Raw genomic sequence first — 57671 nt, forward strand, 5'->3', positions numbered from 1 at the left:
TTGCACAAAAACATCTTTAAACCCTAATTGTGCAATTAAAGAATCTTGTTGTTGTACTACGACATCAACCGCAGCACCAATTAATACTGGGGGAGCTAAATCAAAGATTTTGTTAATAATAGAACAAGCGATAGCTTTCCAAATAAGGGGACGATAGGCTTTTGCATATTCAAAAAGCCGTTGCATAGGATGTTCATTATTATGATAATTTTTTCTTTTAGACATAATTTTTAATTCTAAATTTCAAGCAACTGTTTGTGAATAAAAAATAAATTTATTCAACGTAGGAAAGTTAAGTTTTTGGTGATGTTCTGCATTATCATAGCGAAAAATTCAATTATTCTGCTTATCCATGTATTGATAACTATACATTTTTCTATCCATAGCAATTTCAACATACACGAATTCTCAAAAATAAAGTAAAGAATTGTCTTGTATTTTCATCTTTCTTTTGACAAAACCTTCGTAAAGCCCTCTTTTATCTTCTTCTATTTAAAATGATTTAATTATTGTAGAGAATTGAATCAACTGATGAATTTGTTTAAAATACTCTTCAATCAACAAAATAAATGCCCTCTATAGAATCTTTTCCTTGTTGTAGATGTTCTAAGATTCTAAATTCTCCAATCGACTCATCAAAATCAAAATTATGAGGTAATTTATCATTATTAAATCGATTAATAAATTCTTCGGTTGATAATTGATTATTTTAATTGATTTTTAAATTAAACCTTAGTTACATGATCTTCGAGTTTGATTAAATTCTGGTTCTTGCCAAGAAAAAGCAAAATGACTAATCGATTTAAGTTGCGGAAATGCAGTGCGAATGGCATTCATTTGGGTTTCTAACGCCGGACGATTATCTTCAGCTTTTCCCCAAGATCCTGCGATCGCAGGTGTAATTTTTGTTTGCGATGAAGCCATTTTAAACACTCGTTTTACCTGTTCTACAATACAATTAGCATCTTTGCACAAGCCATAAGCCATCGGATGAAACTCTAGAGATGGAGAAAACTGATCCCATGCTTGCAAACGGGAGTCAAACCCCTTTTCTCCCACCAATCGATTACCATCAGGAAAGAAAACAGCCCCAGACTGAATACCATAGCGTTTAACGATTGATTCTGCAAAGGAAACAAAGTTAACTACCCCTTGAGCTGCATGGGCAACCACTAAATACCAGATTTCGTCCTTTATGCGTTGATATCGGACATTTAAGGGTTGATTGAAGGCGGTGTCTGGTATGGTTCGACCTTGCCATAAAGGGACGGTTTCGTTAGAATACAATCGGTCCACTTCTTTGATATCGTTAACGGTAAGATAGCCTTTGGTGACATAGCGATGGATGAGATCCCGACCTTTATTATTCGTTGCGCGATCATACAATGTTTGCAGAGATGCTGGACTATAAATCCACAAGTCTTTGACCTTTCCTGCTACTGACTGGGTTCCAGTTCCTCTAGGATAGCGTACATAGTCAAATAAAACTCCATCTGGTCGCCGTTTGAGGACAGCTTCTAGTAACCTGTAATAGTCAGTTTGAGCCTGACGGTTATAAGGATCAACAAACGCCTGAGACTGATCGTGAACATAGGTGGTGCTATCTTGTCCCTTGCCATTCCTAGCCAAAACTTGTTGGCGATCGCTTCTTTGGGCGTAGGCGTAACCAAAATTAAGGGTAAATAGCCAGGCATACATTTTTAAGCCTCGTTCCCGTCCTTTTTTGATGATTTGGTCTAATAAATCGACGTTTTCTGCCCCTGGTGTTCTGACAACGGTATCCCAAGGGGTGGGGTTATCTGCTGGTGGTAGGAGTACCTGACTATTGGCAAAGGTTTCAATATAGACGGTGTTATACCCTTTACTAACAATACGATCTAATACTGCATCGATGGAACCTGGACGTACATCACAAGGGTATAATCGTAACCAGATAGCTTGTTCTTGGGGCCAAGTTTGTTGACGACAACGGCGTAATTCTAAGGCGTGTTTTTGGATTAAAGTTTGATAGGTTTGTTGGGCTTGGCGATCGCCTTTTAAAGCAGCTTCTAAGAGGTTTTCTTTTTGGGCGATCGCTTGGGGAGACAGTTGACAATAATTGCTTGCTGTGGCTGTTTTTATGGAGAATAACGGGAAAATACTGTTACTGAGGGTGATTAATAATCCTATTATAGGATAGATTAATTTTTGAGAAAGCGATCGGCCTTTCATTTATTTTTACTTTCTAGCTTCATTATGATGAATGGCTTTCTATCTTAACAAATTTTTTTCATTAAGTTCGGCTCAATTTCTTATTTCATCTATTATCACTACGATTTTTTTTTCTTATAAAAGATTTAACAGAATCTCTAATCTTCTCTTTTCTAATTCTTCGGCTTTCTAGGGAGACTCTGTTTAAAAATGTAATAATCCTTGCTCATTTTTTAATCCCATTGGTTTGGCGATCTCTGGTAAACTCTCCCTTTTTATATCACTTATTATTCCGAGATGAAGATATTTAAAGGCTTCATAGGCTCTCACTTCTATAAATAAATCTCTGTAGAGTTAACCGTAAGTATCAACACATTTTACCGTCATTTGGGAGAGCGAGACTTAAACATATTCCCTGTCTTGCTTTCAGACTTTTTTCTTCATTGTACCTCTTCTAGAGTGATGAAAGAGGGATAGTACGGTAAAATTGGATAAGTCTTCGATAAATCCCCTTACTTTACCTAAAATATGTTAGTCAAAAAAAGAATTGATTATTATCCTATTACCATAATTCTGCTAGTTTTGGGGATAGATTTAGTCGTTTTTCTATTTAGCCCTTCAGCGTTGTTACCGATTATTTGGATGATAGTTAGTCTCAATATTAAAGGATGGATTTGCAGTTGGAATCATAATCATCAACATTATAATTTCTTTACTGTGCCTTTGGCTAATCGTTTCATTGAACTGGTAATGGGTTTGCAAACAGGAATTGTCGGAGAAGCATGGGTTCTACATCATACTCTTGGTCATCATCTCAATTATTTAAATCAATCTAAAGACGAATCTGCCTGGAAAACCCCTCAAGGTCGATTAATGTCTCGTTTAGAATATACCTTTAAAGTAGGTTTCATGGCATATCCGACAGCCTTGAAAGTGGGAAAACAGCATCCTAAATCTCGTAACAAATTGATTCAAAATATAGTGTTAACTGTTTTGATTTTAGGCTTATTATTCTCCAATAATTGGCTCAATACATTGATTATTTTTGTTGCACCAATGATCATATTATTGTTTATGGTTGTCTATGAAACTTATTATCATCATGCAGGTTTAGATCAGTTAGATCCTTATCAAGCAAGCTATAATATTACAGATCGCTGGTACAATTTTTTCACCTGTAATTTAGGTTATCATACGGCTCATCACCTTCAATGTGGTAAACATTGGAGTCAGCTACCTCAATTACACCAAAATATTAAACATAAAATTCCACCTCATTTGTATCGAGAAGCTGGTTTTCCTTTTAGTTTAATGACAAAAATTGAGCAGCAACTTTCACAACGCTTTTCAACAAATTAATAACGTCAAGGTATTATAAATTTAAGTCGAAATAAAAAGTTTTTTATTTCGACTTACAAATTTTTTCTGCGTTTAAAAATTAAATTATTAACTATTAATAGTTTGCTTGAGAAACCAATAAATATTAGTGACAGTTTGATCAGGCACATTTTGCCAGTTTTTGGGTACTAAGCCAGCATATTTAGTATTACTTGCCATTTGAATAATGTTTGATTCATACTGTTGTCTTAAATCACTATTGATTAGAAATTTAAGTTGATCTTGTAATGATAAAAAATGAGAACTAATTTTTAACTCATTATAAATTAATTGTTCTTGTGGTACTCTTTCTATGTAAGGATTCAGGTGGCAAATATTGACAAACAGGCTGACTGCGCTAAAGTAACGGTATGAGTCAAACTGAACCAGGAGTACAGTTAAATCCAGACGAATTAAACCAACTGTCAAAATCTGGGTTGGTACAAATTATCTTGGCTCAACAGAAACTTATCGAGCAGCTACAAAAAGAAATAGAAAAATTAAAGCTCAGTCGTAATTTAGATAGCCAAACCTCATCAAAACCCCCATCAACAGACTTATTGAAAAAGTCTGAGAAGGCTAAAACAACTGAAGACGATAAGGATAAGAAAAGAAAACCAGGGGGACAACCTGGACATAAGGGAAAAACAAGGAAAGGCTTTGGGAGAATTGACAGAATTCAAATCTTGCAACCATCAATATGTAGTCACTGTGGTCAAACAGAATTATTAATAGAACCAGTGAAAGTTGATTCTCAGCAGGTAGCACAACTGGTAGATAACCCATTGAGGTAGTAGAATATCATCGTCATCATTGTCGCTGTGGGCATTGTGGTGAAGTGACCAAAGCGAATTGGTCGCCCAAGACCGTCCCAGGACAAGATTTAGGAGTGAAGTTACAGCTTTTCTGGGATGGTTAGGGAATTATGGACATCTACCTTATGAAAAGCAACAAGAGATGTTGTGGGAGTTAGGGCAAATTGAGATAGGTATGGGGACCATCGTAGCCACCAATCAACGAGTAGAAACAGCCATTAATCCGTCGGTTGAACAATTATCCAAGTGGGTCAAAGTAGAACAACCCCCAATTCATGTTGATGAAACACCCTGGCCAGTGAAGGGAGTCAAAGAATGGTTGTGGGTATTTACCAATCAACTTTTCTGCCTGTTTCGGGCTGCTGATACTAGGGGGCGTAAGGAATTAGAAGATCAGTTAGGCCATGAATATGGTGGTGTTTTAAGTAGTGATGATTTGGGAGTTTACAATGGTTATACTGTTGTTGCTCAACAGAAATGTTTGGCACATTTACGCCGTCACTTTCAGCGATTAATAAAAACTCCAGGTCAATATAACAAAACCATCGGTCAAACTTTTCTCAAATTAATTGATGAAGCTTTCCGTCATTATCGTATTTGGCAAAACGATAAGAATAGGCATGGTTATCAAGTTTGGGCAAGACAATTCAAAGATAAGATAAAGATAGCCACAGAAGAATGGAAGCCTAAAGCCGGTTATGAAGCCGGAAAACTTTTGCGAAACCTTCGGCAAAAGGCAGAGCAATGGTGGTATTTTCTGGAGCATCCAGAGATCCCCCCTGATAATAATCTTGCTGAAAGATCCTTAAGATTAGCCATCACGAAACGGAAAGTTAGTGGGGGTTCAAGAAGCATGGAACGATTTAAACAAACAGCTAACTTATTGACGGTTATTCAAACTTGTCGTCGTCAAGAACGTTCGGTGATTGATTTTTTCGAGAAGTCATTAATAGCCAAAGTCGGTCATCCGAATTGTTTGTTTCCTTCCCTAATTCCTAACTTCTAGACCTGAATCCTTACCTTTCTATATCGAAAGTTTCTTTTTTGATAATAGGAAAATTATTGATATCTTGAGATGAATTATACAATAAAGCATCAACAGCAGTTTTCCAAGATTGTAAAAGCTTTAAGTCATGATTATTAATAGCTAAAATTTCAGGAAAAATAAAATCTAGTTCTTCTTGAGATTGACAATTATTGATTAAATCGATACAGTCTTTTTTTATAATGTCTTCTAATTTATATAGGCGATCGCTAACAACTTCATAAGCATCTTGTAATTGATAAGTAATAGTAATTGTTTGGTGAATTGCCCATGAGCATTCTTTTCTACGAAGTTCTCCAGGAACATTTATATTTTTTAATAGCTCTGTGTTGCTGTAAGTTTTCAACGCATTAATTAACATTGCCCGAACATCAGTAATATTCTTGCTTCTTTGACTGATATCAGAAAGTTTGCAAGAATCTTTTAGATAGTCTAAAGCGTGTTGAAATTCATTATAAGCCTGGGATAAAATAGTATGATGATGACTAAATATTATATTTTCTTCCATCTTTTCGATACGATTAATAATCTCTTTATTCTCAGAACATAAAAATGCTTTAAGATCCAAAAATCCCTCTTTTACTTCTAGTCTTCCTTGTCTAACTTCTTCTCTTAATTTTAACAATTGATGTAAATTTACTGCTGATAAAATACCTCCGCTTACAACTCCTACTCCTATTAAGGAAGTGGTTGATTGTAATGCGAGAACACTTGTTTGTAATATATCCAATTGTTCGGTAAAATTATCTACAGTTGCTGTACTTAATTCATAATTTTCAGTCCCAAAGATTTTAGCAACAACTGCGTGACCACAATCTTCTGCTATTACTGTAAATAAAGTTTCTAAAGCAGAGAGACCTAGATTCAAGATTATAGGATTCATAAATTTTTTACTGATATAGGATAACTATAGATATAATTAAAGTACCCTAATCAAGAAAAGCAATTAACAGATGAACGAAAATTTTGCAAAATTTCAAAAAATCAATCAGTCTGTTGAACAATTACTTACTAATCAGTATAATTCTGTTGAGTCAGAAGAAATAAAAGATTCTGCAAAAAAATTAAAACAGTCCATTGAACCTTGTATTAATGAGTTAAAAGAATCAGCAAACAGACTAATGAGCTTGATTGAAGTATGTACTAAAAATTTAGATCATGCTAAAGATATTTGGGAGAGTAAAGAAAGAATTGTTAATGCTTCTCAAGAAAGAATATGGATACAAGTAGGAGATTTAACAGGAATCAAATTTAAGTTAAGAACACTAGGTCATGATTCTAAAAGATTAGCAATAGAAAAAGCAGAAAAATATACAGATAATTGGTTTAATAGTATTAAAATAAAACACTTTATTGATCCTAAAACAAATAAACTTCGGCAAAAAATAGGTTTATGGGATAAAGATAACTTTAATAATAACATAGGTGATCAATTCGATAACTACGTTTATCAAATTGATCACATTTGCTCTAAATATTTAGAGCAAATTTATTTAGAAGTTTCTAAAATTAATATAGCCCAATTTTAAAATGATTTTTTATTATTTGATAAACAATATGTTTCTTATTTATATGAAGAATTTGATAATAAAATTGATAAAATTAGTTATTTACATAAAAAACCATTTGAGTTATTTCTTTTTAACATTAAAAGACTAAATAATTTACAGACAATTTTTAAAGAGGATGTAAAGAAATGGAAAAATAGAATAGTCGGAGAAATAAGCTTAGAAGAGGTTGCAGAATTTAAAAGATGGTTATCTATTCAAAGTTCTGAACGTATTACAATAATTTTTGATGATCGAATTGATTTTACTACAAGCTTCCTCGAAACAGTTATTCAATTCTATAATAACTTATTAGAAAAACAAAACTGTTATCAACAAGAAAGTGAATATCAAAAAATTGCAGAAAAAGAATGGATTGAAAAACAAGAAGAAGAATTAAAAATGATTCAAGACAACTGTAAAAAAATTATTGATGAATCATAACTTAAGCCATTTTTAATTACAAAGCTTTATCAGGATCAATTTCTAACTCTTTTAAATTAGCTGTTAAGTGTTCAATTTTTTGCTGTACTGGAAATTTTATGTTATTTTACTTCATATTTATTTACAAAAATAATCTTTAAAGGTATTTCTTAAGACTGATGCAACTGTGATAAATAATAACTATCATACAAATATAATTGATTAAAAAAATTATAGTCAGTTATTGTTTATAGAAAAATTATTTTTTACAAAGTCATGTCTAGTTATTTAAAAGAAAAAATCACTACAGCTCTTGAAGAAGCAAAAAAAGAAGAAAAAACTTCTCCTGAAAATGTCAAAGAAATTGTGAAATCAACAATTTCTCAAGCAAATTTAGAAGTCAAAGAAGATTCTCAAAAAATTCGTTCTTTGGTTCAAGACATAGTTTCGGCTGTCATTGAAAATTCCCAAAATAAGGGAGAGGATATCAAGGAAGAAATGACCGCAACGGTTGAAGGAATTATTGAAAGCATAAGTAATTCTAAACGTCAGAATATTTCTAAAAATCAACAAGAAGTTAAACAGCTAGAGTCCAAAATAGCCCAAGAAGAAAAAGAACTGGAAAATAACATTGAGATGGTACTCAATGAAGTTAATGAAACAGGAAAAAATCACTCAAGCAACATCCAAGAAACAATAGAATCATCTATCAAGTCCATCCAAGATAGTGAAGAATTTGCTCTGATGAAAAGGCGTTATGCACAACTAAAAGCGAAATTAGCTGTTATTAGAGCTAACTTAGTTAGCCGTTATAGTGAACAGTTTGAAGATGTAAAACCCTATTTAGACGAGGCTAAGTCCTGGTATCAGCAAAGCCAAACAGAACCTGAATTATTCAACGAAAACATAACGGAGCAGCAGAAAAAGCTAGAAACTAAAATAGAAGAATCTGCCCGTACCCTGGCTCAAAAAGAGCGACATATTAAACAAGTTTTACGGGAATTATGGCAATCTTTTTCCGCCGAAAAATCTGATTAAAAATGAACAATGAATAATTATTCATTGATAACGATTGGTTCTAGTTGGTAATTATGCCATTGGTGTTGATAGAGTTCAGCAATATGATAATGAATAACGTATTGTGGAGGCTGACCTGCTTTAACTTCAATCTTTAGAAAAGAATATGGCCGTTTTTTATGAGAACCATGGCCATTACGACCAATAAATTTTAAAGAGCGAGCCACTTTATTTTCCAAACCTTGTTCGTCAGTTTCTTTGAGAATAGAACCTTCCCTGCGTTGACGGCGAAGACTGTGCCCACTACCCCCACAAACGAGCCAATGAATAAAAGAATCAGCTTGTTGTGTATTTTCAGTATAAAGATGTTCTAAACAGTGAGCATGGCCTGATAAAACTAAATCCACAATGCCACTGCCTTGGGGAATCTTGCCGATAATTTGAGCAACCTCATTAAAAACATAGCGTAGACGATGACGCACTGCCAGGGTTTGTCCTTGGTTCCACTTGGTCTTTTCTGTCACATAGGGTGGATGATGCAAATAGATAATTCGTCCTCGAATTTCAGGATTTTGCCAAGACTTGATCAATTGGTCTCTGAGCCAATGAAGTTGTTCAAAATCAATGCTGACTTGGTGTTTATCGAGCCTTTTATTGATATCTAATTGTTCTTCTTCAATTTGGTTGATTTGTCCCTCTTTATCATCTAAAATTTCTGCTTCTTCTGTGTTTTCAGGATTAAGAGATTGCATTTCTGTTAGAATTTTTTCTTTTCGTGTTTCTAGTTCTTTACGTCGTTTCACCAGTGAATGGCGCATCAGTTCCCCCGCTTTCGTATCGGGTAAAGGAGAGGGTGCATTAAAGGTATTAGAATCAAGGGCAAAAAAGTCGATGCCACCGTAAGAAAAAGTATAGTAACGATTTGGCAGACGAGTAAACTGTCCAGGTTGATAGGATAGACAACGATTACCATCAGTTGTTAGAAGATAGTGTTTATCTAAATGTTTGGCTAAAGAATGAGAGGACTTAATGTCAGCTAAATAATCTAAAAAAGCCCTACTGTAAGCTTGTCCTTTAAAAGAACCGTGCCAACCCACATCAAAATCAAATTTAATCGGTAATAGACGACGGACTCCCCAAGTGAGTTGAGAAAGGACTCCATAGACTAAGGGAAGATCATAATAATCGTGGTTACCGAGAACAGGCAAGAAGGGCAATTTAAAGATTAACTCATCATAGGCAATTTTTTTAGGAGATTCACCACCTACTAAATATTCTTTGTAAGGCTTAATAAAGTTTTTGTAGTAATATTCTTTTGAACCAACTTGATAAACGACATCTCCTGTATGAAGAATAAAATTAGCTGACTGTTTCAGCATCAATTCAGCAATTTGTCTTTGAGGATGATTGTCATAATGCTGTCCACAACCGCTATCACCAATCACTAAAAATGAAAAGTCTGGATTATTTCTATTACTGTCTTCAATTAAAAGTTTTGTTTGGTCAATGGCACGTTCTTTGATTGCCGATTCTTGCCATCGAACTCTCTGCTTCATTTCGTTAATCTTAACCGAAATTGAGGGATCTTTAACGAATTGCATATAACAGCTTCCTAAAACAAGGTGTAGGATTTATTGTGGATGAGTCGAGTATATTCTCATAACCAATCAAGTTATCAAACCCCTCTTATTGTTTCGATGAGGCAAGATTACTCTTAACTTAAAAGATATCAACTTTTACATAAGATATCAACTTTTAATACTATCTCATGAAAAAAATTTTAGGAGTCTATATATATTAAAAAGATTACTAAAAAATAAGGTATTATCTAATCCTTGGATAAAACGATACATACTATTCTTTAAAATGAGAATGGCTGTGGAAACACTCACAATAGGGATCATCGTCACTATAATAGGTAAGCTAGAATACCCAAACAGCGATCGCTATATCTCAACATGAGTCAACAGCAACCCCTCAGCCAAGTATTAACCCAAGCCGTCCAAAACTTGGTTAAATCAAACCCCAAAACAAAAGTATTAAAAAAAGGGGTAAAAATCCCAGAAATAAGGGTCAAAGAAAGCCCAAAAGATAAAGTAATCACCTATGCTTTGATTGGCGATCGCTACATAATGGGTCGGAGTTCGAGACACACAGACATCAAAATACTTAACCCCATTGTTAGTCAAGTCCATTGTTCTTTGCATCGAGATCAAAAAAACCCTCGTCACTTCATTATCAAAGATGAAAATTCTACCAATGGGATCTATCTAGGAAAACGACGGGTTAAAAATTTATCCCTCCGTCATGGAGACACTATTACGTTTGGCCCCCCCGAATTAAATGATATTGCTACGTTAACCTACCATAATCCACCCCCAAAATGGATGCAGTGGCTACAGTACAGTTTTTATGGCACCGGATCACTGATTACCCTATTAATTGCCTGGTTATTGTGGGAAACTAGCAAAGTTAACGTCCATCCCTTACCTTCTGGAGTGAGTGGCCCAGTTGTCGTTTACGCTAGGGATAGAGAAACTCCTCTCAGTCCTCTTAGTGACGATCCTCACCATGAAATTGAGCGTCTAAAGGACTTTTCTCCTCATTTGAGTAAAGCTGTCATCGCTTCCGAAGATAGTCGCTTCTACTGGCATTTTGGCGTTGATCCTTACGGAATTTTAAGGGCGGTAATAGTCAATTTTAAAGATGATGGTATTCGTCAAGGGGCCAGTACCCTCACTCAACAACTCGCCCGTAGTTTATTCCCAGAAGTGGGACGGGAAAACACCGCACAACGTAAAATCAGAGAGATTATTGTCGCTTTAAAATTAGAAGCGGTTTATAGTAAAGATTTTCTGCTCAAAACTTACCTTAACCGTGTTTATTTAGGTGTCGGTAACTATGGGTTTGAAGATGCGGCTCAATTCTATTTTGATAAGTCGGCCACTGAACTTGATATTGCCCAAGCAGCAACCTTAGTGGCGATGTTACCAGCCCCGAACTTATATAACCCCGTACAAGATTATGACACTTCGGTACAGTTGAGAAATCGGGTCATTGATCGCATGGCAACCTTGAGAATGATCTCCCCTGAAGAAGCAGCCCGGGCCAGGCGATCGCGTATTAACATCAGTCCCGAAGCCAGAAAAGCTTTAGCCAACAGTAAAGCGCCCTATTTCTACGCCCATGTTTTCCAAGAGTTACGCCAATTATTAGGGACAGAAATTGCTAAAGAGGGTAACTTTATTGTAGAAACTGGACTCGATTTAAACAGACAAGCATTAGCCGAAAAAAAGTTACAAGAAGCGGTTAAAACCCAAGGGGCAACCTACGGCTTTTCTAACGGGGCCATGGTGACGTTAGATACTCGTACCGGGGAGATATTAGCCCTTGTGGGAGGTACAGACTACAAACAAAGTCAGTTTAACCGTGTCACCCAAGCCAAACGACAACCCGGATCAACCTTTAAACTGTTTGCCTACGCTGCGGCCCTAGAAAAAGGAATTTCTCCCGGAAAATCCTATAGTTGCGGTGGCATTAGATGGCAAGGCCAAGCCTATAAACCCTGTGAACGCAGTAGTGGGGCAACGGATATGTATGGAGGGATGGCACAGTCGGAGAATACCATCGCCTTACAAGTAGCCAGAGAAGCCGGGTTAAACCGTGTGGTCGATGTTGCCCAACGGTTAGGAATTCAATCGGAATTACAAGCCGTTCCAGGGCTAGTTTTAGGGCAGAGTGAGGTCAGTGTTTTAGAAATGACGGGGGCCTATGCTGCGGTGGCTAACGACGGTTTATGGCAGCGTCCCCATGCCATTCGTCGCATTTTAGACGGGGGGGACTGTACTAATAATGAGGACTGGCGCACCTGTCGAGAAATTTATAATTTTCAGACCGATAATAGTGCTAGACAACAGGCCATCTCTCCCCAAGTTGCCCAAACCATGACCAGTATGTTGCGAGGTGTTATCAGTAACGGAACCGGACGCGCTGCCAGTGTTGGGTTAGGGGAAGCAGGAAAAACTGGCACCACCGATCGCGCGGTAGACCTTTGGTTTATCGGCTATATTCCCCGTAATAATTTAGCTACAGGGGTTTGGTTGGGGAATGACGATAATTCAGCTACAAAAGGCAGTAGTGGTCAAGCGGCGGCCCTTTGGGGAAACTATCATCGTCCTTAGTGATTTGAGTTCGGGGTTAGGAGTTCGGAGGTCGGAGTTAGATCATATACAAGGAAATAATGGGTATTCTATTGTTAGCCTTTGAGCTTATCGCGAATTCACGTTAAGTTACAAATCATTCAATTTTATTTTTTATGATATTGTAATTATTTTCTTAAAATTATGAGTGTTTCTTCATCAATTTCAATAGTTTTATATACGTCTGGTTTAACTTTTTATCTTGTCTGGGGTTATACCCTAATTCCTAAATTCTATCAGGCAATTTTTAACAAAACATTTGGTTTTAAAAATGTTTTTCTGCTTATTGGTTACTTATTACCTTTCGTTTTAATTGATTATTTTCTATCCAATTATCCAGAGCAATATACCTTCATATCCATTTATTTAAGCATGGGAATAATATCTTGGTTGACTTTGTTTTCAAATATAAAATATAAAAATAACTTAGGTGAATTATTATTTACTTCTTGTTGCATACAAAGAAAACTTTATTTCACCATTCCATTAACATTGATCTATTTATGGGTGATTTATAAATATGTACTTGTTTTCTTTCAAGGATCTGAATCAGCCTTTGCACCAGAAATATTTGGAACACAAATCAATCCCTATTTATATTCTATTTGTCAACTTTTCCTTCTTCTGTCCATAATGATTAACTTCTATGTAACTAGCTGGAATAAACTAGAAATTAGAAGTAAAGGTATTTGCTATTTTTCTGCAATTGTCTGGCAAGATATTGTCGGTTACGATTGGTCAGAAGAAAAAAATAATCTATTAATTATTAAACATCTTAATGGCGATAAAAAAGAAATATAATCAAAAATAAGGATACATCCAGAAGAAAAAGAAGAAATTAATAGTATTTTTTATGAGAAATCGCAACTATTACTGACATCTTACACCAGTACAAGATAACTTAATAGCTAAAAAGAAGACAGTCAATTCTCAAGCAGTTAGCCTTAAAATAAAATACTTTTGCCTCTTGCCTCTTGCCTTTTGCCTATCCTCACTAGCTGATTTTATCGAAGGTGCAAGATATGAGTATTACCTAATAGTTAAATTAAGTGCAAAAAAGATTATAACTTTAGCCGTCGATGCGATCGCAAATATCAAGGAAACGTTTCAACTTCAAGACGGAGTAATTTCTTATATTGTTTTGTTGGGTTTCGTTCCTCTACCCAACCTACAAGATCAGCGATCGTACTGGTAATTAATAGACAAACGAGATATTACGATTCAATCCGTTTTATTACGTTTTGCTGCTCACTCTTGGCAACAATAATAAAGCCTCCTACTGTATCACGAAAAACTTTTGCAAGAGGCTTATTGAAATTTTACCTTTTAACTGACTTGGCAACTTTAGCCAACATTCGCAAAGCTTCATTTACCGAAGCTGAATCTGGAAAAACCTCTGCAACATCGGGATCGAGAATAACCACATTACTAGACTGGGTATAAGCTTCATAATATTTGCCTCGAACAACTCCTGAAAAATCATATTCAGGGCGCATTTCATCGGAGTTTGTTGATTCAATATTCTGATTCATACTTTTTTCTCTCCTTTGAGGTAGCTAAACGTGCGCTGATTATCCGAATTTAGTTATTTCTTTCAGTATGAGAAACCACCAATAACTTTCGAGTACGAGAAACTCCAATGGTCAAAAGACGACATTCTCCGACTGAGTGATCAGGATCAGAAATGGTAATGGCTAAAGGATCACCGAAAACAGTGACACCCTCTTCAAATGAGACATCGTGCTTTTGTAAGTTAGACCTTGCTTTGTCTGGATTCCATTGGAATTGCATACGTTAATTATAAGTCTTCTGGAGGAAAACCTTATTCCTTGCAATTAGTTGGGGTAGTTCGCATAACCCCTGTAAACACCGCTTCAGCAGGACCTGTCATATAGAGTCGGTTATCTTGTTCGGACCATTCAATGGTTAAACATCCCCCCGGTAACTCCACCGTACACAGGCGATCGCAATTTCCTGTCAAAACCCCTGCTACCACAGACGCACAAGCACCGGTTCCACAGGCCAACGTAATTCCTGCGCCTCGTTCCCATACCCGCATTTTCAGGTAATCAGACCGAACCACCTCAATAAACTCCGTATTCGTCCGTTCTGGAAACACTGCATGATGTTCAAACATCGGGCCAATGGTTTCTAAAGGAATCGTCGCCACATTATCCACAAAGGTAATACAGTGAGGATTACCCATACTGACACAAGTCACTGACCAAGACTGACCCCCTACTTCTAAAAATTGATTAACGACCTTTTCTTCTCCTTTGGTCAAGGTGGTAGGAATCTCTTTGGCCAATAAAAACGGGTTTCCCATATCTACCTTAACTTGTCCATCCTCTTCTAAACGAGGGATCATGATACCAGCTAGGGTTTGAATACGGTAGGATTTACCTACAGTTTCAATTCCTTCTAATTTAGCCAAGAAACGAGCCAAACACCGAATACCGTTACCACACATTTGCGGTTCTGAACCATCAGAATTAAAAATCCGCATAGTGTAATCAGTATTTTCGTCTCCAGGTAAGGCAAAAATCACCCCATCGGCCCCAATACCAAAATGACGATCGCATAACTTAATCGCTTCTTTTGAGGATAACAAAGGGATAGCATTGTGGCGATTGTCCACTAAAATAAAATCATTACCTAGACCTTGATATTTAGTAAATTCCATAATGACTTGAGGGAGGGTTATATAAACAATTATCAATTAACTTACAGAGAACAGCAAGCGATCGCCGATTATAATAATAATCGCTATCTATATTATGTCTAAAACTCATGAGCGAATTTGATACGGGGTTGCCCAGTGTTCGACAAATTCAAAAATATATTAAAGATAAACAAAAAGTTGTTATTCAACTTGCTACGGCAGAAACCATTACAGGGCAAGTTTTATGGCAAGATTCCCAATGTCTTTGTCTTAGTGATGAGTCTAATCAATCCCTATTAATTTGGCGACACGCTCTTATTTATATTAAACCCACTTCTTAGCTAGATAAAATTACTTCTTATTGGTGTCAAAAATAAGATTAATTTTATAGTTTTGAAACTTTTAATTCAATTCTGGGTAATCTTAAGAATAACTCGTATTCAAAGATTGCTCCACCTGTCAGCAAAAAATAAATCCTATGAGCATTCAAAAAATTGTCGAAAACGCATTACAAGATGGCTATTTGACACCCATAATGGAAGAAGAAGTCGGACGGATCTGTGAATCTGCTACAGACTTACCCATGGAAGAATATATGGCATTAGATCGCCTCATGGGGGCTTTATTAACTGGAGAAGTTAAAGCCGTGGCAAGAAAACAGTTTATTAATGTTATGGAAGAATTAGTCTTGAATGAGGCTATTAATCAAGTCGCTGAACAAGAGTCTAAAGAATCTTGTCACCTTGATATTGGCGATATTGCTGCTTATGCTCTCAACCGTTTACCCCCCCTTTATGCTACCACCCACGAAGGAGCAGATTATCAAAGACGACGGGCAAAAGAAGAATTACAAACTTTGATCGCTCAACAAGTCAGAGAAGGAATACAACGCTATTTTGAACGTCCTAACATTCCCAACCGACGACCCATCGAACAACAACAACGCGGTGATATTCTTCAAAATATGACTGATATGCTTAAATCTTTGGCCCCTGATTAAATAAAGTTCAAACTCATATCTTGTACCTTCGATAAAACTAGCTAATGAAAATAGGAGAATAAGCAAAAGGCAACGGGGTGTAAAAAAGGGGCTATTTTGCCCCGATCAATTAATCGTCCATTTGCCACGGTTCTAACAAATTATTTTCATCAAAAATCTTTTTAGGTCTTAAAATAATAATCACTTTACCTAATAAGGAAATAGCTGGTTGTTCAGCAAACCATTTAAAAGTTAATTCCTCTGCTTCCTCGATCAAAAAATAACTCTGATCGTCCCAGTTAGTTTGACTACGATCAATTAAGACTAATACTTGCTCTGGTTTTCCAGTTAAAGATTGAGGTAAGCGATCGCTTTGACATAAAATAGCCACTGGATCAACTGCCGTTAAGACAGCTTGCCAACTGGGTAAGGGAACCACAGACTCGGTATGATTACAGGTAACATAATTAAAGGGGCTAACAATCTCTAGTTTTTTGACTCCCAACACCTCATTTTTGCTTAAGGGAAGGGTTCCAGCCAAGGGAACGATCCTCGATATCTCTTCTTGGTTTTGGACACGATAAAGAGGCATTAAAGGTGCGCTGCGTTCAGGAGTAACTGTGAAGTCACTGAGCAACCTTTCGATCGCTTCTCTAGCTGTGGTAGAAACGGCGTATTTTAACCCTTTAGCAATCAAACGAGTTCTTGCTTGAAGGTCTTTTTTTTGCTTTGCTTGCTTCCAAGCTTGATAAGCCATAGCATCCCCAGGATGAAGGGTAAACCCAGGGGGAAGTTGAGGCATTAGGGAGAACGTTTGAAAGGTTTTAGCGGTTTCTCTGGTTTCGATGTGATCTAAGGTTTTATCCTTAGCTAATTGTGCCACGATCGCCCGTTGATTTTGGTTTAAGATCCGCAGTTCATAGAGTACATCGCTTTTCGGCCCACGATAGTAACTTAACAAGTCTTCGGATACTTCAGTATTAACTAAACTCTCGTACACTTGGGCAGCAACGATAATTAAATTTTGCTGGCTGGCTTGAAACCCCGTTTTTTCAAAGAGGGTTTGACTGTTATAACCTGCTTTTTGTAGCTGTTGACAGGTTTTCCCCCAGTCGACCCAGGTTCCTTCTTTGTGGAGAAGCGATCGCATTAATTCTTGAGCTTGTTCTTCAGAAAGTTGTGGTGATGTCTCTTCGGGGTGATGGTTCATCGACTATGTTTGTAGGATAAAGCTTTTTTAGGCTTTGGGCTGTAGACGCACAGATTTTTTACCCATAAGCTATAAGTTGTATTATAAACCAAAAGGAGACAAGCCACGCATTTCTGTTGACTAAATTTCAACGTAAATACTTATTCATCTAATTATCTTATTTAAGAAGATAAGTTTTCATGTATTCTATGTATATATAGTTTAGTAATCGGGCTAAATCTTAGGAAAAAATAAATGAGAATTGCCTATTTAATTAATCAGTATCCAAAAATAAGTCATAGCTTTATACGTCGAGAAATACTGGCATTAGAAGCACTAGGACTTCCGATTACAAGGTTTTCTATTCGTTCTTGCCAAGACCCCTTAGTTGATGAGGCTGATCAAGAAGAATTAGCTCAAACAAATATCATTTTAGATGTAGGATTTTTAGGCTTATTAATTAGTTTTATTAAGCTAGCCTTGAGTAGACCTAAACGTTGGTTAAATGCTTTTAAAATAACTTTTAAAATAGGTTTAAATTCCGATAGAGGACTAATGCTAAACTTTGCTTATTTAGCAGAGGCTTGTGTATTATTAGATCGATTTTCTCATTTAGAGATTACTCATTTTCATGCTCATTTTGGGACTAATTCTACAACAGTTTTATTACTCCATCATATTTTAGGAGGAGCAGCTTATAGCTTTACCGTTCACGGGCCAGAGGAGTTTGATAAAGTGAAAGCGATCGCTTTACCTGAAAAAATAAAAAGAGCAGCTTTTGTTGTTGCCATTAGTTCTTATGGAAAAAGTCAACTTTATCGGTGGTGTGACTTTAAAGATTGGGATAAAATAAAGATTATTCATTGTGGGGTTGACGAAGCTTTTTTTTCTCTTCCTTATCGACCCATTCCTGAAAAACCTTGTTTGGTTTCTGTCGGTCGTCTAAGTGAACAAAAAGGTCAATATTTATTAATAGAAGCTGTTAGTAAATTGGTAGTGCAAGGATATCAATTCAAGTTAATTTTAATAGGAGATGGAGAGTTAAAACAACCGATTGAAGAAGCGATACAACGCTGGAATTTGCAAGATGTAGTCGAAATTACAGGATGGGCAACTCAGACACAAGTAGCTGATTATATCTTACAATCTCAGGCAATGGTGTTACCGAGTTTTGCTGAAGGTTTACCAGTCGTTATCATGGAGAGTTTAGCATTAGGTCGTCCTGTCATTAGCACTTATATTGCTGGAATTCCTGAATTAGTTATTCCTGGAGAATCAGGTTGGTTGGTTCCTGCTGGTTCCGTTGAAGCCTTAGTTAGTACCATGAAAACCGTTTTAGATACTCCAATTTCTGAATTAGAAAACATGGGTAAAATTGGAGGTAAAATGGTAAAAGAAAACCATAATATTGCCCAGGAAGCACAAAAACTGAAATTATTATTTCAGTCTATTCATTAAGTAAAAAACTAACTTCATGACAATTATCATTGATTTCGGATTATTGAGCATTACTTGTCTTGTTTTTATTCCTTGTATAGTCCTATTTATAGAATGCTTAATGTCTTTATTTCCTTCAGTTAAAACATCAGAAATAACATTTGAAGATAATCCTGACTTTAAAATTTTAATTCCTGCTCATAACGAAGAAATTATCATTAAAACGACTTTAAACTCTTTATTACCTCAAGTAAAGTCACCTGAGCAAATTATTGTAGTTGCTGATAATTGTAGCGATCAAACTGCTGCGATCGCCCGACAATATAAAGTAACAGTTTTAGAACGTCAAGATGATGAAAACAGAGGAAAAGGTTATGCCCTTGATTATGGACTAAATTATCTCAAAAATCAGTCCCCGAATATTATAGTCTTAATTGATGCTGATTGTTATATTACCCCTGACACCATTAAAAAATTGGTTCATAAATCTTCTATTACTCAAAAACCTGTACAAGCTTTATACTTATTAGAAAAACCAGAAAATCCCAGTCCCAAAGATTTAATTTCTGCTTTAGCTTTTTTAGTTAAAAACCAAGTGCGTTCAACAGGCTTGTCTCGACTGGGACTTCCCTGTTTATTAGCAGGAACAGGAATGGCATTTCCTTGGCAAGCTTTAGAAAAAATTTCGTTAGCTAGTGGTAATATCGTTGAAGATATGCAGTTAGGAGTTGATTTAGCTTTATGTGGATATTCTCCTATTTTTTGTCCAGATGCTCAAGTCACTGGCATTCTTCCACAACAAAGTTCAGCAGCAAAAACGCAAAGAACTCGCTGGGAACATGGTCATATTCAAACTATTTTAAACCAAGTTCCTCGACTCTTAAAAGGCTCAATTGTTCAAAGACGTTTTGATTTATTAGCTTTAGCATTAGAATTAAGTGTTCCACCCTTATCTCTGTTAGTTATGTTGTTAATAGGGGGAATTATGATTACTATTACAGCAGGTTTATTTGGTGGTTCTTGGCTACCGAGTATAATTTTAGGGGTAGGGGGACTTTGTTTAATCTCAGGAATATTAATGGGTTGGGCTAAATTTGGACGTAAAGAAATTCCTGGTTTTGCTTTATTAACTATTCCTTTTTACTTATTATGGAAAATACCTATTTATTTTGCTTTTTTAGTTCGTCCTGAGTCACAATGGGTTAGAACAGACAGAGATTAAATGGTCAATAAAAAATAAGTTACAATTTAGAAGGGGGAACAACACCAATTTTGGTTAAGCTTTGATCGATATTTTGTATTAGTTCAAAATCTTTATTTCCTAAGTTATACTGAGGATGACGTAAACAATCAAAAGCTTGTCTAAATTGTTCAGGGTGGGCTAAAATTGGTACATGAAAATGAGCAGAAATAATCCGCTCAAATCTCCATTTTGAAACTCCATCCACCCAGCTTAAAACGTCTAATGGGTTACGGTTCAAAATAACTCCTTGTAAAATAGGTGCGACGAACAAAGGATGGCGATGAAGTTTTTCAAAGGATAATTTCCAGCTATCATCCCATTCAAAGGGAAAGAGTCCGAAATAAGCTTTTTTAGACCGCTCAGGGGACTTTAAAGACTCTTTCAAAACTTGACCCCAGTTAACTGTTCTTAAAGCATTAGGACGAAAATAGAGTGCAAATAAAACAATTCTTTGCCATCCTTTAATGCGGTTTTGTAGTGTATCTTCTATGGTTTCTAAAGCATTATCCCTAGCATGAAATAATAAAGGATAAGGATCGAGTTGCACAATGTCGGGGGGAGTTGCAGGAATAGAAATAATAGAATCCGTTAATAACAAAGTGTGCGATCGCTTATGATAAAAAGCCACTTCTTCAAATATCCCTAAACCCAAATCCAACGGACCTAAAATAGCATAATCAAATTCATCAGCAAAGGGAGTTTTATGACTTTCTAAGGGTAATTTTTGGGTTCGCTTTTGAGGTAACCCCAACCAACTCAAAGGAAGATTAAGGGGAAAACTCCATTGATCAGGAGATACAAAAACTTGTGCTTTTGGGAAACATCTCGCAAATGGACCGACAAATACTTTATGTTCAATGCCAGAAACTGTGGGTAATATGATATATTTAACCTCTCCATGAGTCACCACTAACTCATTAACCAGACGGATACATTCACGGGTGGGTGCAACCGGCGCATAAACCAAAAGTCCACCCTTAGCAAGTTTCACCACCGTCATACGAATGGGAACAACTACATAAAATATTCCTTGACATTGCTCAAAGGTCCAAATGGTATCTTTGACGACTTCTTTAAGAAGAGTGCGACGTTGACTATAGGGGTAAAGAGGAACCACCGGCCAAAATGGCCAAGATATATCTTGAGAACTAATATGAATTGGTGTTTCTTCTTCGTTTCTGATCCTGTTACTCCCACTCACTCTATTAATCTCCTCTTGTCGTCCCCAAAATTTTTACCTTAACAATTATATAATCTTGAGTCACACAACAAGAATTAAAAGCTATAAATAGAGACTTTGTCGAGTGGAGAGAATATCCTCATGCTTTTTTAGCCAAAGAGTAGATGGGAAGAAGTAGCATAGAAAACGTAATTATCAAGACTTCTTACCCAAGAATTAAACGATAAACCCTCAAAATTCTGCTACTTGTTTTGATTTTTCAGGAAAATTGGTTGTCTCAGGCTTTGGTTTTTCTTCTGATTGCTTTTCGCACTTAACTTTCGCTATTTTTAACTTCAAAAAGCTAGTAACCCCTGCCATACCTAAAATACATAATATTCCTAAAGGTTCTGGAATGGGAATAGATGTTAATGAATTGTTAACAGTGAGGAGTTTATCAGAAGAAACCGATGAGGTATTCTTTGTATCTATTTTAGTTAGGATAGTTTTGAGTTGGGGATTTTTTACATTTTCTAGCTGATTTATGCCATTATTTTTACTGAATGCCGATTGATTACAAAATGCTAAAGATAGAAAGGTAACAACAGCGATAATCTCTAATTTATTTACTATTTTCATTGTTCAAAAAAAAGGTGTTTGGTGGCAATTATAGGTAAGACTTCAGAAACCCCCCTGATATTTTAGGAATGCTTTAGATTTGGGAGGTAATGATGCTTGACTCTTCAGACAAAAAAGGATGTTATATCATAAGAAAAAGCTACGAAAGACAAACAAAATGAAAACTTCCCTACACGGTAAATCTTCTCATAAAAATACAGATTTGACACAAGAAACTTTACAATTAGAAGGAATGGGATGTGCTGCTTGTGCGAGTACCATTGAGACAGCAATCAATAAAGTTTCTGGGGTAGTAGAATGTAGTGTTAATTTTGCCTTAGAAAGGGGAACTGTTAAATACGATACTAAAACTACTGATTTAGAAACCATTCAAGCTGCTGTGAGTAAAGCAGGGTACAAAGCTTATATTGTAGAGAATAACAAAAATAATCAATCGAACGATATTGAACAACAAAAAAGGGAAACTAAACAAAAAGAATTAACACAAAAAGTAATTGTGGGTGCTGTTGTTAGTTTGATCTTAATTTTTGGATCATTACCCATGATGACAGGGTTATCTATCCCGTTTATTCCTCATTGGTTACATAATGCTTGGTTACAGTTGATTTTAAGTATTCCTGTCATTTTTTGGTGTGGAAAAGGATTTTATACAGGAGCGATCAAAGCTTTAAAACGTGGCACGTCTGACATGAATACTTTGGTTGCTTTGGGAACTGGTGCAGCCTTTTTATACTCTTTGTTTGCCACTTTTTTTCCTAGTTTTTTCATCTCTCAAGGCTTAAATGCTGATGTTTATTATGAAGCTGCTGTTGTTATTATTACCTTAATTCTACTAGGTAGATTATTAGAAAATAGAGCCAGGGGGAAAACATCAGAAGCGATTCGTAACTTGATGGGATTACAAGCAAAAACAGCAAGAGTGATTCGTCAAGGGGAAACTATAGATATTGCTGTAGAAGATGTAGTGATTGATGATATTATTTTAGTGCGTCCAGGGGAAAAAATACCGGTAGATGGCGTGATTATTGAAGGACAATCTACCTTAGACGAATCGATGATTACAGGGGAATCTATTCCCGTTGAAAAACAAGTAGCAGATGAGGTCATCGGCGCAACCATTAATAAGACAGGAAGCTTTAAATTTGAAGCCAAAAAAGTAGGCAAAGATACAACATTATCCCAGATTATTCAATTAGTAGAAGAAGCACAAAATAGCAAAGCCCCGATTCAGAAAATAGCGGATCAAGTAACTGCTTGGTTTGTTCCCGGAGTGATGAGTATTGCTGTTATTACCTTTATTTGTTGGTTCATTTTTGCTAAAAATTTATCTTTAGCAATGGTAGCAACCGTAAGCGTTTTAATTATTGCTTGTCCCTGTGCTTTGGGGTTAGCAACTCCCACATCTATCATGGTAGGAACGGGTAAAGGCGCAGAAAATGGTATTTTAATTAAAGGAGCCGATAGTTTAGAATTGGCACATAAAATTAAAGCCATTGTATTAGATAAAACAGGAACTTTAACCCAAGGTCAACCGACTGTTACTGATTATATTACCGTTGATGGAATTGCTGATAATAATGAGCTTAATATCTTAGAAATAGCAGCAGCTATTGAACATAATTCTGAGCATCCTTTAGCTGAAGCAATTGTTAATTATGCTAAGCATCAAGGAGTTTCTAATAACTTACCGAAAGTGGAGCATTTTGAAGCAATGGGAGGACAAGGAGTACAAGGAAAAATAAACGGAAACTTAGTACAAATCGGAACGCAGAAATGGATGGAACAATTAGGGATTAATACTAATGATTTAATGTTTCAAGCAAACGAATGGGAAAGTCAGGCAAAAACAACTCCCTGGCTCGCCATTAATGGGGAAATAAAAGGCTTATTTGCTATTGCTGATGCGGTAAAACCTTCCTCTGTTGAAGCGGTTAAAAAGCTCAAAAAATTGGGATTAGAAGTGATCATGTTGACAGGAGATAATCAACAAACCGCTCAAGCGATCGCTGATGAAGTGGGAATATTCCATGTCTTTGCAGAGGTACGTCCTGATGAAAAAGCGGATAAAGTGAAAGGAATTCAGCAATCTCAAGGTAAAATCGTCGCTATGGTAGGCGATGGTATCAACGACGCACCCGCACTTGCTCAAGCAGATGTAGGAATGGCGATCGGTACGGGTACAGATGTAGCTATGTCTGCCAGTGATATTACCCTCATTTCAGGGGATTTACAAGGTATTGTAACCGCCATAGAATTGAGTCGTGCTACCATGAAAAATATTCGTCAAAATCTCTTTTTTGCCTTTATTTATAATACGTTAGGAATTCCTATTGCTGCTGGTATTTTATATCCTTTCTTTGGTGTCTTATTAAACCCGATGATTGCCGGTGCAGCCATGGCCTTTAGTTCCGTTTCCGTGGTTTCAAATGCTTTAAGATTGAGGAATTTTCAGCCATAATTGGTGTGGCTTGGGACAACAATAGTTTCATTATTAATTAATAATTGAGGTAGTTTTAAGAATGTGGACACGATTCAAGTGGTGGGGAGCAACGATAAAGAACAATAAGTTGTTAGTAATGGGCGCGATCGCTACTCCAGTCTTACTCTCGATGGTGTGGGGGATTAAGCTAATCTGGGATCATAGACTTGAGCTAGATGATGATCGTTTATCCCATAATGAAAGAGGCACTCTTGCTCACCAACAGGGAGAATCTCCCATCGGTAATCTTGGGATAATCGCAACAGGTGTGGCTGGACTCTTCGTGTTACTTAATCTCCGCTTTGCCTCCAGGGATGCAGAGATAGCCGACCTTAGCGGTGCTGATCTTAACTGTGCCGACCTCAAAGATAGCAATCTTAGTAAAGCTGACCTTAGTGGTGCTGACCTTAACTGTGCTAACCTTAGCGGTGCTAATCTTAGATATGCTAACCTCAGATATGCGAATCTCAGTGGTGCTGACCTTAGCGGTGCCGACCTCAGCGATACCGACTTCACATATGCCAATCTCAATAGTGCGAGTCTCAGATATACGAATCTCAGTGGTGCCGACCTGAGATATGCTAACCTTAGTAATGCTGATATCAACTGTGCTTTACTTAGTGGTGCCAACTTGAGTGATGCTAACCTTAGCGGTGCTTTACTATTTTTTCTCAATTTACGAGAGGTTGAAAATCTTGAACCGCCTCAACTAGAAGCCAAACCTTCGCCTTTTTTGTGTCATGTTGCCCTGCCTCCTTATTCACAAAAACTTGATCTAGATCCTAATCGTGACTGTCATCTCATTCCCCAACTTTTGAGCGCACCGCGGACTCGAAGAGGAACGAAGTCTAGCGGTGCGCTTCGAGATCGCTATGACATTTCACTCAAAGAGGCTCAAGAAATCCTTAATGAAGTCCGACGACACCAATGGGACTAGCTTGTTGCCAAAACTTTCAACTAATTACCTACAATATAAAATGCCTGTTGATTGTAAAAACTCCTTGAGAATTAGAAGACCTTGATCTTGCTTTACGGACTTTTTTATCAGCTTTCATTCTCTGTGTATCTCATCTTAACGTATGGTATGTGAACAGTTTATACTAGATTAAGAGAGAATAGTTAATTGTACTAAACCCGTTTAAATAATAAAATGTTAGGCAACTTTCAACAAAGTCAATTACGTATTGCGGTTCCTGGAGATCATGATCTGATTCGGGATAGTTTATTAAATAGTAATCATTTAAAAAAATGGTTAATTCCTCAGACATTATCCTCTGATGTTCCTGATAAGTTAATTACCGGTTCAAAGTTTAGTAGTAAACTCGGATTAGTTACTATTGAACATCATGTAGAGATTGCTGATGATAACTGTTTACGGATGATTTTAAAGCAAGGAATCGATGGTTATCACGAATGGTTATGGGGTGATGGTTGGGTACAATCTCGGTTAGAAGGAATTTCCTTATTACCGCTTAACTTAGGTCAAACTTTTAGCTTATTAAAGTTAAGATTGTTTTTGATAAGTCAGACAAAAAATGAGGATAAAAAACGAGTCTTTTTCTAATGTATCTTAAGCGAATAAAGTACCCCCATAACCTCAATAAGATCATGGGGGATAGTATCAATACAACCGTTACCAAGTGGTTGAAATAATTAAAGACTTCTTTCTTCAATTACCTTATCAATCAGGCCATATTCTTTTGCTTCTTCAGCAGACATAAAATAATCTCGGTCGGTATCTTTTTCAATCTTTTCGAGAGTTTGTCCACACTGATTAGCTAACAGTTGATTTAACTGGGAACGAATGCGTAAAATTTCGTTCGCTTCGATTTCAATATCGCTTGCTTGTCGTCTTCCGGTTCCTCCCATGGGTTGGTGAATCATAATTCTAGCGTGGGGTAAGGCCAGACGCTTTCCGGGGGTTCCTGCGGCCAATAAAAATGACCCCATCGACGCAGCTAAACCAACACAAATGGTAATTACTTCGGACTTAATATACTGCATCGTATCATAAATGGCCATACCTGCAGTGACAGAACCCCCAGGGGAGTTAATGTAGAGATAAATAGGTTTACTGGGATCTTCAGAATCAAGATATAACAGTAAAGCAACAATACGGTTAGCGATACCATCAGTTACTTCTTGACCGAGGAAAATAATTCTTTCTTGGCCTAAACGAGTATAGATATCAATCCATCGTTCGTATTGACTACCAGGAAGACGATAAGGAACACTAGGAACACCAATAGGCATAAGCTTAACTCAAAGTAAAGGTAAACAGTAAATTAACCAACAGGATTTAAGGGTTTAGGTAATTCTTTGGTACTTTCTAAAACACGATCAATTAACCCGTATTCTTTAGCTTTTTCGGGGGTTAAATAGAAAGTGCGATCAATATCTTTAGCGATTTTTTCAGGGGTTTGCCCGGTATTTTGGGACAAGATTTGTAACATCGTTTGCTTATTATGCAAAACCTCTTTAGCACGAATTTGAATATCCGTTGCTTGACCTCTTGCTCCGGAACGGTTTTGATTGAGAACGATGGTAGCATGGGGGAGACTGGCACGACAGCCTTTTGTCCCTGCTGAGAGAATCATGGCCGCCGTTCCCATCGCTTGGCCGATACAAATGGTATGGATAGGAGGTTTAACATAATTCATGGTATCGCAGATGGCAAAGGCTTCGGTTTCAAAACCAATCGCATCACCTGTGTACCAAGAGGTTCCGGTGGAGTTGATGTAGAAAAAGATGGGTTTATCAGGGTTATCAAACTGTAAATAGAGTAATTGAGCAATAATCAGTTGAGTAACATCAATACCCACTTGTTGCTTAATTTCATCAGAAGAAAATAGAGGTAACCCTAAATAGATGATACGCTCTTTGAGTAGTAAGGATTCTAAATCTGGTGGGGGAGTGCGAAAATTAGAATCCCCGTAATAACCAGCTTGAACAGCTTTAATCTCCATTGGTCGGTTGTTTTGTCTAGATGGATGGTGAGCAATAATTGCTCTGACTTTGATTTTAACGAATTATCGTAGGCATTCTCCAAAAAAAAAGCTGCTCAATGACCTATTTTTGTGATCAAGAGCAGATATTTAGAGACGGAAAATCTTTGTTTTTAGAAATTTGCGAGTAATAAAGATTCAGTATCAGGGAGTTTCTAGGTTTCTTGGGCGAAGGATCATCTGTTATTCTGAAAGGATAATATGGTTAGTATCAGATATTAAAAAAGTTTGACGTATCCGAGCTAATTGCGATTGCTTTTACTCATGTCTTAATTTTCATCGATTTGATTCAATGATGCAATAATAACCATCACTTGGTGAATGTGATGTGTCTCACCCTATGTTCTAGAAAAAAATTGGGGGAGGTTCTTATGGTAAGAGTTCCTCCCCTCAACGCTTGAACAGGTGCCGAGTTAAATTGACTGCAAGGATTTCTCCTTTGTTCCCAGCTTTTTTATTCAGTTCTGTGTTAGCTCAATCAAGCTATCAGTGAAGCCATTGATTTAGTCACTAATGAAGACATAATTGGCTGGTTTACCCACTGCTGCTACTATCTTTGTGACCTACTTACACTGTATTAATTAATTTTTACCGGCGACTCTTGCCAGATTTGATAGAGAAGGGATTCTAAGCGATCGCTTAAACGACAGACAAATAATCCTTCTTCGCTGGCCACATCTGATCCTAACCAAGTGCCTTCTAACACAACTTCCATTGCTTCTTCATCACAACGATTAAGTTCTACAATTTCCCCTGTAAATTCGTTCACATCTTCTAATAGTTGATTCACATAAGGTAAGTCTAAAGAAATTAAAAAAGAAGCACTACTCGGTTCAACACAAAGACTGGTGCCGGATCGTAAGGCTAAAAGGACACGGGTTGTCACCCAAGCTTCTAAGGATACTTCAAGATGATCAATATAAAATCCATTATGGGTATAAGTTAGTTTTAACATCGTCTTTTGTCGCTTTGAAAATGGCAGAAATCATTGATGTGAGTCGATAAGTAAGAGAACAACAATAATAGATCAATATCGTCCCCATTAACTTTGGTTTTTCTAATCAAAACCCCCACTTTCTACTAGGTAGGAAAGCGGGGGTTAGACAAACCTTGAGGAGTTAGGTATTTATCTAGGGATAGGGAAGATTTGCCTTCGCCACCCGCTTTTGAGGGTTAGGGATGTTCTACTCTCTTGGAATCGATTATCGCCTGAGAGGGGATAATTTGGGTGAGATGGGTTTCCTACTACAAAATTAAAGACTGTTGCTTGTTTCGTCGAGAATTTACTTTCTATTTCTAGGCCCTTTTCTTCCATTACCCCAGTTTTCCAGCGTTGGCAAACACCGAGGATGAATAGGAATAAGTTGGGACAAGAAAAAAGTAACATGAACGTTTTCAATCGTGTTAAAAGAGACTTTTTCATACTACACTGATATTACTGAAATGTCTACTTTTTCATGAGGAAAAAAATTATGAAAACCCTTCCCCGTACTTCAACCACCGAAATGGAAGTTACCAGCATCCGTTTAGAAAAAACCCTCAAAGATAAGCTAAAAGAGCTTTCTGGCAATCAAGGCTATCAAGCACTAATCAGGGACATTCTTTGGAACTATGTGCAGCAAAAATCAGGGGACTATCGACCACAATTTTCGACGGTAGATATTCGTGCCACCATTGAATCAGTCGCTAGAAAAGATGAAAGTTGTGTATTAACCGGAAAACTAATCCAAGCAGGACAACCGATGTTATTAGGATTAACCATTTATGGCGATTTTGTCCCACTGAGTCTAGAGAGTATAGATAAAGTTGTAAACAGTTAACAGTGACCAGTGATCAGTGACTCGTTACCCATCACTGATCACCCATAAAATAGCAATTAATCCTTACAGTAAGTTAAAATCAACGAAAGTGTGTTATTGATCACATTTTTATTTTTTATTTTAATTCAAGACTTATGGCAGGCAACTCCTCACGGAACTCTATCCCCTTTGAACCCCGTCAGAAAAAAAAGAAGAAAGAAAAAAAAGCTCCAGCAACTAACACAAGCTCGGTTAAAAACCCCGAAAAACAGAAAAAACGCTCTAATGATGCCAGTCTTAGCGCAATTCCTGACAGCGTTAGTAAAAGAATGATTAAACGCATGGCTATTTTTTCAGGTATTCCCACGGGACTAGGAATGTCTTCATTTTTTGTCTTTTATTGGATAGTCAGTCATGACTGGTTAGATATTCCCACTGCTGCCGTTGGTGCCGTCAGTTTAGGACTGTTTGGGTTAGGGGTATTAGGACTAAGTTATGGCATTTTTTCCTCTTCTTGGGATGAACACCGTGCTGGTGGTTGGTGGGGATGGCAAGAATTTACCCAAAATTTGGGTCGTACCATTCAAGCATGGCGTAGTGCTAGACAAGAAGCGAGAAATGATTAGTTAAAAAAGAAAGTGAATTTTTATGGTGTTTTGACAGCATGGAATCGGAGTCTGACATAATCAGCTACCCACCCGTCTTTTTCTGTGTAGAGAATCGGTTTAACTAATTGTTCGGTTTGAGTCAAAAAAACCGTTTCCATGTCTGTTGGCATCCCTGAAACAATATGGTTAGCAAAAATCTTGAGCCATTCTTTCACCCCAGTTTTTAGTGGGGTTGGACGGGGAATTAAGGAAATATCAATGACATCAAACCCATTATTTTCCAAGTGATTCTTGTATTCGTCAGCTTTTGGGAAAAACCAAGGATTTGTGAATTGGCCCATACTTTTATTTTGGCTAACCACAGTTTCCATCCCTTTGATGAGTGTGGCAATATTCCCATAGCCACCAAATTCCCCAACAAATCTGCCTTTTGGTTTAAGGGAGGCAAAAACCCCTTTGATGACAGAATCATAATCTGTAATCCAATGAAGCACAGCATTGGAAAATACCGCATCAAAGGTATTTTTGTATGTTATCGAGTCTGCACTCATAACGACGGCATTAAGTCCCTTTTCCTGAGTCGCTTGTACCATACTTGGACTAGAATCGATGCCAATAACTTCTCTCGCTACCGATGCTATTTTCTCGGTCAGCGTTCCATTTCCACATCCAAGGTCTAGTATAGATTCATCTGGTTGAGGATTCAGTAAGCTTAGCACCGATGAGCCTAACTCTGCTACAAAAGAGGCATTTTCTTGATATTCTTGAGGGTTCCATGTTTGTTTATTCATCGAACTACTTATTTTAGAAAGAAATTTAGCTAAATATAAATTTCATTATAGTTGCGATGAGATACCTATAAAAACCTAGGAATACATACACAATTCACCCATATCCTGAAATTCTTTCTCTAATAGACTAATTAACCATTGATCTCCTTTAAGTTGTGCTTTTTTCAGCCGTCGTTCTAAGTTTCGACAAACATTTTGTAAATGAGTTTTTGACACTTCATTCACCCTCAATGTTTCAGGGGATTTTATAGAAAGTGAACAAACTTGATCCTCTGATGGTTGATTAATTATTGCTTGAGACTCAACAGGATAATGAGTTAGGGTGTCTTGTGTTGATAAAGGGCAAACACGAGGTCTAATATGTCGAGGATATTCGTATTTCCATTTTTGTCTATGATGTCTTTGGATTACGGTTCCATAACCCATATCTAAAGCATTAGGCTGCTCATCCCCTATAAAACGACGTTCTGAAAATTTCATATCTACTGTTCCTAAAAAAGTTAAGTTAAACCGACATCAAAAGACTTAAAGTAAAAAAGCTAATTTTGTACATAATGGACACCACGATAGGTCATCTGTTTGATGCCATGACCATGACGAGGCTTCGCATAAGGGTGATTTTTCCAATGAACACCGCGATAAGTTCCTTCAACCTCTGTATTACTGGTTTCTATGGTCATAGGGTCATGATTATAGCTGATTCCACGAAATGACAGTTTCATAATTTATTTTCCTCCGATTACTGTTCCCTGATCTCTCCCTAATTTAATGGGAAGATTGAGAACTTTTGAAATACTTTCTGTATCTATTGTTACATTTTTATCCTAAAAATGTCAGGACTTCATAAAAATTTAACTAGAGATCACCCTGTTTTTCAGGGGATTAATGGTTGATACTAGAAGTGATCAGCTATCTTGAACTCAAGCTGAGATCAAGTTTCTATGGTTTCGATCGCAAGTGAACTGCTCGTTATCTTTCTGTTAGTCTTGTGTAACGCTATTTTCGCCCTGGCGGAGATAGCCCTAGTCTCTTCTCGAAAAATTCGTTTAGAACAAATGAGTCTTCAAGGCGATCGCAGAGCAAAAATTGCTCTAGAATTAGCCAATGACCCTAACCAGATTTTATCGACGGTACAAATTGGTATTACCCTGATCGGCATTTTGGCAGGGGTGTATGGAGGGGCGAACCTCTCAGCACATCTGACGGTTATTTTACAGCGTGTTCCTGGCTTAATGGTTCACAGTGAAGCCATTGCCATCACCCTTGTGGTTCTCTGTTTAACTTATTTATCCTTAGTCATTGGGGAGTTAGTTCCTAAACGTTTGGCTTTAAGTGATCCTGAAGGAATTGCTACCTTAATGGCCATTCCTTTACTATGTGTTGCTCGTTTCGTTTCCCCCATCGTTAATTTATTAGGGGCTTCTACAGACTTTATTTTATCTTTCTTGGGCATTACTACGACTATCACTGAACCTCCCGTGACTCAAGAAGAAATTAAAGTCATGTTGAAACAGGGAAAAGAAGCAGGAATGTTTGAAGAAGTCGAACAGGATATGGTAGAAAGGGTTTTGCAATTGGGCGATCGCAGAGTTAGCAGTTTAATGACAACTCGGCCTGAAATTGTTTGGTTAAATTTAGAAGATTCTGCTGAGATTAATCGTCATAAAATTGTCCATAGTACCCATACTCGTTTTCCTGTGTGTCAAGGCAGTTTAGAAGAGGTTTTAGGTATTGTTCAGGTCACTAATTTATTGTCTGGTTGTTTATCTTGTCAACAGTTTGATTTAACGGCATCCTTGGGACAACCTTTATTCGTTCCTGATAGCACCCTAGGATTAAAAGTCTTACAATTATTTCAACAAACGGGAAATCATATTGCTTTAGTGGTGGATGAATATGGAATTATTCAAGGATTAGTGACCATTAATGATATTTTAAAAGCGATTGTCGGTGATATTCCTCGCATTGATCAAACGATTATTCCTTCTATTGTGCGTCGAGAGGATGGCTCTTGGCTAATGGATGGAACGGTAGGAGTCGATGAGTTTAAAAAGGTCTTTCGACTCAATATGATTCCTGGAGAAAAACACGGTAACTTCCATACTTTAGGAGGTTTTGTGATTACTTATTTAGGTAAAATTCCGAAAGCAGCCGATAGCTTTAATTGGAAAGGTTTAAAATTTGAAGTGATGGATATGGATGGAAATCGGGTGGACAAAGTGTTAGTGATGCCTATTAGTCAACCTTTATTAAATCAAACCACTAATGATATTTATTAATTATTAATTAATTGGTCACTACTAAACTTCATGGGTCATCAAAATATTCAGCATTTTTTCTCCTAATAAGTCGGGATGTTCTACCATAGACAAATGACCACAATTAAGAACATCAATGACATTTTGACCTTGATATTTGAAGAGTTCATGAAAACTGGCCAAATAACGAACATATTGGGGTTCCATTACTGTATCTTTGTCCCCTGAAAAGAAATAAACTGGTTGAGCAAGACGGGAGACAATTTGAGGTAATAAATGAACTTCACTTTCTGTTGTAGAATCTAATAATGAGCTTAAGGCTGCTTCTGAATTTGCCCTTATTAAATCAATAACTCGTTGCTTACCCCATTGTCGATCAATCGGTTTGGCAACCATCATTCTAGAAAAGAGAATATCGATTAAAGGAACCCGACACAACCACGGAGGACGATATTTAACTAATTGTTGTCCAGCGAGACGAAATCGCTCAAATTCTTCTTTTAAATAAATACCTCCTCCAGCATTTAAGCAAACAACCCCTTGTATTTTTTCAGGACACAGATCAGCAGTCCATAAGGCAATACTGCCTCCCAGAGAATGGCCAATTAACCAGCCTCGTTGAATGTTTAATTTTTCTAGTAAAATAATTAAATCTTGAGCATAGGCTTCTAAAGTGTAGGGAGATGAGCTATTATATTTTTCTAATGAAAAATTATTTAAGGGTTGAGAGTCTCCGAATCCTTTGAGATCGTAGGTCAAACAAGGATAATCGGGGGATAATTTATTGATTAAGGGTAGCCAATATTGACGGCTTAGGAGCCAGCCATGAATAAAAATTAATACAGGGGTTGACGGGTTAGTAGAGGGAGAGGTTAACTCGTAAGCATGAGGTACTCCCGATATATCGATGGTTGGCATGAATTATCTTACCCTATCAAAAAGCCGTGATAATGGTTTCGGTTAAACCTATTCGATAATGATTACCTTATTTTATTATAAATTAAAAGGCTCTCTTCGACTCAATTTTCTTTTTACGAGGATTAATGAAAAAAATTCTGATTCTATTTATTAAAGGTTATCGTACTTTTATTTCTCCTTTATTTCCTCCTAGTTGTCGTTTTCGTCCAACTTGTTCTCAATATACCTTAGAAGCGATTGAAAAATTTGGTGCTGTACAGGGTAGTTGGTTAGGTTTAAAAAGAATTTTACGTTGCCATCCGTTTCATCCTGGCGGTTATGATCCAGTTCCTCCTGTGACAAAAAAATGATTATTTAATAGAAAGTTTCTCTTAATAGAAAAAAGATTAACTCTAAAGTGTTGGATTTTTAGAAATTTTTAGATTAATAAATGAAAGGATTAAAATGATCAAAAATAAAATCAAGCCAATAGTACAAGCATAATTAATATCTAAATCTTCAAACGCTCTTTCATAAACATAATATACAATGGTTTTCGAGCGATTTAAAGGACCTCCTTGAGTCATAATATAGACTTCTTCAAACACTTTAGTTGCAGCAATAGAAGAAATGACAGCAACTAATAATAAATAAGGACGCATCAAAGGAATTGTAATGTCCCAATGTTTACGCCAACCATCCGAGCCATCAATGGCTGCTGCTTCATATAATTCTCCAGGAATAGCCTGTAATCCTGCTAAATAAATGACCATATAATAACCCAATCCTTTCCAAATGGTCACTAACATAACACTCCATAGTGCTAGTTGGGGACTAGTTAACCAAGGAATTCCCTCACTGAATCCTAATTGTTGTAAGATTTGGTTAAATAAACCATTAGAACTATATAAAGCTTTCCAAGCAATTCCAGCAACAACCATAGAAATAACAACAGGAACATAAAATGCTAAGCGAAACCAACTAATCCCTTTTAGTTTATTGTTTACTAAAATAGCTAGCAATAAAGGCAAAATAACTAATAAAGGAACAACTCCAATTAAGTATAAAATTGTATTAGTTAAGGTTAACCAAAATACTGAATCTTGAAGTAATCTTTTGAAATTTTCTAACCCTACCCATTCCGGCGATTGAGTGATGTCATAATTATATTGGGTAAAGCTTAAGGAAAATGCTTGAATGGCAGGAATAAAAACAGTAATGAGTAGTAATAATAAAGCAGGTAATAAAAATAAATAGGGAACAAAATTAAAGGGTTGAGTTGTATTCTTATTTAAAGAGATTTTCATTAAGTTTGATCTTCTTCATTATAAATTGTAGAAAATAATAACATAAATAAGCTTTAACTCCTCTCCCTGCTCCGGTCTCCCTGCTCCCCCGCTTAACTTAACCAGTAACATTTATTTTTGTCCAAATACTTTGGTGAGTCTCAGTTTATAATTGTCGGTAAATTATTAAGCTTTAATTATGAACTGGTGGCAAAAACTTAAAGAGAATCCTTTAGCCCGTTTTGGGGCAATATTGCTGATAATTTTCTATGTAACCGTAATTGCTGCTGATTTTGTCGCACCTTACGACCCATACTCATCTCAGGCTGATGGCTCGCTTCTTCCCCCGACAAATATCTATTTTACAAATCAAGAAGGTCAGTTTGTCAGTCCTCATGTATATCCTACGACTCAAAGTCCTACGGATCTTGAGACAGGAAAACGGAGTTTAAACGTCAATTTTGACGAACCTTCACCCATTAGCTTATTTGCCAAGGGATATACCTATCAATTATTGCAAATTCGTCTCCCTTTACCACCTTCTTTTGAAGAGGTAGAATTGTTTTCCGGTATTCCTATGAACCGTCATCTTTTTGGTACTGTCGGTCCGGCTCATTTGAATCTTTTGGGAACGGATGAACAAGGACGGGATCAGTTCAGTCGTTTACTATTTGGCGGAAGAATCAGCTTATTTATCGGTATTGTGGGTATTATTATTTCTTTCCCCTTGGGCATGATAGTGGGAGGCATTTCTGGCTATTTTGGGGGCTGGATAGATGCTTTTTTAATGCGCTTGGTAGAAGTTTTGATGACCATTCCTGGGATTTATTTATTAGTGGCTCTAGCTGCTGTCCTTCCCCCCAGTTTAACTAGCGCACAACGGTTTTTATTGATTGTTTTAATTACTTCTTTTATTAGTTGGTCAGGACTGGCTAGGGTTATCCGTGGTCAAGTTCTGTCCCTCAAAGAACAAGAGTTTGTTCAAGCAGCTAAGGCTATGGGGGCAACGCCTTGGCGTATTATTGTCCGTCATGTACTTCCCCAAACAGCAACCTATATTATTATCTCGGCAACTTTAGCTATTCCTGGTTTTATTGTCGCTGAATCTGTTTTAAGTCTAATCGGTTTAGGAATTCAACAACCTGACCCAAGTTGGGGTAATTTGCTGTCTGTTTCTACCAATGCTTCTATCCTAGTGCTTCAGCCCTGGTTAATTTGGCCGCCGGCTTTGATGATTATCTTGACAGTTCTCTGCTTTAACTTACTTGGCGATGGGTTACGGGATGCCCTCGATCCTCGCAGTCTTGAATAATTTGTTCATTTTGTATATTTTTGTTAACTTCGTACTAGGGCGAAAAAGTCTCCCTTGACTTTTTTCCAAAGGTTAAGGGAAACTTACAATAACTTAAAGTAGACTACTGATTAAATGTTAACTTTTGCTAAAATTTGATTAATAATGCTACGGTTAATCAAGATTGATATCTTGAGAAAAATGGGCAAAATTAATCCTTTTTTGGAGCAATACAGTCCTTATCACCCTTATAAACTTTTATTCTAGAATCAACCATGAACATGGAAACCCTAGAATTCATTATCTACCCTGATGGCCGTGTCAAAGAAACAGTGACAGGTATAATGGGTTCCTCTTGTCAAGAGGTAACAGCAGCGATCGAAGCGCAACTAGGAAAAGTCCTTTCTAATGAAAAGACTTCTCAATACTATAATCAACCCGTTACTCAATCCACAAAAGCAACTAATCAAGCCTCTTTCAGCGATTGGTAATAGGTTCAACTCCCTTGTTTTTTTCACCCTTTGTAACGTTTAAAATCCACAAGAATATGTCACATTTTAGTAATATTAAGACCCAAATTCGTAACTTGACCTCCCTCAAAGCAGCTCTCAATGACATGGGTATCGACTGGAAAGAAGGACCTCATACCGTTAGAGGCTATAAAGGCCAAACCCGCACCGCAGAAGTTGTAGTAGAACAAGATAACGACTATGACATTGGTTTTAGCTGGAACGGTAACGAATATGAACTAATTGCTGATTTGCAATATTGGCAGCAACCCCTATCCGTTGAAGGATTTTTGCAAAAAGTAACTCAAGGATATGCACTGCATACCATCCTCGATGAGTCTAATAAACAAGGGTTCCAAGTTGCCCAACAACAAAAGAACGAAGATGGTTCTATCCGCCTTGTTGTCCAACGCTGGAGTGCGTAATGACTGATTTTTCCCCAACCCCCGATCGCTCTGGGTTAGAACCAGAACTAGGGGGTGTTTTTCGAGATGCCCCTGACAGAAATGGTTATGAGCCAGAATTAGGGGGCGAACTACGCCAAAAAGGAGTTTACGTCGACGAAATTACCTGTATTGGCTGTAAACACTGCGCCCATGTCGCACCCAATACCTTTTATATTGAGTCAGATTATGGGCGATCGCGGGTTTACAATCAAGACGGAGACGAAGAGGATACTATCCAAGAAGCAATGGATACTTGTCCTGTAGATTGTATCCACTGGGTTGATTATACCGAGCTAAAAGAACTTGAAGAAGTTCGTCAACATCAACAAGTTAAAGCCCTTGGTTTTCCTCAAGTTCATCATAATCCGAAAAGAAAGAGAAAACCTCCGAAAACAAATTGATGGGTTGTTGATGAATCATTCAAAACAATCTGTGAGGTGAGCAACTTTAGGAATTTTTATCAATATAAATTAATTATTGCTCACCTTATTTTTATTGAAAAATATGAATAATGGCTGGATTTATCGAGAACAAATTAAGCCTAAGAATGCTGGATTAACAGTATTAGAGTATTATACTCAGAACTATCATCATTCTAGTTCTCAGCAATGGTTAGAAAGAATTATATCGGGTCAAGTTCTTCTCAATAAGAAAGTCGTTACTCCTGAAACTATTTTACAAATAGGACAATGGTTAAGTTATCATCGTACCCCTTGGAAAGAACCAGACGTACCTTTAAATTTTGATATTATTTATGAGGATGATGATTTATTAGTTATAAATAAACCGTCTGGTCTTCCTGTGTTACCAGGAGGAGGATTTTTAGAACATACTTTATTATGGCAGTTAAAAAAACAATACCCTAAAGATAAAGTATTTCCTATTCATCGTTTAGGTAGAGGAACATCAGGATTAATGGTAATGGGAAAAAGTGCGATCGCCCGTTCTCAGTTAACCCAACAAATGCGAGAACATAAAATCACAAAAGTATATCGAACTTTAATTGGAAACAATAATCTACCTGATCACTTTAATATTGATCATCCCATTGGCAAAATTTCTGATCCCGTTTTAGGTTATATTTATGGAGCAAAAGCTGATGGAAAATATGCTTATAGTGAGTGCCATATTTTAGAAAGATATTCCGATAAGACATTGGTAGAAGTTACTATATTAACCGGTCGTCCTCATCAAATTAGAATTCATCTAGCTACTATTGGCTATCCTTTACTGGGTGATCCTTTATATACTATTGGGGGAATTCCTAAAACGGGTTTTGAAGAGCAGAACGACACAATTAATGTTCCTGGAGATTGTGGTTATTTTCTCCATGCTTATCAACTTTCTTTTGTTCATCCAATTACGAATCAATCTTTTACCTTTATTTGCGAACAAGACTTTTAATAATTTATGCTTAAAAAAGATTAGGAGGCAGTTAGATAAGGATCATAACTACCTCCTGGTATTCGAGATAATATCAAGGTCAGAAATAATCAACTTCCTTCTTGTTGTAATTTTTGTCCAAGTCTAGGTTCAGTTCCTTGTAAAAGACGGATAATATTAGTCCGATGACGGAAGGTAACATACAGTCCAACAATTACCCCAAATAAACAATAGGGTAAAGGCTGATGTAACCCAAACATAAGAACATTAACTGCAATGACTCCTGTAATAGAACTCAAAGAGACAATGCGAGATAAGCTTAACATTCCTAAAAAGCTACCTAAAGTACCTAAAGCCACAATGGGGTTAAGGACTAATAAAACTCCTAAACTAGAGGCAACGGATTTTCCGCCAGTAAAGTTGAGGAAAATAGATTTACTGTGACCCAATACAGCAGCGATCGCTGCGAAAATCACTAACCAAGGTTTCCACTCTAAAGGAATTATTTCAGTAGATGCTACGAAAAACCAGAGTTTAACCAAAATAACAGCTAACATTGCCTTTGCTAAATCCACCGCTAAGACAAAAATAGCAGCTCGTTTACCGATGGTGCGTAAAATATTCGTCGCACCAGTCGACCCGGAACCATGTTGGCGAACATCAATCCCTTTGAGATGTAATCCGGTTAGGTATCCTGTGGGAATAGAACCCAGTAGATAGCCGATGATAATTAATAATGCGCTAATCAAAAAAGCCATAAGTCATAATTAAAATTGTAGGTGGTCAAAGATTTGGTGGTTCAATAGAGATAACTGCTCATTTGCTGTGGATCTGGAGCAAAAGCTAACCACAACGGAAATTGTAGCAGTGAAAGGCTTATTTGCTCTTCTGCTTCGTCAATGATGACTAAAGGAAGAAATTTATCCTCTACTAATCTTTCTGCTTTTTGAACCAAAGCATCGGGGGACTCAAATAATACGATTCCCCTTTCTGGACCGAAATCACCCCGAGAAATGCCTAAGCAGTCTTGAAGTCCTCGTCGCCATTCCCCCAGTCTTTCTGGGGTATTAGCCAAAATTAGAAAACGAGTGCGATCGCCATGTAGTTCATTGAGAACGGAAATCACCGCCGAAGCTACTAATATGTTTTGTAAGCGACTGCCCATAGACTTGATCGTACCCCTTCCCCCTTGAGAAAAGAACCATTTTTGCACTCTTTCTGCGTGGATGGGTTCAAAGGTTCGGCGTAACTGCCAAGGCGGTCCATAATAGTCAGGATTTCTGCGGTACTGCTCTAGAATTTGTTGAATTTTACGAGTTTGTTCCGCAAATTCTTGAGGCGCAAATTGAACGGTTGACCCACTAACTGGAGGAGGTGTTACGGGTTCTGAAGGTTGCTCCCAACTTTCTTGGGTTGGTAAATCCAACTGTTCAGCGGCCGCAGCGAGATCCTGTAAACTTCCTACCAGATAATCTTTAAATCCCTGTACCCTAATGGCTAAGTCTTGGGAAATTCCGGCGAAGGTTGTTTTCATTTCTTCACGAATCCTATCCCGACGACGTTCTAATTGTTCAACAGATAGTTCTAGGGTTTGCTTTTTTTGCTGAAGTTCTCTAAGTCCTTCGATAACCATTTTTTCTAAAGTTTCTTCTACTGCCTGTGTTTTTTCTGACAGTTTTTGAGCTTTTTTGGTTTCTAAGGCTTCAATTTCAGCGATTAAATCCTGTTTCTGTTGCTTTAATTGCTCAACCTCTTGGTTCAGTTCTTTTATGGTATTGTCTAAATCCATTGGTTTAGATGGTTCATCACTAGCGGATACGTCCTTATCTGATGAGTCAACGACTTGATTTTTTTCCCCCTGCGTCTCAGGAAGATTTAAAGGTTCTAACCCTTGTTCATCCTGAAAAGAAGTGTTCTCTTGAGGTACATTCGGGGTGATATTTGGGTTAGAAGATTGGGGAACGTCTGAGGTCATGGATTTAGAATAAGGGACAGGGTTCAAGATTTTAGATTCTGATTGAGTCATTAAGAGGCTTAGAAGATAAAGTTTTACAGACTCATGTAATTTACTTTTATAGGATGATTACTATTGAATAAACATAAGTTATTTTATGTTGTCTAAAATCACCCAATCTTTATATTTTACCTTCCGCCTATTTTTTCAACCAAAGGAAGTGAACTTACCAAAAGTTTATCGTTGAATCGGTATTTATTTCAACCCGCTCTCTTTCATTTTATCAAAATTACAGGATCGTTTCAAACAAGCATGAAGAGTTTGGGGATCAAAGATAATGGGGAGAAAGTGGATACTATTAACTTCTTTAAAATAAAATAAGATTGGTATAGGTTTCCAAAATATTTCCCAATTTTGCCATTCACTGTATGGGAAACTACGAATACGCTGATCAGATCGATAAATATCTAAAGCGGTTGGGGTAAATTGTAAGCGAATGGTAACCGTTTGTAGCAGTAAAAACAATCCAAATAATGCCAAGGGCAGACTAATCCAAGGTTGTATTAATAAAGTGGCGATCGCCATTAGGATCAAAATAATCGGAATGTTATAGCTTGGGGCTAGTTCTATGGTTTGTTGGTTGAGATTGGGAGGAGTTACAGAAGTCATAGAAAAGGCAGGAATCTGTATTGAGTAGAACAACTATGAGACAATGATAAAACAGATAGATTATAGGCAAATTAGCTCTCAGGATAACATCTATCTCCTAATTTATGGAACCGTTGTTGTCAAGTTTTTTTGAAAGTCCCATGCTTAAGTTGTTATTTTTGTCAACCCCTGTCGGGCCATTAGGATCAGGAATCGGTGGAGGCGTTGAATTGACCCTACTTAATCTCGCGCAAGAAATGAGTCAACGGGGACATCAAGTAACGGTTGTGGGACCAAAGGGTTCAAAAGTTCCCAATGTTTTTTGTCAAGAAATCTCAGGGAACTGGCAAGAGATGATCCAAAATAACCATCGAGATACCCCTATTCTTTTGCCTGAAAATTCTGTTTTAGGTAATATGTGGGACTACGCAAGAAAAGTCCAAGGTGACTATGATTTAATGGTTAATTTTGCCTTTGATTGGTTACCTTTTTATCTTACTCCTTTTTTCTATTGTCCTATTGCTCATTTTATCAGTATGGGGTCAATAACGGATGCGTTTGACGAGATTATGAACCGAGTTGCTGTAAAATATCCGAAAACCATCGGAGTTTACACTCATTCTCAAGCTGAGACTTTCCCTTTCAATAATATTTGTCGTGTCTTAGGTAGTGGATTAAATTTATCTTTATATAATTATTGCGATACTCCTGATCATTATTTAGCTTGGGTGGGAAGAATTGCGCCAGAAAAAGCCTTAGAAGATGCTATAGAAGCAGCAACAAGGGTTAATATTCCTCTAAAAATTTTTGGTAAGGTTACGGATGAGGAATACTGGCAAACCATTCGTCAAAATTATCCTGATGCACCTTATCAATATGAAGGCTTTTTTAATACCATAGAATTACAGGAAAAATTGAGTCAATGTAAGGCTTTGTTGATGACTCCACGATGGGTAGAAGCGTTTGGAAATGTTGCTATTGAAGCGTTAGCTTGTGGCGTTCCTGTAATTGCTTATCAACGGGGTGGACCAGCAGAAATTGTGCAAGATAAAAAGACGGGATTTTTAGTGGAACCGGATAATATTTCTGAGTTAGTTGATGCCATTAATCAGATTGATCAGATTGAGAGAAAGCAATGTCGTCACCAGGCCGAAGCAGACTATTCCCTAAAAGCATTAGGCGATCGCTTTGAACGTTGGTTTTATGAATTAGTTGAAATCCCTTGAGCAATTGTTGAGTTAGTAGAAACATTAGAAGCGTTTCTCGACCTAGCAAACGCGCTTATTATTTGAGAGGTCTGAGAGTTGCAACCATTATTCAATCAGCTTTTTGATTCCCTATGTTGGCCTGCCAGAAATTAATTAATACTTATTTAAGTTCATGGAAATGTCGCTGAAAATATTGTTGATATAAACGACAACTAATAGCAACTTTTTGACCTTGAAAATTAACTAAGCCCAAACTTTGTAACTTAATCGCTTGTACTACTTCTAGTTCAATAGGTTCAGGAGCAAAAATAACTTTTTCTAAAGCTTCTAATAAGCCAGAATTTTGTTGTTTCAAACCCCATAGTTGTCGCTGAAGATGATCCCGATAAATATTAGAAGAAGCATGGGGATCGGTCGTTAGTAAATCTTCTAAGGTAATATTTTGACGACAAATATGATAGAGTCCTAACTTTAATAAATAAGGATTACCGCCGACTAAATCTATAAATTGTTCTCCTTCTTTTAAGGACAAATTTATATTATACATTTTTCCTAACCCTTGAACTTCTTGAAGATTAAACCGAGGTAATTCAATTGGAATTCCTACATTAAAAGGAGATTGATTAACATTCAGAGGAATATAAACTTCAGAAGAATGAACTACAATTAAGCGTAATTTTTTCCAAATATCTCGATTTTTAGCTTCTTCGTGCCAAGCTCGCAATAAACCAAAAAAATTATCTGCCAAGTCAGGATATTGAAAAAGACGATCTACATCATCTAATCCTAAGACTAAAGGAGTGTTTAAAATGGATAGAATATGTTCTTCAAAATAAATTTTGCAACTAATTTTACTACCAAATATATCGTCCCAAGCGTCCGTTATTTTATTCTCCAGCTTTAAATTTAAAGTAATATAAGCACAGAACCATTGTAAAAATCGATCTAAGTCTTGAAATAATTTTGTATCTGCTAATTGGAAACTTAAAGAAACAGCAGCACAATTATTATTACTCCCATGATTAATTATTCTAGCAAGTAGAGAACTTTTCCCCATGCGTCTCGATGCTTTAAGTCGAATTAAAGCTCCTGGTTTTAAAATAGCTTGATAACAGTCTGATTCAATGGACGATCGCTCCAGATAAAATGGAGAATCAAGAGGAACTTGTCCTTCAGGTAATTCAGGTCCACAACTTAATGAATTAAAAGTATCTTCTGAAGAATATATTTCTGGATAATGAAAATCTTCCTCACATAGATTTAGTTGAAACGCTCTAAAACAATATTTAAGGGTTTGTTTATCAACTCTTGACTCACAAGCAAACACTTTCATTAGGGTATCCATCGCTAACCCTGTTTTTTCACTCAATGCTTCTAACGTATAGCGATTTCCTTTATTTTCTGTATATTCGGCTTCTGTTTTAGCTTTTTGCAGTTTTTCTAACCCTTTGTCCGTTAGAACGACTCCACGTCGTCGTCTTTGTTTTTTCGACATAATTGTGAATAAAATTGAGAGGGACGGCTGTTCATCGTTAAGAGTTTACCTAATTTTAACATCCTTGTCTCCTCAACTTTTCAATATTTAATTGAATTATGCTGTTTTGACAAAACGAATAATTTCTCTAACTTGATGAAGAAAATTACTATCTTCAGTTAATTGAGAAATAGCTTTTCTTGCTTCTTTAGAAATTTCTTCATGTTCTAAGGAATTTTTTGCTTCTAATTTGTCTAATTGCAGTGCAATTTTGATAACGTCTTGACGTGTTCTATCCCAGTTTTTTTCTTGTTGATTAATCCAAGAATTAGGATTGTCAGCATTTAATTTATCATTTAAAGCGTTAACGGTTTTTTCTAGTAAATTAAAGCGATTCCTTAGTTCTAAAATATCTTCACGAGGATATTTAATTTCTTTGCGAATACTCGATAAACGATAAGCTAAATATTGATAGCCTCGAATCGCGGGGCGTAATGCTGTTAATAATAATGTAGCAAAAGAACTCACATATCCCACAGAACTAATCCCTAGTGCAGCTAGTTCGTAAAGTCCTAAAGCAGAGAGAAAATGAAGGGCGATCGCAACTAATAAAGCACCTCGACTGACAGTTTTAACATAATTTAATTGTTTACTATCGACACTAATCCCTTTATCTTGAGAACTTGCTGCTTCTGCGGCCACTTCTTTGGCATCAAAATAAACATTCCAAGGAACCGTTACAATGGCTAATAACCACCAAAAACTAGCCACTCCAATGACCCAATCTATAAAGTTACCAGTGGGAATGTGTAGCCATTGTAGAAGAAAAAAAGCCACTAAAACTAAAAAGCCTAACCCAAAACTAAACCCAAAATACCAATAATAACCGTAAGTATTTCTCATAATTAATTCACTAATACTTAATTCTAGTTTTGCACTAGATTCAGCAATTTAGTTTAGGGTTTGTGACGCTTTCTAAATTGTTCTATAAATCCGATTTTTAACTAAATTATATTAATTCAGTGATTACCTTGCCTTGAATTTCTTGGCATAACCAGGGAGTATTATAATTTAAACATTGAAGTGTAGATGAAGTTACTGTCCAAGTTTCTTTAGGATCAAAAACAATTAATTCTAAAGGATGACCAGCTTTAATGGGATTAACAATTTCTCCCATACATTTTCTAGGGTTACTACTTAAGGCTTTCCATAACTTTAAAGCAGATAATGTTTTTGTTTCTACTAAGGTTTGCCACAATAAAGGTAAGACTAATTCTAATCCGATCGCTCCTGGAGGAGACTCAGCAAAAGGAACGGTTTTTTCTTCATAAGTATAGCCATGATGATCAACAGCGATCGCATCAATGATTCCTTGAGAAATGCCTTCAATTAAAGCTAAGCGATCATCTGGGTTCCCTAACGGTGGATCTATGTGTAAATTGGGGTTATAACTGGCAATATTTGTGCTATCAAGTAATAGGTGCATCCAGGTGGTACTAGCAGTGATAGGAATACCCCTTGCTTTTCCCCAGGCGATTAATTCTACAGCGCGACGAGTGGAAATTCGCATTAGATGTACAGGGGTTTGTATGGATGCCACCATTTCTAAAATAGTCGCCACTGCAGTCGCTTCTGTTATAGAAGGGTTTCCTGTGAGTCCATAGGTTGTGGAAAAATACCCTTCTCGCATCACCCCATTGCCTTTAAGAGAAGGAAACTCAGCTACTATTGCTAAAGGCTTTTTTAGGGGTTTCAGGTATTCTAAAACTCGTCTGAGTAACCCTAAATTTTCAATTCCTTGATTGTCTGTAAAACCAATAACTCCTCCTCTAGCTAATTCGGCAAATTCGGTCATTTGTTGGCCTTTTTGTTGATGGGTTAAGGTTGCCCAAAAATCAAAGGTTACTGATGGAATAGACTGGGTTTGCTGTTTTAAGTGGCTAAGAGTTGCTAAATTGTCTATGGGGGGTGTAGTGTCAGGAAGAATAGCCACACGGGTAAATCCCCCAGCTACAGCAGCAGCAGCTAAACTGTTAAGGGTTTCTCTGTCTTCATAACCAGGTTCTCCACTATAACTATACAAATCCATTAATCCTGGAGCAAGAATTAAGCCTTTTCCCTCAATAATTTTCGTTTCTGGAGGAATACTATCAAGATGGGTATCTATGGCTTGAATGATACCTGAACCTAATAAGACATCATTAATAATGCTAGTATTGGCTACAGGATCTAAGACTTGAATTTGTCGCAGTAATGTATGAGAAGAATTTGTCATAGAACAATTACAAAAAGCAGAGATTCATCTATCCTCACTGATTTTATATTGTCTGGTTCGCTACTTTTCCTATTTTGATATCTGTAAATAGAAAAATAAAACAAAATCTTGTGTTTCATATCATGACTAGCTAAAAGATTGTTTTTCTCTGGAGTGATCCCTGTCTAGAATATATCTAAAATGTCTATGGATTAGAAATCAGAGGGGACGATGTTAACGGTCATTATTACAAAGTCAGTATTTTCCAGAGATCAATCTTGCTGATGTGGTAGCACAATGTTGGGAAATTGCCTACCAACGCAATACCAGTGCAGCCATTCGCCATCTGAAGCAATGGTTAGAAGAGTAGAATCTAAAATCTAATCGAGTCATTTTATATCATCTGAGTTGGGAACAATTTAAGTGAAACTCTTACAAAATAACTATTATCGTCTTCTTTCAAATTGAGATCGATTTCTCACCACCGATGACTGATTAATATAGAATAATTGAGGGTTACTATGGCAAGCATTGTCTCTCAATTGTCCAAGTCTATCAATATCGAGTATGCAGGGTTTACTAAAACGCTTCTGGCAGTGGATACAACAATTTTTTGCACAGGTCTTTGGTTCATCTTCTCCTTTAGGTCAAGATGAAAAAAACGCCTTGAAACAACCCCTCAGCGACACAGATTATGAATTTCTGTTTAGTCAACTCCTAGATGGAGTCGCCCACGGATGGCACGAAGGCCGTATTCTCAAATATTTTGAAGATTTGGGAGAAAGAGGAAAAGCTAAATTATGGGTGGCTTGGTTAGAACGGTTCGGAGAAAAAGCCCTCTCTTCGGCCGCCCCAAACTTACAACTGGCTGCGAGAATGATGCGCTTAGGAGAATTAGCCCAGTCCTTTCAAAAAATAGAACCCATTGGACAAGCGGCCTACGACATCGGCAGAAAACTCTACACGAGAGAGGCAGATAGTGCTGTCTGGGAATATGTCGGTCCAGATACAACTACGAAACCAACAGATGTCTTGCAAACAGAGATTAAACCTCCTACCATCGAAGACAGTTTAGGAGATAATCCTCCTCCTATGCCACCCTCCCAACCCCCTCCAACAGAAACCCTCACCATTGACCAACTACTCGGCAGACTACAACAAGATCCCGAACTGGTAAGCCAACTTTCTGAACAATTGGGCATTGATTCTAGTGATCCTCAAACTCTAGTAGATGCTTTAGTTAGTCAATTTGAAGCTCAACAACCGCCCCCAACTGCTCAACCGTCCACCGAGCAACCTTCCCCTGAAACCGTTCAAAATTACTTTAATCAAGGGGTTGAACAAGCCAACTTAGGGGACTTAGAAGCAGCGATCGCTCTTTGGGATCAAGCCTTAGCCATTGATCCAAATTTTGCTCCAGCTTGGCATAATCGAGGGAGTGCTTTAGGAACCATCGGACAATTAGAAGAAGCGATCGCCAGTTTTGATCGGGCTTTAGCTATTAATGGTCAAGATGCAGAAGCCCTTAATGCCAAAGGACAAGTTCTCTACAGTTTACAGCAATGGCCAGAGGCGATCGCCTGTTGGGATCAAGTCCTTGCCATTCAACCTAACTATTACCAAGCTTGGTACAATCGGGGAAGTGCTTTAGAACTGTTGGGACAGCCATCAGAAGCCATCGAAAGCTATCAAAAAGCGGTTGAAATCGAGCCGACTTTTGAATTAGCCCAAAATCGCCTCCAGGCATTATCCCAAGAATAATCCCTCTTAACTCCCCGAAAATCATGCCCCCTCAACTTCGAGTTTACGTTCCGGATCATCCTTTAATTAAACATTGGCTAGGAGTCGCCCGTGATGTCAATACCCCTGGGGTGTTGTTTAAAACCGCTATGAGTGAGTTAGGGCGGTGGTTAACCTACGAAGCCACCCGTTACTGGTTTCCTACCCTAGAAACCACTGTAAACAGTCCTCTAGCTGTTTGTAATGCGACGCTGATTAATCCTCAAGTCCCCATTGCCGTTATTCCTATTTTACGGGCAGGACTTTCCTTATTAGACGGGGCGCAAACGGTCTTACCGGTAGCGTCTATTTATCATTTAGGGTTAGTACGAGATGAGGAAACCTTAGAAAATAGTTGTTATTTGAATAAATTACCCGAAAAGTTTGCGCCTAATACCCAAATTATTATTTTAGAACCCATGTTAGCCACGGGAGGGTCAATTATGAGAGCAATGGAAGAAATTGCCCAACGAGAAGCGGATATTAGTTTAGTTCGCATTATTTCGGTGGTGGCCGCCCCCCCTGCTTTGCAACAATTGAATACACATTATCCCAGTTTGAACGTCTATACCGCTATTATTGATGAAGGGATTAATGAACAAGGTTACATTGTTCCTGGTTTGGGAGATGCAGGCGATCGCGCTTTTGGAACCTAGTGCTGCTACGCGGAAGTCAAAAGTCAAAAGTCAAAAGGCAAAAGGCAAAAGTATCGATTATTAAGGGTTTGAGCCTTTAGAAATTGGTGGGTTATTTCAACCACGCTCGACCAGCATTATTTAACTAACATTAATCCTCAAAAAAATTACTAACAGATTAATATTCAGGTCAGTTCTTATGAGTCAACGAGATGGGTTTGCAAGCGGATTTTTAACCGGAACAATTGTCGGTGGCATTGTCGGGGGAATCATCGGAGCAGTGGTTTCGTCTCGTCTTGATAATAATGAAGAAGACGGCGATTCCTCTTTGTTCCAATCGGAGAAACGAGAAAAATTAACGTCTGAAGAAAGTATTGAAATGGCCCGTCATCGTCTAGAAGATAAAATTGCTCAACTTAATCATGCCATTGATGATGTTCGTCAACAACTTGGACCAATGGAAAAACATTCTCTAGAACAAGAAAGTTCTTCAGATTAGTTTTTTTAAGGGAACGGGGAATAGGGAACAGGGAACAGCGATCAATCATTCATAACTGGTAACTGATAATCATCATCAATATTTACTTAGGTCATCGATTTGTCAGAGATTGATGACCTAAATTTTATTATCTCTAAATTTTCCGAAACACAATAGATAAAGGTCATTTTAGGCATTATCAATGCCTCATAGTCTCGGCGTTAAGGAAAAATTTTTCTTTAATTATCAATAATAATTATCAATAGTGCTACAATACGTCAGGCGAATAATAAGAATCTATCTAATCTATTGACTGTGAGTAAGTTATCGAGACGACTATTTTTAAGTGGAAGTACCGCTCTCACCGTTGTGGGAGTCAGCCAACTGATGACCAGTTGCGGTAATAACAACAACAATAATGCCCCGGATAATACGTCAAGTTCACCTGCAACCGAAACCACAGGAGAAGTCAACCTTTATTCTTCTCGTCACTACAACACAGATACAGAGTTGTACGAAGGGTTTACCCAAGAAACTGGCATTAAAGTTAACCTGGTTGAAGGGAGTGCAGACGAACTAATCGAACGCATTAAAAGCGAAGGGGACAACACCCAAGCGGATATTTTAATGACTGTTGACGTAGCAAGACTGTGGCGGGCCGAAGAAGCTGGTATTTTTGCCCCTACCACTTCAGCCATTTTAGAAGAGAGAATTCCTGCATCGTTGCGTAACCCAGAGGGGTTATGGTTCGGGTTTACCAAACGGGCTAGGGTGATCATGTATAACCAAGATAAGGTGAATCCTGAAGAATTATCCACCTATGAAGACCTAGCCGACCCAAAATGGAAGGGTAGAATTATTATTCGTCCTTCTAGCAATATTTATAATCAATCTTTGGTCGCTTCCTTAATTGAAGCCCACGGTGAAGAACAGACCGAAGAATGGGTTAAAGGGTTTGTGGCCAACTTTGCTAGGGAACCTCAAAGTAATGATACTGGACAGATTAAAGATGTGGCTGCAGGAGTGGGGGATATTACCCTAGCTAATACCTATTATCTTGCTCGTATGGCCAAAGACGAAGATCCGGCTACGAAAGAAGTAATCGAAAAAGTAAAAATCTTTTTCCCCAACCAAGACGGAAGAGGGGCCCACGTCAATATTAGTGGTGCCGGAGTGGTTAAAAATGCCCCTAACCCTGAAAACGCGGTTAAATTCTTGGAATATTTAAGCACCGATACTGCACAAGAATTTTTTGCTAAGGGTAACAATGAATATCCCGTAGTCGAAGGCGTAAGCGTTGATCCAGTCTTAGACAGTTTTGGTTCCTTTAAAGCAGATGATACGAATATCGCTGCCTTTGGTCCCAATTTAGCGGATGCTGTCCAGGTGATGAACCGAGGAGGTTGGAAGTAGGAGATAACTCTTGTAGGGGCTTAATATTATTAAGTCCCTATCGACGGCTAACCCCTCTCAAAGATACATGATTAAAATAATAATCATTATCAATTTTTAACTGGTGTGAGGAATGAAATGATTAACCGCTTTTTTTTATTGAATCCTATAATCCTAGGGTTAGGAATGATTTTGTTTTCTGCATCCACAACTCAAGCGTTACCACAGCAAGACTCAGCTTTTAGGGAGTCCCGTGATGATTTTTTCCGTCGTCAAGGAACTATTTCCCTAGAAGAAAAAGAAACCTCACCCCTTCCTAAACTACCAACACCCGATCGCAATTTTCAGTTAAGACAGTCAAGGGATGGCTTTTTAAACCCGGCTAGTCGTCGTCAAAGTTCCATGTCGCAAGTAACCAGTGTTTCAGAATTACAAGATATTTCCCCTACCGACTGGGCTTATGAAGCGTTACGGGGACTGGTAGAACGGTATGGCTGTATTGTGGGGTATCCAGACCGTACTTTTCGAGGCAATAGAGCCTTATCCCGTTACGAGTTTGCTGCTGGCTTAAATGCCTGTATGAATACTATAGAACGATTAATCCAGGAAAATGTTGCCGTTTTACGGGAAGACATCGAAAAATTGAAACGGTTGGCACAGGAATTTGAACAAGAATTAATCGCTTTGGGTGCAAGGCTGAGCAATTTAGAGGAACGGGTCGCTTATCTTGAAGATCATCAATTTTCCACCACCACTAAACTAACTGGGGAGTTTGTTGTTGGTTTAACCGGTATTACCAGTGGAGAAAGAGACGGAGGCAGCGAAGAAATTAACAAAGTGACTAACTTCGGTTACAGGGGACGACTGGAATTAAATACCACATTTGACGGCAATGATTTACTCTACACCCGTCTGGCAACTGGTACTGTACCCGCCTATTCTGACATCACAGGGACGTTTGAAGGGGAATTAGGCTTTTCCCAACCTGACGGGAGCGATCTTGCCGTAGAACTGATTATTTACGAGTTTGACCTAGCAGAGAATATCAGAATGTTCGTTGAACCGGTTGGCGGTGCGTTTGATGACTTTGTACCAACAGTGAACTTTTTAGACGGTGACGGGGCATTTGGTGCCATTTCTGCGTTTGGTAGTCGTAATCCTCTCTATTATATGGGTGAAGGTCCAGGAATTGGCTTCCAGGGTCGTTTATTTGAGGTGTTTGAGTGGAGTGGGGGTTATTTAGCAACAGATGGTAATGATCCTTCTTTGGGTGCAGGGATGTTTAATGGTCCTTATGGGTTAATAGGACAGTTTGCCTATGAACCCAGTGATAGGTTAAAAGTCGCGTTTACCTATGTTCATGGCTACAATAATCTTGATTCGGGAACAGGAACCCTTCGCTCCAATTTTCAAACCTTTGTTGAAGAAGAATTTGAACAGTCGGTTAATACGGTTAATAATTCCTACGGGATGGAATTTACTTGGCGTATTTTTGACAAGTTTGTGTTAGGAGGTTGGGGCGGTTTTACAAGTACGAGAACCCTCGGACCTATTGATATCGGGGAAGAGTTTGATGTTATCCAACGGGGTAAGTTAGATATTTGGAATTGGGCGGTAACTTTAGCCTTTCCTGATGCGTTTAAAGAGGGAGATACGGGAGCAATTATTGTCGGTATGGAACCTTGGGTTTCTAAGGCCGATATTAATTTTCCTGATGATTTAAGAAGAACGGATCAAGATAGTTCTTTTCATATTGAAGCAATTTATCAATATCCTATCAATGACAACATCGCAATTACCCCTGGAATTATTGTTATTACTGAGCCTGATTTTGATGATCGAAATGAGGCTTTAGTGATTGGGACAATTCGTACCACATTTACCTTTTAATAGCTTAGGAGTGTCATACAAAATGAATTCATCTTAGTTTATCAATCTAAAAATGAACGTCTTGAAAATAGAGGGAATTTATAAATTCTCTCTAAACCTAAAAATCAACCCTTTTCTCAGGATAAACAATGAACAAAATTGTGAGAACTTATTTAAGAGAACTGCCAGTCGGTGCCATTGGTTATATCGTTGGATATGACAAAGTTTTTAAAGGCTATCAAGGTAAATTGTTAGCGATGGGATTGACTCCAGGTACTCAATTTATTGTCATTCGTCAAGCTTCAAAAGATTGGCCAATTATCCTAGAGGTGAAGGGAAATTTAATTAAACTAACTCAACCTGAAGCTGATGCTTTATGTATTGAAGAAGAAGAGTAATTATGTCACAAGTTTCACCAAATTTACCGTTTAATTCGTTGAGCCGTCGCCAAATTTTGCAAGGGTCATTAACTTTATTGGGACTGGGTTTGGCAGGAGGTACTATCGGATTAAGACATCTATCTAATCAATTTAATTCTACAGTTAAAATTCCTGAAATTAAATTTAATAATAATCCTATTTTAGATAATCCGTTTAACCCCATGACCATCCTTAGAGAGTTTGATCATGGCACAGTTAAACAGGAAAATGGGCAACCGATTCGAGAATTTGAAGTGACGGCAAAAAGTAGTTTATTTCATCTTAATAGTACCCTTAATTTTATAACTTGGAATCTTAATGATCGCGTTCCAGGCCCTACGTTAAGAGCGAAAGAAGGGGAAAAAATTCGCATTATTTTTCATAACGAAGATGGACATTCCCATACCCTACATTTTCATGGGACGCATCCATCAGAAATGGACGGAGTAACCCCCATTCGTCACGGCAAAACTGCCATTTATGAATTTGAAGCTAAACCCTTTGGAGTGCATCTTTATCATTGTCATGTTGCTCCTGTTACTCGCCACATTAGTAAGGGTTTATATGGAATGTTTATTGTTGATCCTCCTTCTCCTCGTCCCCCGGCTGATGAAATGGTTATGGTATTAGGAGGATATGATATTAATAACCAACAGAAAAATGATGTTTATGCGTTTAATGGGATACCTAATTATTATCGGGATTATCCCATTCCTATCTATAAAAATCAATTAATTCGACTCTATATTTTGAATATGATTGAATTTGATCCTGTGGCAACGTTTCATATTCATGGCAATATGTTTAAGGTGTATAGAACGGGACGAACCTTAACCCCTGATGAGGAAACAGATATGATTACAATGGGAACAGCAGAACGTCATATTTTAGAATTTTCTTATCAGTATCCTGGAGAATTTATGTTTCATCCTCACCAAGATATCATCGCAGAATATGGGGCTTTAGGAAAATTTAATGTTGTTGAAAGCTAAGTTATATATAATTAAAAAAATAAGTAAATTAGGAAATAAAAAAGGAGTAAAAATGAAGAAACTAAGTTATTTGTCTTCTTTACTATTAGTGCCTTTTGCTGTTACTTTAACCAGTTGTAGCACTCCTTCACAAAATCAAGATACTGCTCAAACTTCTTCACCGGAAGTTGTCGAAACAAAAGCAGAAAGTGGAGACACAGATTACTTAACCAGCTTAGGGTTAATGAAAGGCCATTTAATGGTCGCTCAACAATTAATTGAACAGGGAAAATATGAAGAAGCAGAACCCCATGTCGGTCATCCCGTAGAAGAATTATATGGTACGATTGAATCCGAATTAAATAAACGCAATGTCACTGATTTTAAAATGACTTTAAATCAGTTTCATGATGGGATTAAAACCAATCCTAAATCTGAGCAAATGAAAGAATTATATAAAAATTCCATGACAGCGATAGATCAAGCGATCGCAGCCGTTCCTACAGAAAAATTACAATCTCCCGAAACAGTTTTACCTGTGATTAATGGACTTTTATCTACCGCAAATGCAGAATATCAAGCAGCGATCGCAAACAATAAATTTGTAGAATTAATTGAATATCAAGATTCGATGGGATTTGTTGCTTATGCAGAGGAACTTTATCAACCCATTACTGATACCATGAGTCAACAATATCCCGAAAAACACGAAATCATCACTACAAGTTTAGAAAAATTAAAAACAGCTTGGCCTTCGGTTAATGCACCAGAAACTCCTGTAATGTCCCCTGAAAAAGTGGATGAATTAGTGACAAAAATTCAAGAAAGTAGTACACTACAATAGAATTTAGGATGATCTGTTGACCTAACCTAAGTAGATTGATACAGCTTAATTATTGATTAATAAGCTATAAGCTGTATCAGTTTACGAGAAAAATCAATGGTTCATACAGCTACCATCTTCTTTATGAGGAGTTGGTTCTAACGTTGTAATATTACCCTTGATCACTCCCTGAATAGCTGCTAAAGGCTCAGTTTCTGAAGTAATATAAACAGTAATGCCACGGCGACTTAAACGCTCTTTTAAGCCAACTCCAGCCTCTCCCGTAATTAATATACTATGGTCTAACGGATGAGGGGTGATATCATCTTCGTGGAGATCGTGAAAAGTGGGTTGAGTCTCAGGCACTTCTAACTTTTCGAGTAACGTGGGTTCAACTTCTTTAGTCGCTTCATAAACTAAAAACTTCCGAGCGCGACCGGTTTTCCCTGTAATGGTCTGAAAATCATCACTCACAAGGGCAAACTTCATGGTTAATTTCCTTATTTTCTAGTCTGATTTTAGTTTAGAAATACTAACATGGCATAGTTTGGAAACCGTTAAAAATATAATAAAAAATTAATAGAGACATTAAGTTACTTGGAAAAAAAGGAACAGGGAACAGTGGTTTTTTGTAATGATCACTGTTGAAGAATTAATATTTTTTAATCTTTGTTATTATTACAAGTAATAAATTAAAACAAATATTATCCTTTCTACATATGCAAAGCAATCAACTATCTGTGAGAAACATTCATCTTCCTAGTTTGGGTATTGGTACATGGGCTTGGGGTGATAGTTTATTTTGGGGTTATGGCTCTAATTATGGCGAAAAAGAGGTACAAGAAGCCTTTAACGCAGCAGTGACCGCCGGTGCAACCTTTTTTGACACAGCAGAAGTGTATGGGTTAGGAGACTCAGAAAAACTCATCGGTAAATTTCTTAAACAAGCCAGTCAACCGGTACAAATAGCCAGCAAATACTTTCCCTTACCCTGGCGTTTTAATGAGGATGCTGTGGAGGATGCGTTAACCGCAAGTTTGGATAGATTAGGGGTTGAACAAATTGCACTCTATCAAGTCCATTCACCCTTTGACTTTTTTATGGGTAAAGATACCCTGATGAAAGCATTAGCAACCGAAGTAAAAAAAGGTCGTATTTTAACCGTTGGTGTTAGTAATTATTCTGCTGATCAAATGCAACAAGCTTATGATTATTTAGCCAAGTATGATGTTCCTTTGGCAGTTAATCAAGTGCGTTATTCTTTATTAACTCGAACCATTGAAGAAAATGGGATCTTAGCTAAAGCCCGTGAGTTAGGAATAACTATCTTAGCTTATAGTCCTTTAGATCAAGGATTATTAACCGGAAAATATACCCCAGAAAAACGAGACGTTACAGGGGCAAGAAAACTTGATCCAAAATTTTCTAGTTCTGGTTTAAAGAAAATTGAACCCATTATTAATCAATTAAAACAGTTGGGAGAAAAATATAATAAAACCCCTGCTCAAGTTGCTTTAAATTGGTTAATTGCACAAGATAATGTTATTCCTATTCCTGGGGCAAAAAATGCCAAACAAGCACAAGATAATGCCGGTGCAATGGGTTGGTTACTGAGTGATGAAGATGTTAAACAATTGAGTTTACTGAGTAATCAACAATCATGAAATCCGTTGAGTTATTATTGGGTTTCTGTCTTTTCTTTTCAAGCTTAAACCCTATTCTTGTGCAAGCAAAACCTTTAACCACTATTATTGCACAAAGCGATCGCACAAAACGCATTCAATTTGATCGGGGGGAGATTTCAACCACTGTTGAAGATGCTGTTATTAGAGGAACCAGAGATATTTATTTATTAGGAGCGAATGCCCCGCAAATCATGACCGTTTCTTTAACATCTTTAGAAAATAATGCTGTTTTTAATTTAGTTTCTCCTAATAATATCATTCTTAAAAAAGAGGTTACCCATACTAATCTTATTTTACCTGCAAATGGAGATTATAAAATTATTGTCGGGGGAATAAGAGGCAATGCAACTTATAATTTATATGTTGAAATTTATGATGTTGTTAGCACTCAAACGGTAAAGACTGAAAATTATAAGATTATTCTTCGTTCTAATTGTATAGAAGGGGCAGTAACTTGTAATCATGTCTCCTACGAAGGGATTAATGTTAATACAGGAGACAGCATACAATTAGCAGGGAAAACCATTCATACCACTTGTGCTGATGGTCTTACCCCTTGTCGGTTTTTGGGTTATAAATTTGTTAATGGTGATTATGTTTATTTTGTGCAAAGTGATGGTTCACTGCTAGTTTACCAAGAAAATGAATTAATTTTACAAGAGGAGGGAACTTCGCAAAATTAAGTTTGGTATTCAGAATTATCTTTTTTTAATTAAGATATCAGCTAGAGTCGAAATAAGTGAGTGTTTCCTATTTACCAAAATATAATCCATTAGATAGATTTGAAAAATTAAACCGAAAGATTAGACTTAGATTATAGCAGTTTACGAATTTGTGAAGTACAAAAAGTTCTTGCTTTAGGGAACCTTAGAACAGATAATTAATCTAGAGTGTGCTTTAATGACTTGTAAATTGCTGTAATTTTTGTCAAAAGTTAATGAAATCATGGAAAATACTTTATTTGATAAAATATTTCGAGATGACCAAGGTAATATTGTTATTGCTCAACCGCCAAATTTACCCCTTATTGTTGCTGTAACAGCCTTTTTATTAAAACAATTTATATCTAATGATAATCTTTATATGATTATAAATATTATTGCGTTTGGTTCCTTTTTTACTTGGGGTTGGATGGAATTATTTAAAGGGGTTAATTACTTGAGAAGAACGTTTGGTTTGGTAGCTTTATTAGGGATTATTTATGCTAAATTCTATAATTATTTTTAACATAATATTCACATCTCGTACATTATCTAAAAATGGCTAGTAGTCAGGGAGAACAGGAACAGCTAAATTGCTTTTTAAATGTTTACATTCTCTATCTCCTTAGTAAGAAATAAGGTTTAGTGTTTCAAAAATAATCTCCCCTACTCCCTGCTTCCTCACACCCCAAACAAGATAAGTTTTTG

Annotated in this window: 59 protein-coding genes and 2 pseudogenes (1 of these 61 only partly in view); 35 read left to right on the plus strand and 26 right to left on the minus strand. The window is 37.2% G+C overall.

Going from position 1 to position 57671, the window contains the following annotated elements:
• The 3 genes and pseudogenes from CY0110_RS10290 to CY0110_RS31645 all read right to left on the minus strand — a co-directional run.
• Window positions 1–225: the beginning of an ABC transporter ATP-binding protein gene (locus CY0110_RS10290; protein ID WP_008275353.1), read on the minus strand. 1581 nt of this gene lie to the left of the window's left edge; the window shows 225 of its 1806 coding nt (coding positions 1–225); the start codon lies at window positions 223–225; its stop codon lies beyond the left edge, outside the window.
• 507 nt (window positions 226–732) lie between these two features.
• Entirely contained in the window at window positions 733–2211 is a 1479-nt protein-coding gene (locus CY0110_RS10295; RefSeq protein WP_008275354.1) for a family 10 glycosylhydrolase, read from the minus strand.
• Between the two features lie 171 nt (window positions 2212–2382).
• Window positions 2383–2541: pseudogene (locus CY0110_RS31645) on the minus strand (IS701 family transposase); the annotation flags it as partial.
• Window positions 2542–2718: 177 nt separating this feature from the next.
• On the opposite strand from CY0110_RS31645, the gene CY0110_RS10300 reads away from it, so the two are divergent.
• Together CY0110_RS10300 and CY0110_RS10310 are read left to right on the plus strand one after the other, a co-directional pair.
• Window positions 2719–3549 carry a fatty acid desaturase gene (locus tag CY0110_RS10300; protein ID WP_008275355.1) on the plus strand — a complete coding sequence of 277 codons (831 nt, stop codon included), beginning with the start codon at window positions 2719–2721 and terminating at the stop codon, window positions 3547–3549.
• Window positions 3550–3938: 389 nt separating this feature from the next.
• Window positions 3939–5388: pseudogene (locus CY0110_RS10310) on the plus strand (IS66-like element ISCysp3 family transposase).
• A gap of 10 nt (window positions 5389–5398) precedes the next feature.
• On the opposite strand, the gene CY0110_RS10315 reads toward CY0110_RS10310, so the two are convergent.
• Complete coding sequence (locus CY0110_RS10315; RefSeq protein WP_008275359.1) at window positions 5399–6310, minus strand: hypothetical protein; 912 nt, start codon at window positions 6308–6310, stop codon at window positions 5399–5401.
• A gap of 70 nt (window positions 6311–6380) precedes the next feature.
• On the opposite strand from CY0110_RS10315, the gene CY0110_RS10320 reads away from it, so the two are divergent.
• Both CY0110_RS10320 and CY0110_RS10325 read left to right on the plus strand, forming a co-directional pair.
• On the plus strand, window positions 6381–6956 hold the full coding sequence (locus tag CY0110_RS10320; RefSeq protein WP_008275360.1) for a hypothetical protein: 576 nt from the start codon (window positions 6381–6383) through the stop codon (window positions 6954–6956).
• 717 nt (window positions 6957–7673) lie between these two features.
• Window positions 7674–8435, plus strand: coding sequence for a hypothetical protein (locus tag CY0110_RS10325; RefSeq protein ID WP_008275361.1), 762 nt, complete (start codon window positions 7674–7676; stop codon window positions 8433–8435).
• A gap of 17 nt (window positions 8436–8452) precedes the next feature.
• On the opposite strand, the gene CY0110_RS10330 is transcribed toward CY0110_RS10325, so the two are convergent.
• Window positions 8453–10015, minus strand: coding sequence for a metallophosphoesterase (locus CY0110_RS10330; RefSeq protein WP_008275362.1), 1563 nt, complete (start codon window positions 10013–10015; stop codon window positions 8453–8455).
• 357 nt (window positions 10016–10372) lie between these two features.
• Between CY0110_RS10330 and CY0110_RS10335 the strand changes: the two genes are divergently transcribed.
• From CY0110_RS10335 to CY0110_RS10345, 3 genes are all read left to right on the plus strand, one after another.
• Window positions 10373–12595, plus strand: coding sequence for a PBP1A family penicillin-binding protein (locus CY0110_RS10335; RefSeq protein WP_008275363.1), 2223 nt, complete (start codon window positions 10373–10375; stop codon window positions 12593–12595).
• A gap of 162 nt (window positions 12596–12757) precedes the next feature.
• Window positions 12758–13414, plus strand: a complete 657-nt coding sequence (locus tag CY0110_RS10340; RefSeq protein ID WP_008275364.1) for a hypothetical protein — start codon at window positions 12758–12760, stop codon at window positions 13412–13414.
• 166 nt (window positions 13415–13580) lie between these two features.
• Complete coding sequence (locus tag CY0110_RS10345) at window positions 13581–13808, plus strand: hypothetical protein (protein WP_035799087.1); 228 nt, start codon at window positions 13581–13583, stop codon at window positions 13806–13808.
• A 124-nt stretch (window positions 13809–13932) separates the two neighbouring features.
• Here the strand turns inward: CY0110_RS10345 and CY0110_RS10350 are convergent, their stop codons facing one another.
• Genes CY0110_RS10350 through dapF form a run of 3 tightly spaced genes read right to left on the minus strand, consistent with a single transcriptional unit; the run spans window position 13933 to window position 15296 of the window.
• On the minus strand, window positions 13933–14145 hold the full coding sequence (locus CY0110_RS10350; RefSeq protein WP_008275365.1) for a hypothetical protein: 213 nt from the start codon (window positions 14143–14145) through the stop codon (window positions 13933–13935).
• Between the two features lie 49 nt (window positions 14146–14194).
• Entirely contained in the window at window positions 14195–14404 is a 210-nt protein-coding gene (locus tag CY0110_RS10355; RefSeq protein ID WP_008275366.1) for a BrnT family toxin, read from the minus strand.
• 31 nt (window positions 14405–14435) lie between these two features.
• Window positions 14436–15296 carry a diaminopimelate epimerase gene (gene dapF / locus CY0110_RS10360; RefSeq protein WP_008275367.1) on the minus strand — a complete coding sequence of 287 codons (861 nt, stop codon included), beginning with the start codon at window positions 15294–15296 and terminating at the stop codon, window positions 14436–14438.
• A gap of 107 nt (window positions 15297–15403) precedes the next feature.
• Between dapF and CY0110_RS10365 the strand changes: the two genes are divergently transcribed.
• On the plus strand, window positions 15404–15616 hold the full coding sequence (locus CY0110_RS10365) for an Hfq-related RNA-binding protein (protein ID WP_008275368.1): 213 nt from the start codon (window positions 15404–15406) through the stop codon (window positions 15614–15616).
• Window positions 15617–15753: 137 nt separating this feature from the next.
• Window positions 15754–16275 carry a late competence development ComFB family protein gene (locus tag CY0110_RS10370; RefSeq protein WP_008275369.1) on the plus strand — a complete coding sequence of 174 codons (522 nt, stop codon included), beginning with the start codon at window positions 15754–15756 and terminating at the stop codon, window positions 16273–16275.
• Between the two features lie 109 nt (window positions 16276–16384).
• Here the strand turns inward: CY0110_RS10370 and CY0110_RS10375 are convergent, their stop codons facing one another.
• Window positions 16385–17464, minus strand: coding sequence for a RuBisCO accumulation factor 1 (locus CY0110_RS10375; RefSeq protein ID WP_008275370.1), 1080 nt, complete (start codon window positions 17462–17464; stop codon window positions 16385–16387).
• Between the two features lie 234 nt (window positions 17465–17698).
• Here CY0110_RS10375 and CY0110_RS10380 point away from each other — a divergent pair, with 234 nt between their 5' ends.
• Window positions 17699–18901, plus strand: coding sequence for a glycosyltransferase (locus CY0110_RS10380; protein WP_008275371.1), 1203 nt, complete (start codon window positions 17699–17701; stop codon window positions 18899–18901).
• 100 nt (window positions 18902–19001) lie between these two features.
• On the plus strand, window positions 19002–20102 hold the full coding sequence (locus CY0110_RS10385) for a glycosyltransferase family 2 protein (protein WP_008275372.1): 1101 nt from the start codon (window positions 19002–19004) through the stop codon (window positions 20100–20102).
• Window positions 20103–20121: 19 nt separating this feature from the next.
• On the opposite strand, the gene CY0110_RS10390 is transcribed toward CY0110_RS10385, so the two are convergent.
• Both CY0110_RS10390 and CY0110_RS10395 read right to left on the minus strand, forming a co-directional pair.
• Window positions 20122–21324, minus strand: coding sequence for a DUF4336 domain-containing protein (locus CY0110_RS10390; RefSeq protein ID WP_008275373.1), 1203 nt, complete (start codon window positions 21322–21324; stop codon window positions 20122–20124).
• Between the two features lie 210 nt (window positions 21325–21534).
• The gene (locus CY0110_RS10395; protein ID WP_008275374.1) at window positions 21535–21921 is read right to left on the minus strand and encodes a hypothetical protein; all 387 of its coding nucleotides are present in this window, start codon (window positions 21919–21921) and stop codon (window positions 21535–21537) included.
• Window positions 21922–22078: 157 nt separating this feature from the next.
• Between CY0110_RS10395 and CY0110_RS10400 the strand changes: the two genes are divergently transcribed.
• The 3 genes from CY0110_RS10400 (at window position 22079) to CY0110_RS10410 (ending at window position 25964) form a co-directional block, all read left to right on the plus strand.
• Window positions 22079–24379: a heavy metal translocating P-type ATPase gene (locus CY0110_RS10400; RefSeq protein ID WP_008275375.1), complete on the plus strand. Its 2301-nt coding sequence runs from the start codon at window positions 22079–22081 to the stop codon at window positions 24377–24379.
• Between the two features lie 61 nt (window positions 24380–24440).
• The gene (locus tag CY0110_RS10405) at window positions 24441–25337 is read left to right on the plus strand and encodes a pentapeptide repeat-containing protein (RefSeq protein ID WP_008275376.1); all 897 of its coding nucleotides are present in this window, start codon (window positions 24441–24443) and stop codon (window positions 25335–25337) included.
• Window positions 25338–25550: 213 nt separating this feature from the next.
• Window positions 25551–25964 carry a hypothetical protein gene (locus CY0110_RS10410; protein ID WP_008275377.1) on the plus strand — a complete coding sequence of 138 codons (414 nt, stop codon included), beginning with the start codon at window positions 25551–25553 and terminating at the stop codon, window positions 25962–25964.
• A gap of 89 nt (window positions 25965–26053) precedes the next feature.
• Here CY0110_RS10410 and CY0110_RS10415 read toward each other — a convergent pair whose 3' ends face one another.
• The 3 genes from CY0110_RS10415 to CY0110_RS10425 all read right to left on the minus strand — a co-directional run bounded on the left by CY0110_RS10415 (window position 26054) and on the right by CY0110_RS10425 (window position 28360).
• Window positions 26054–26653: an ATP-dependent Clp protease proteolytic subunit gene (locus CY0110_RS10415; RefSeq protein WP_008275378.1), complete on the minus strand. Its 600-nt coding sequence runs from the start codon at window positions 26651–26653 to the stop codon at window positions 26054–26056.
• Between the two features lie 32 nt (window positions 26654–26685).
• Window positions 26686–27366: an ATP-dependent Clp protease proteolytic subunit gene (locus CY0110_RS10420; protein WP_008275379.1), complete on the minus strand. Its 681-nt coding sequence runs from the start codon at window positions 27364–27366 to the stop codon at window positions 26686–26688.
• Window positions 27367–27982: 616 nt separating this feature from the next.
• A complete protein-coding gene (locus CY0110_RS10425; protein WP_008275380.1) occupies window positions 27983–28360 on the minus strand; it encodes an alr0857 family protein in 378 nt (125 codons plus the stop codon).
• A 517-nt stretch (window positions 28361–28877) separates the two neighbouring features.
• Here CY0110_RS10425 and CY0110_RS10430 point away from each other — a divergent pair.
• Entirely contained in the window at window positions 28878–29225 is a 348-nt protein-coding gene (locus tag CY0110_RS10430; RefSeq protein ID WP_008275381.1) for a ribbon-helix-helix domain-containing protein, read from the plus strand.
• A 134-nt stretch (window positions 29226–29359) separates the two neighbouring features.
• Entirely contained in the window at window positions 29360–29830 is a 471-nt protein-coding gene (locus CY0110_RS10435) for a PAM68 family protein (protein ID WP_008275382.1), read from the plus strand.
• Window positions 29831–29850: 20 nt separating this feature from the next.
• Here CY0110_RS10435 and CY0110_RS10440 read toward each other — a convergent pair whose 3' ends face one another.
• The 3 genes from CY0110_RS10440 to CY0110_RS10450 form a co-directional block, all read right to left on the minus strand.
• Window positions 29851–30603, minus strand: coding sequence for a class I SAM-dependent methyltransferase (locus CY0110_RS10440; protein WP_008275383.1), 753 nt, complete (start codon window positions 30601–30603; stop codon window positions 29851–29853).
• A gap of 75 nt (window positions 30604–30678) precedes the next feature.
• Window positions 30679–31083 carry a hypothetical protein gene (locus CY0110_RS10445; RefSeq protein WP_008275384.1) on the minus strand — a complete coding sequence of 135 codons (405 nt, stop codon included), beginning with the start codon at window positions 31081–31083 and terminating at the stop codon, window positions 30679–30681.
• A 59-nt stretch (window positions 31084–31142) separates the two neighbouring features.
• Entirely contained in the window at window positions 31143–31325 is a 183-nt protein-coding gene (locus tag CY0110_RS10450; protein ID WP_008275385.1) for a DUF4278 domain-containing protein, read from the minus strand.
• A gap of 219 nt (window positions 31326–31544) precedes the next feature.
• Between CY0110_RS10450 and CY0110_RS10455 the strand changes: the two genes are divergently transcribed.
• Window positions 31545–32882, plus strand: coding sequence for a hemolysin family protein (locus CY0110_RS10455; RefSeq protein ID WP_008275386.1), 1338 nt, complete (start codon window positions 31545–31547; stop codon window positions 32880–32882).
• A gap of 21 nt (window positions 32883–32903) precedes the next feature.
• Here CY0110_RS10455 and CY0110_RS10460 read toward each other — a convergent pair whose 3' ends face one another.
• The gene (locus CY0110_RS10460; RefSeq protein ID WP_008275387.1) at window positions 32904–33779 is read right to left on the minus strand and encodes an alpha/beta fold hydrolase; all 876 of its coding nucleotides are present in this window, start codon (window positions 33777–33779) and stop codon (window positions 32904–32906) included.
• A gap of 125 nt (window positions 33780–33904) precedes the next feature.
• On the opposite strand from CY0110_RS10460, the gene yidD reads away from it, so the two are divergent.
• The gene (gene yidD / locus CY0110_RS10465; protein ID WP_008275388.1) at window positions 33905–34129 is read left to right on the plus strand and encodes a membrane protein insertion efficiency factor YidD; all 225 of its coding nucleotides are present in this window, start codon (window positions 33905–33907) and stop codon (window positions 34127–34129) included.
• Window positions 34130–34171: 42 nt separating this feature from the next.
• Here yidD and CY0110_RS10470 read toward each other — a convergent pair whose 3' ends face one another.
• Window positions 34172–35065 (minus strand): carbohydrate ABC transporter permease, encoded by an 894-nt coding sequence (locus CY0110_RS10470; protein WP_008275389.1) that lies wholly within the window; start codon window positions 35063–35065, stop codon window positions 34172–34174.
• A gap of 178 nt (window positions 35066–35243) precedes the next feature.
• On the opposite strand from CY0110_RS10470, the gene CY0110_RS10475 reads away from it, so the two are divergent.
• The 5 genes from CY0110_RS10475 to CY0110_RS10495 all read left to right on the plus strand — a co-directional run bounded on the left by CY0110_RS10475 (window position 35244) and on the right by CY0110_RS10495 (window position 38694).
• On the plus strand, window positions 35244–36356 hold the full coding sequence (locus CY0110_RS10475) for an ABC transporter permease (RefSeq protein WP_008275390.1): 1113 nt from the start codon (window positions 35244–35246) through the stop codon (window positions 36354–36356).
• A gap of 254 nt (window positions 36357–36610) precedes the next feature.
• Window positions 36611–36826: a DUF2997 domain-containing protein gene (locus CY0110_RS10480; protein ID WP_008275391.1), complete on the plus strand. Its 216-nt coding sequence runs from the start codon at window positions 36611–36613 to the stop codon at window positions 36824–36826.
• 56 nt (window positions 36827–36882) lie between these two features.
• Complete coding sequence (locus CY0110_RS10485) at window positions 36883–37269, plus strand: DUF1257 domain-containing protein (RefSeq protein ID WP_008275392.1); 387 nt, start codon at window positions 36883–36885, stop codon at window positions 37267–37269.
• Entirely contained in the window at window positions 37269–37691 is a 423-nt protein-coding gene (locus CY0110_RS10490; protein ID WP_008275393.1) for a ferredoxin, read from the plus strand. The genes CY0110_RS10485 and CY0110_RS10490 overlap by 1 nt, the downstream gene beginning before the upstream one ends.
• A gap of 103 nt (window positions 37692–37794) precedes the next feature.
• Window positions 37795–38694: an RluA family pseudouridine synthase gene (locus tag CY0110_RS10495; RefSeq protein ID WP_008275394.1), complete on the plus strand. Its 900-nt coding sequence runs from the start codon at window positions 37795–37797 to the stop codon at window positions 38692–38694.
• Window positions 38695–38783: 89 nt separating this feature from the next.
• Here CY0110_RS10495 and plsY read toward each other — a convergent pair whose 3' ends face one another.
• From plsY to CY0110_RS10510, 3 genes are all read right to left on the minus strand, one after another.
• Entirely contained in the window at window positions 38784–39431 is a 648-nt protein-coding gene (gene plsY, locus CY0110_RS10500; protein ID WP_008275395.1) for a glycerol-3-phosphate 1-O-acyltransferase PlsY, read from the minus strand.
• A gap of 41 nt (window positions 39432–39472) precedes the next feature.
• Complete coding sequence (locus tag CY0110_RS10505; protein ID WP_035799115.1) at window positions 39473–40648, minus strand: DUF3086 domain-containing protein; 1176 nt, start codon at window positions 40646–40648, stop codon at window positions 39473–39475.
• A 234-nt stretch (window positions 40649–40882) separates the two neighbouring features.
• On the minus strand, window positions 40883–41296 hold the full coding sequence (locus CY0110_RS10510) for a DUF3119 family protein (RefSeq protein ID WP_008275397.1): 414 nt from the start codon (window positions 41294–41296) through the stop codon (window positions 40883–40885).
• A gap of 140 nt (window positions 41297–41436) precedes the next feature.
• Here CY0110_RS10510 and CY0110_RS10515 point away from each other — a divergent pair, with 140 nt between their 5' ends.
• Entirely contained in the window at window positions 41437–42501 is a 1065-nt protein-coding gene (locus tag CY0110_RS10515) for a glycosyltransferase family 4 protein (protein ID WP_198139138.1), read from the plus strand.
• 142 nt (window positions 42502–42643) lie between these two features.
• Here the strand turns inward: CY0110_RS10515 and CY0110_RS10520 are convergent, their stop codons facing one another.
• The 3 genes from CY0110_RS10520 to CY0110_RS10530 form a co-directional block, all read right to left on the minus strand.
• Window positions 42644–43978 carry an AAA-like domain-containing protein gene (locus CY0110_RS10520; protein WP_008275399.1) on the minus strand — a complete coding sequence of 445 codons (1335 nt, stop codon included), beginning with the start codon at window positions 43976–43978 and terminating at the stop codon, window positions 42644–42646.
• A gap of 96 nt (window positions 43979–44074) precedes the next feature.
• Window positions 44075–44860 carry a hypothetical protein gene (locus CY0110_RS10525; RefSeq protein ID WP_008275400.1) on the minus strand — a complete coding sequence of 262 codons (786 nt, stop codon included), beginning with the start codon at window positions 44858–44860 and terminating at the stop codon, window positions 44075–44077.
• A gap of 106 nt (window positions 44861–44966) precedes the next feature.
• A complete protein-coding gene (locus CY0110_RS10530; RefSeq protein WP_008275401.1) occupies window positions 44967–46232 on the minus strand; it encodes a dihydroorotase in 1266 nt (421 codons plus the stop codon).
• A gap of 546 nt (window positions 46233–46778) precedes the next feature.
• Between CY0110_RS10530 and CY0110_RS10535 the strand changes: the two genes are divergently transcribed.
• The 8 genes from CY0110_RS10535 (at window position 46779) to CY0110_RS10570 (ending at window position 54598) form a co-directional block, all read left to right on the plus strand.
• Window positions 46779–47972, plus strand: coding sequence for a tetratricopeptide repeat protein (locus CY0110_RS10535; RefSeq protein ID WP_008275403.1), 1194 nt, complete (start codon window positions 46779–46781; stop codon window positions 47970–47972).
• A gap of 23 nt (window positions 47973–47995) precedes the next feature.
• Window positions 47996–48646, plus strand: coding sequence for a uracil phosphoribosyltransferase (upp, locus tag CY0110_RS10540; protein WP_008275404.1), 651 nt, complete (start codon window positions 47996–47998; stop codon window positions 48644–48646).
• Window positions 48647–48824: 178 nt separating this feature from the next.
• Window positions 48825–49124: a hypothetical protein gene (locus tag CY0110_RS10545; RefSeq protein ID WP_008275405.1), complete on the plus strand. Its 300-nt coding sequence runs from the start codon at window positions 48825–48827 to the stop codon at window positions 49122–49124.
• A gap of 294 nt (window positions 49125–49418) precedes the next feature.
• Entirely contained in the window at window positions 49419–50516 is a 1098-nt protein-coding gene (locus CY0110_RS10550) for a Fe(3+) ABC transporter substrate-binding protein (protein WP_035799093.1), read from the plus strand.
• 117 nt (window positions 50517–50633) lie between these two features.
• The gene (locus CY0110_RS10555) at window positions 50634–52385 is read left to right on the plus strand and encodes an iron uptake porin (RefSeq protein WP_008275407.1); all 1752 of its coding nucleotides are present in this window, start codon (window positions 50634–50636) and stop codon (window positions 52383–52385) included.
• Between the two features lie 128 nt (window positions 52386–52513).
• Window positions 52514–52762, plus strand: a complete 249-nt coding sequence (locus tag CY0110_RS10560) for a FeoA family protein (RefSeq protein ID WP_008275408.1) — start codon at window positions 52514–52516, stop codon at window positions 52760–52762.
• 2 nt (window positions 52763–52764) lie between these two features.
• Window positions 52765–53775 carry a multicopper oxidase domain-containing protein gene (locus tag CY0110_RS10565; RefSeq protein WP_008275409.1) on the plus strand — a complete coding sequence of 337 codons (1011 nt, stop codon included), beginning with the start codon at window positions 52765–52767 and terminating at the stop codon, window positions 53773–53775.
• Between the two features lie 52 nt (window positions 53776–53827).
• Window positions 53828–54598, plus strand: coding sequence for a hypothetical protein (locus tag CY0110_RS10570; RefSeq protein WP_035799117.1), 771 nt, complete (start codon window positions 53828–53830; stop codon window positions 54596–54598).
• A gap of 93 nt (window positions 54599–54691) precedes the next feature.
• Here the strand turns inward: CY0110_RS10570 and CY0110_RS10575 are convergent, their stop codons facing one another.
• Window positions 54692–55066, minus strand: a complete 375-nt coding sequence (locus CY0110_RS10575) for a NifB/NifX family molybdenum-iron cluster-binding protein (RefSeq protein ID WP_008275411.1) — start codon at window positions 55064–55066, stop codon at window positions 54692–54694.
• 230 nt (window positions 55067–55296) lie between these two features.
• On the opposite strand from CY0110_RS10575, the gene CY0110_RS10580 reads away from it, so the two are divergent.
• The 3 genes from CY0110_RS10580 (at window position 55297) to CY0110_RS10595 (ending at window position 57489) form a co-directional block, all read left to right on the plus strand.
• Window positions 55297–56241: an aldo/keto reductase gene (locus tag CY0110_RS10580; RefSeq protein WP_008275412.1), complete on the plus strand. Its 945-nt coding sequence runs from the start codon at window positions 55297–55299 to the stop codon at window positions 56239–56241.
• Complete coding sequence (locus CY0110_RS30395) at window positions 56238–56945, plus strand: hypothetical protein (RefSeq protein ID WP_008275413.1); 708 nt, start codon at window positions 56238–56240, stop codon at window positions 56943–56945. Before CY0110_RS10580 ends, CY0110_RS30395 begins: the two co-directional genes overlap by 4 nt.
• Before the next feature lie 262 nt (window positions 56946–57207).
• Window positions 57208–57489, plus strand: coding sequence for a hypothetical protein (locus CY0110_RS10595; protein WP_008275414.1), 282 nt, complete (start codon window positions 57208–57210; stop codon window positions 57487–57489).
• The last annotated feature ends 182 nt before the right edge of the window (window positions 57490–57671 follow it).

This window comes from Crocosphaera chwakensis CCY0110 (assembly GCF_000169335.1).
Classification (GTDB): domain Bacteria; phylum Cyanobacteriota; class Cyanobacteriia; order Cyanobacteriales; family Microcystaceae; genus Crocosphaera; species Crocosphaera chwakensis.

Bases quoted from the DNA above. Each gene is read 5' to 3' on its own strand.
- CY0110_RS10450 (WP_008275385.1), bottom strand. From the start codon at position 31,325: ATGAAACTGTCATTTCGTGGAATCAGCTATAATCATGACCCTATGACC.
- CY0110_RS10370 (WP_008275369.1), top strand. From the start codon at position 15,754: ATGAGCATTCAAAAAATTGTCGAAAACGCATTACAAGATGGCTATTTG.
- CY0110_RS10425 (WP_008275380.1), bottom strand. From the start codon at position 28,360: ATGTTAAAACTAACTTATACCCATAATGGATTTTATATTGATCATCTT.
- upp (WP_008275404.1), top strand. From the start codon at position 47,996: ATGCCCCCTCAACTTCGAGTTTACGTTCCGGATCATCCTTTAATTAAA.
- CY0110_RS10295 (WP_008275354.1), bottom strand. From the start codon at position 2,211: ATGAAAGGCCGATCGCTTTCTCAAAAATTAATCTATCCTATAATAGGA.
- CY0110_RS10420 (WP_008275379.1), bottom strand. From the start codon at position 27,366: ATGGAGATTAAAGCTGTTCAAGCTGGTTATTACGGGGATTCTAATTTT.
- CY0110_RS10400 (WP_008275375.1), top strand. From the start codon at position 22,079: ATGAAAACTTCCCTACACGGTAAATCTTCTCATAAAAATACAGATTTG.
- CY0110_RS10365 (WP_008275368.1), top strand. From the start codon at position 15,404: ATGAGCGAATTTGATACGGGGTTGCCCAGTGTTCGACAAATTCAAAAA.
- CY0110_RS10335 (WP_008275363.1), top strand. From the start codon at position 10,373: ATGAGTCAACAGCAACCCCTCAGCCAAGTATTAACCCAAGCCGTCCAA.
- CY0110_RS10525 (WP_008275400.1), bottom strand. From the start codon at position 44,860: ATGAGAAATACTTACGGTTATTATTGGTATTTTGGGTTTAGTTTTGGG.
- CY0110_RS10505 (WP_035799115.1), bottom strand. From the start codon at position 40,648: ATGACCTCAGACGTTCCCCAATCTTCTAACCCAAATATCACCCCGAAT.
- CY0110_RS10580 (WP_008275412.1), top strand. From the start codon at position 55,297: ATGCAAAGCAATCAACTATCTGTGAGAAACATTCATCTTCCTAGTTTG.
- CY0110_RS10415 (WP_008275378.1), bottom strand. From the start codon at position 26,653: ATGCCTATTGGTGTTCCTAGTGTTCCTTATCGTCTTCCTGGTAGTCAA.
- plsY (WP_008275395.1), bottom strand. From the start codon at position 39,431: ATGGCTTTTTTGATTAGCGCATTATTAATTATCATCGGCTATCTACTG.
- CY0110_RS10350 (WP_008275365.1), bottom strand. From the start codon at position 14,145: ATGAATCAGAATATTGAATCAACAAACTCCGATGAAATGCGCCCTGAA.
- CY0110_RS10435 (WP_008275382.1), top strand. From the start codon at position 29,360: ATGGCAGGCAACTCCTCACGGAACTCTATCCCCTTTGAACCCCGTCAG.
- CY0110_RS10575 (WP_008275411.1), bottom strand. From the start codon at position 55,066: ATGAAGTTTGCCCTTGTGAGTGATGATTTTCAGACCATTACAGGGAAA.
- CY0110_RS10530 (WP_008275401.1), bottom strand. From the start codon at position 46,232: ATGACAAATTCTTCTCATACATTACTGCGACAAATTCAAGTCTTAGAT.
- CY0110_RS10460 (WP_008275387.1), bottom strand. From the start codon at position 33,779: ATGCCAACCATCGATATATCGGGAGTACCTCATGCTTACGAGTTAACC.
- CY0110_RS10535 (WP_008275403.1), top strand. From the start codon at position 46,779: ATGCAGGGTTTACTAAAACGCTTCTGGCAGTGGATACAACAATTTTTT.
- CY0110_RS10410 (WP_008275377.1), top strand. From the start codon at position 25,551: ATGTTAGGCAACTTTCAACAAAGTCAATTACGTATTGCGGTTCCTGGA.
- CY0110_RS10480 (WP_008275391.1), top strand. From the start codon at position 36,611: ATGAACATGGAAACCCTAGAATTCATTATCTACCCTGATGGCCGTGTC.
- CY0110_RS10475 (WP_008275390.1), top strand. From the start codon at position 35,244: ATGAACTGGTGGCAAAAACTTAAAGAGAATCCTTTAGCCCGTTTTGGG.
- CY0110_RS10355 (WP_008275366.1), bottom strand. From the start codon at position 14,404: ATGCAATTCCAATGGAATCCAGACAAAGCAAGGTCTAACTTACAAAAG.
- CY0110_RS10405 (WP_008275376.1), top strand. From the start codon at position 24,441: ATGTGGACACGATTCAAGTGGTGGGGAGCAACGATAAAGAACAATAAG.
- dapF (WP_008275367.1), bottom strand. From the start codon at position 15,296: ATGGAATTTACTAAATATCAAGGTCTAGGTAATGATTTTATTTTAGTG.
- CY0110_RS10560 (WP_008275408.1), top strand. From the start codon at position 52,514: ATGAACAAAATTGTGAGAACTTATTTAAGAGAACTGCCAGTCGGTGCC.
- yidD (WP_008275388.1), top strand. From the start codon at position 33,905: ATGAAAAAAATTCTGATTCTATTTATTAAAGGTTATCGTACTTTTATT.
- CY0110_RS30395 (WP_008275413.1), top strand. From the start codon at position 56,238: ATGAAATCCGTTGAGTTATTATTGGGTTTCTGTCTTTTCTTTTCAAGC.
- CY0110_RS10445 (WP_008275384.1), bottom strand. From the start codon at position 31,083: ATGAAATTTTCAGAACGTCGTTTTATAGGGGATGAGCAGCCTAATGCT.
- CY0110_RS10430 (WP_008275381.1), top strand. From the start codon at position 28,878: ATGAAAACCCTTCCCCGTACTTCAACCACCGAAATGGAAGTTACCAGC.
- CY0110_RS10495 (WP_008275394.1), top strand. From the start codon at position 37,795: ATGAATAATGGCTGGATTTATCGAGAACAAATTAAGCCTAAGAATGCT.
- CY0110_RS10485 (WP_008275392.1), top strand. From the start codon at position 36,883: ATGTCACATTTTAGTAATATTAAGACCCAAATTCGTAACTTGACCTCC.
- CY0110_RS10375 (WP_008275370.1), bottom strand. From the start codon at position 17,464: ATGAACCATCACCCCGAAGAGACATCACCACAACTTTCTGAAGAACAA.
- CY0110_RS10300 (WP_008275355.1), top strand. From the start codon at position 2,719: ATGTTAGTCAAAAAAAGAATTGATTATTATCCTATTACCATAATTCTG.
- CY0110_RS10545 (WP_008275405.1), top strand. From the start codon at position 48,825: ATGAGTCAACGAGATGGGTTTGCAAGCGGATTTTTAACCGGAACAATT.
- CY0110_RS10325 (WP_008275361.1), top strand. From the start codon at position 7,674: ATGTCTAGTTATTTAAAAGAAAAAATCACTACAGCTCTTGAAGAAGCA.
- CY0110_RS10565 (WP_008275409.1), top strand. From the start codon at position 52,765: ATGTCACAAGTTTCACCAAATTTACCGTTTAATTCGTTGAGCCGTCGC.
- CY0110_RS10595 (WP_008275414.1), top strand. From the start codon at position 57,208: ATGGAAAATACTTTATTTGATAAAATATTTCGAGATGACCAAGGTAAT.
- CY0110_RS10440 (WP_008275383.1), bottom strand. From the start codon at position 30,603: ATGAATAAACAAACATGGAACCCTCAAGAATATCAAGAAAATGCCTCT.
- CY0110_RS10555 (WP_008275407.1), top strand. From the start codon at position 50,634: ATGATTAACCGCTTTTTTTTATTGAATCCTATAATCCTAGGGTTAGGA.
- CY0110_RS10455 (WP_008275386.1), top strand. From the start codon at position 31,545: ATGGTTTCGATCGCAAGTGAACTGCTCGTTATCTTTCTGTTAGTCTTG.
- CY0110_RS10330 (WP_008275362.1), bottom strand. From the start codon at position 10,015: ATGCAATTCGTTAAAGATCCCTCAATTTCGGTTAAGATTAACGAAATG.
- CY0110_RS10340 (WP_008275364.1), top strand. From the start codon at position 12,758: ATGAGTGTTTCTTCATCAATTTCAATAGTTTTATATACGTCTGGTTTA.
- CY0110_RS10315 (WP_008275359.1), bottom strand. From the start codon at position 6,310: ATGAATCCTATAATCTTGAATCTAGGTCTCTCTGCTTTAGAAACTTTA.
- CY0110_RS10515 (WP_198139138.1), top strand. From the start codon at position 41,437: ATGCTTAAGTTGTTATTTTTGTCAACCCCTGTCGGGCCATTAGGATCA.
- CY0110_RS10570 (WP_035799117.1), top strand. From the start codon at position 53,828: ATGAAGAAACTAAGTTATTTGTCTTCTTTACTATTAGTGCCTTTTGCT.
- CY0110_RS10520 (WP_008275399.1), bottom strand. From the start codon at position 43,978: ATGTCGAAAAAACAAAGACGACGACGTGGAGTCGTTCTAACGGACAAA.
- CY0110_RS10490 (WP_008275393.1), top strand. From the start codon at position 37,269: ATGACTGATTTTTCCCCAACCCCCGATCGCTCTGGGTTAGAACCAGAA.
- CY0110_RS10395 (WP_008275374.1), bottom strand. From the start codon at position 21,921: ATGAAAATAGTAAATAAATTAGAGATTATCGCTGTTGTTACCTTTCTA.
- CY0110_RS10380 (WP_008275371.1), top strand. From the start codon at position 17,699: ATGAGAATTGCCTATTTAATTAATCAGTATCCAAAAATAAGTCATAGC.
- CY0110_RS10470 (WP_008275389.1), bottom strand. From the start codon at position 35,065: ATGAAAATCTCTTTAAATAAGAATACAACTCAACCCTTTAATTTTGTT.
- CY0110_RS10510 (WP_008275397.1), bottom strand. From the start codon at position 41,296: ATGACTTCTGTAACTCCTCCCAATCTCAACCAACAAACCATAGAACTA.
- CY0110_RS10385 (WP_008275372.1), top strand. From the start codon at position 19,002: ATGTCTTTATTTCCTTCAGTTAAAACATCAGAAATAACATTTGAAGAT.
- CY0110_RS10320 (WP_008275360.1), top strand. From the start codon at position 6,381: ATGAACGAAAATTTTGCAAAATTTCAAAAAATCAATCAGTCTGTTGAA.